The organism is Xanthobacter sp. YC-JY1 (assembly GCF_021730305.1).
GTDB lineage: Bacteria > Pseudomonadota > Alphaproteobacteria > Rhizobiales > Xanthobacteraceae > Xanthobacter > Xanthobacter flavus.
The window spans coordinates 391,775-449,445 of record NZ_CP032674.1; the positions used below are offsets into that span (position 1 = coordinate 391,775).

A 57,671-nucleotide genomic window follows, 5' to 3' on the forward strand; every position below is an offset into this window, starting at 1 on the left:
GACCGTTCCCCGGACAAGCGACGGCGCATCCGGAGCGCTGATCCGGGGGCCCGCGCAAGGCTCCCGCGCAGCGGGCAGCCTGAGGGCTGTAGGGTTCGGAAGCGCCTTCGGCGAACTCTTGCGCTGGGCCCCGGCTCGCATTCCGCTGTGGCTGCATGCGTCCGGGGCGCGAGGGGCGCGCCCGCCCCTCAGCGACGCATCTGCTGGAGCAGCGCGAGGTCGGGATAGCCGTCCGGCAGTAGGCCGGCGCGGACTTGGAAGTCCTGGATGGCGACGCGGCTCTTCTGGCCGAGGATGCCGTCCACGTTGCCGATGTCGTAGCCCATCTGGGCGAGTCGACCCTGGATTTCCTGCCGCTCGGCCTTGGAGAGGCCGCGCTCTTCCTTCGGCCAGGACTGGACGAAGGCACCGCCGCCACGCAGCCGGTCGGCGAGGTGGCCGATGGCGAGGGCGTAGGCGTCGGCCGGGTTGTACTTCAGGATGGCGTCGAAATTCTTCATCATCAGGAAGGCGGGGCCGTTGGCGCCGCCCGGCAGCAGCAGATAGGCGGTGTCCGTGGGGCGCGGGAAGGCGACGCCATTGGCCCGGCGCACGCCGAGCGCGTTCCATTCCCCCAGCGTCTTCTTGGTGCTGCGGCTGGCGAGGCGGTAGTCGAAGCCCTGCGGCAGCGCCACCTCATAGCCCCACGCCTTGCCGAACTCCCAGCCATCGAGCTTCAGGTTGTTGGCGGTGGAGGCGATGATGTCGGGGATGGAATCCACCACGTTGCGCTTGCCATCGCCGTCGAAGTCCACGGCGAAGCGCTGGAACGAGGTGGGCATGAACTGGGTGGGGCCGAACGCGCCCGCCCACGACCCCTTCAGGTGGTCATAGGGCACGTCGCCCTTTTCCAGGATCTGGAGGGTGGCGATGAACTCGTCGCGGAAATAGTCCTGCCGCCGCCCGATGCAGGCGAGGGTGGCCGTGGATTCCAGCACGTTGCGCGAGCCGATGCCGTTCGGGTCGCCATAGGTGGATTCGATGCCCCAGATGGCGGTCACGGCGTAGCGGTCGACCCCGTAGGCCTTCTCCGCGCGGTCGAAGATGGGCTTGTAGCGCTCCAGCACCTCCCGGCCCTTCTTCACCCGCCACTCGGTGACGAGCATGTTCACATAGGCACCGATGGGCTTGGAAAATTCCGGCTGGCTGTCCATGAAGTCCATGATCTTCATCTGCGGTTGCAGCGAAGCCGTGTACCTGTCGAACGTGCGCCTTGAGACGCCCTTGGCCTGCGCCAGCGGCCACAGATTGGCGATGCACTGGGGAAAGTTCGCCTCGGCCTGGGCGAGGGCCTGCGGCGTCATCAGCGGATGGCCGGCGCCGGCCGGAGGGGTCTGCTGGGCCGGCGGGAAGCCGAAGATGGAGCCGGTGGTCTGGGCCTGTCCGGCGGCGGGGCTGACGAGGCCGGCGAACAGCGCGAGCGTCACGGCCACGCCGCTTCCGAATGTGGTCCTTTCGCGCGTCGTCGATGCCATCTTGAAAGCCTTCCCTTTCCGGCCTGCCGCGAGGGCGCCGGGATGATCGTCTGAGGCTCCTACTGGGCGGCAATATGGTTGCGTCGCGGTTAATGGATGGCAAGTTTCAACGGCCGGTATGCCGTTGGGGCGGCATTAACCGAAGTTGGGGAACACGGCCGCGATCTCTGCCGTTGCCACTCGGCTGCCATAGGGGCAGGAAAGGTTTCTAGGCGGCGGCGTGCCGCGAAGGGCGCCGTCCGCGCCAAGCTGTGCTAGACGACGGGCGTGGGTATTCAGGAGGGGCATTACTCAAGATGCGTAGACCCATTCGCAAGGCGATCCTACCCGTCGCGGGCCTCGGCACGCGCTTCCTGCCGGCGACCAAGGCGGTGCCGAAGGAGATGCTGACGGTGGTGGACCGGCCCGTCGTGCAGCACGTGGTGGACGAAGCCCGCGCCGCCGGCATCGAGCACATCGTCTTCGTCACCGGCCGCAACAAGGCGGTGATCGAGGACCATTTCGACCGCCAGTTCGAGCTGGAGCGCACCCTGCAGGAGCGTGGCAAGGTCAAGGAGCTGGAGCAGCTCGACCGCGACACGCCCAAGGCCGGCACCACCTCCTTCACCCGCCAGCAGCTGCCCCTCGGCCTCGGCCATGCGGTGTGGTGCGCGCGCGACATCATCGGCGACGAACCGTTCGCGCTGCTGCTGCCCGACATGCTGCACATGCCCAAGGACGGCAATGGCAACGGCCACGGCTGCCTCGCCTCCATGGTCGAGGCCTACAACGAGACCGGCGGCAACGTGGTTTCGGTGTACGAGGTGCCGGACGACCAGACCCACCAATACGGCATCGTCGGCACCGGCGCCGATGCGGGCAAGGGCGCCAAGGCCATCACCCAGATGGTCGAGAAGCCCAAGGCCGGCACCGCGCCGAGCAACCTCGCCATTTCCGGCCGCTACATTCTCCAGCCCGGCATCTTCGACCTGCTGGCCAAGCAGGAGCGCGGCGCCGGCAACGAGATCCAGCTCACCGATTCCATGCTGAAGCTGAAGGAAACCGAGGCGTTCTATTCGGTGCAGTTCGACGGCCACGTCTATGACTGCGGCTCGAAGATCGGTTTCCTCATGGCCAACGTCGCCTATGCGCTGTCTCGCCCCGACATCGAGGGTGAGTTCCGCGCTGAGCTGAAGGCGATGCTGGGCGGGAACTGAGAGTTCTCCTTCCCTCTCCCCTCTCTCCTTGCGGGAGAGGGGTTGGGGGTGAGGGGGAGGGTCGTCTCCGCCTCACCGGCGTCGGGGGCAAGCGGAGCGGCCCCCTCATCCGTCTCGCGGCTTGCGCCGCGATCCACCTTCTCCCGCGAGGGGAGAAGGGATTTCTCCGAGACCTACTCCGCCGCGACCGCCGTCGGCGCCGGCGGGTTGCGGAAGCGGGCGAGGAGGTCCTTCTCCTCGGCCTTCGCGGCTTCCAGGTGCCGCAGCTTCACGTGGCCGAAGCCACGGATCTTCTCCGGGATCGAGGCGATGGCCACCGCGATTGCGTGGTTGGCGGGATCGAGCTTCGCCAGCAGTTCACCCACTGTGCGCTCATACTCGGCGATCAGCGCCCGCTCGGTCTTGCGCTCGTCCGTGTAGCCGAAGACGTCGAAGGCCGTGCCGCGCAGGCCCTTGAGCTTCGCGAGCAGCCCAAAACCCTTCATCATCCACGGCCCGAGGGTGATCTTGCGCGGCTCCCCCGTGGTCTCGTTGCGGCGGGCGAGGAGCGGCGGGGCGAGGTGAAATTCGAACCGCAGATCGCCGTCGAAGGCCGCGTCCGCCTGGGCCCGGAAGGCGCCGTCGGCATAGAGCCGGGCGACCTCATACTCGTCCTTGTAGGCCATGAGCTTGTAGAGGTTCTTAGCCACCGCTTCGGCGAGACCGCCACGGCCGGGCGCCTTCGCCCCTTCCGCGGCGCGCACCTTGTCCACCAGCGCCTTGTAGCGCGCCGCGTAGGCGGCGTTCTGGTAGAGCGTGAGGTCGGCGACGCGGCGGGCGATCACCTCGTCGAGGCTCTGGGAGAGGCGGCGGGCATCGCTGGAGACGGTGCCCTTCGGCGTGGCGATGGCCTCCACCGCGGCCGGATCATGCGCGGCGCGGCGGCCCCACAGGAAGGCGGCCTTGTTCATGGCCACCGCTTCCCCGTTCAGCTCGATGGCCCGCTCGATGGCGGCGGCCGAGAGGGGCAAAGCGCCGAACTGGTAGGCATAGCCCACCATGAAGATGTTCTGCGCCAGCGCATTGCCGAACAGCGCCTGGGCGAGGCGGCTCGCCTCGATGAAGTGGGTCTGCGGCTCGCCCACCGCCTCGCGGATGGTGCGCTTGATGCGCTCGGTGGGCAGCGAATAGTCGGCGTTGCGAGTGAAGTCGCCGGGCAGCACCTCGTGGGTGTTGACCACGCAGATGGTCTTGCCCGGCTTCACCGCCGCCAGCACCTTCTTGGTGCCGGCCACCACCAGGTCGCCGCCCAGCACCACGTCCGCCCCGCGCGCCGGCACGCGGATGGCGGTGATGTCGGCGGGATCGTTGGCGAGGCGGATATGGCTGTAGACGGCGCCGCCCTTCTGGGCGAGGCCGGCCATGTCGATCATGCCGCAGGCCTTGCCTTCCAGATGCGCGGCCATGCCGAGGATGGCGCCGATGGTGACAACGCCGGTGCCGCCGACGCCCGTGGCGATGACGCCATAGGTGCCGTGGATTTCAGGATGCGCCGGTTCCGGCAGATCCGGCCAGCTGTCGGCGCCGGCCGCCGCGCCGGCGCTCTTCTTCGGCTTGGCGCCCTTCACCGTGATGAAGGAGGGGCAGAAGCCGTTCACGCAGGAGAAGTCCTTGTTGCAGGACGACTGGTCGATCTCGCGCTTGCGGCCCCACTCGGTCTCCAGCGGCTGCACGGAGACGCAATTGGACTTCACCCCGCAATCGCCGCAGCCCTCGCAGACGCGCTCGTTGATGAGCACCCGCTTGTCCGGATCGGGAAACTGGCCGCGCTTCCTGCGCCGGCGCTTCTCGGAGGCGCAGGTCTGGTCGTAGATCAGCACCGTGACGCCCGGCACCGCCGCCAGCTCGCGCTGCACGGCCTCCAGCTCGTCGCGGTGGTGGATGGTGAGGCCGGCCGGCCAGAGGGTGTTGGCCGCGTACTTCTCCGGCTCGTCGGTGACGACGACGACGCGCTCCACCCCTTCCGCCGCCACCTGCCGGGCAATGACGGGGACGGTGAGGTCGCCGTCATGCTTCTGGCCGCCGGTCATGGCGACCGCATCGTTGAACAGGATCTTGTAGGTGACGTTCACCTTGGCGGCGCAGGCGGCGCGAAGGGCGAGGTAGCCCGAGTGGTTGTACGTGCCGTCGCCGAGATTCTGGAAGACGTGGTTGCGCTTGGAGAAGGAGGCTTCGCCGATCCAGTTGGCGCCCTCGCCGCCCATCTGGGTGAAGCCGGTGGTCTCGCGGTCCATCCACTGCACCATGTAGTGGCAGCCGATGCCGGCATAGGCGCGCATGCCCTCCGGCACCTTGGTGGATGAGTTGTGCGGGCAGCCCGAGCAGAAATAGGGGATGCGCGTCGCCACGTCCGAGGTGGCGGCGAGCACTCGCTGGGCGTCCTCCAGCTCCGCCACGCGGGCGGCGATGTCCGGGATGTCGCCATAAGCGAGGAGGCGGCGGCCGAGTTGAATGGCGATGTCGTTGGGATCGAGCGCGCCCTTCACCGGGAACATCCAGCGACCCTGCTCGTCCTTCTTGCCGATGCAGACGGGCTGGTTGGCGGTGCCGTACAGCTCCTCACGCACCTGCACCTCGATGAGGGAGCGCTTCTCCTCCACCACCATGATGAGGTCGAGGCCCTTGGCGAACTCGGTGAGGCCTTGCGTCTCGAGAGGCCATGGGCAGGCCACCTTCCAGATGCGCAGGCCGAGATCGTTGGCCCGCACCTCGTCGATGCCCAGCTCGTCCAGCGCGAGGCGCACGTCCAGATACGACTTGCCCACGGTGGCGATGCCGATGCGCGGACGGGCGCCGCCGGAGGTGATGAAGCGGTTCAGGCGATTGGCCCGCAGGAAGTGCAGCACGGCGTCGCGCTTGAACTCCTGAAGCCGCTCCTCCTGCGCGATCGGCGTGTCGCCGAGGCGGATGTTGAGGCCGCCGGGCGGCATGGCGAAGCCCAGAGCCGGCTCGATGCGCACGCGGTCCAGCCGCCCGTCCACGATGCCGGTCGACTCGATGGTGTCCTTCACCGCCTTGAGGCCGACCCAGGTGCCGGCGAAGCGCGACAGGGCCCAGCCATAGAGGCCGTAATCGATGATCTCCTGCACCCCGGCGGGGTTCAGCACCGGGATCATCACGTCGACGAAGTGGAATTCGCTCTGGTGGGCGGTGGTGGAGCTTTCGCAGGTGTGGTCGTCGCCCATCAGGGCGAGCACGCCGCCATGGCGGGAGGTGCCGGCATTGTTGGCGTGGCGGAACACGTCGCCGGAACGGTCGACGCCCGGCCCCTTGCCATACCAGAGGCCGAACACGCCGTCATACTTGCCCTCGCCGCGCAGCTCCGCCTGCTGGGAGCCCCACAAGGCGGTGGCGGCGAGATCCTCGTTCAGGCCGGACATGAACTTGATGTCGTTGGCCTTGAGCACCTTTTCGGTGCGCAGGAACTGCTGGTCCAGCCCCCCGAGCGGGGAGCCGCGATAGCCGGTGACGTAGCCGGCCGTGTTGAGGCCGGCGCGCCGGTCGCGCTCCTTCTGCATCAAGGCGAGGCGGACCAGAGCCTGCGTGCCCGATACGAACACGCGCTCCTGGGACAGGTCATATTTGTCGTCCAGCGAAACAGGCTTCAGAGCCATCGCGACGCCTCCAGCGGGGCCGGGCAGGGGACGGCGACGCGTGGAAATCACGCGCACCGTTCGCCTTTAGGCTGGCACGGAGTGTCGCACCCGGCAATTTCGTTGTTCCAATTCAAGGCGCAACGAAATTGCCGAAAAGCTGGGCGTGACGAATTTTGGTGCATTGCACCTGAAATTGGCTGCGCTGCGGCATTCAGCCCGGCAGCAGGCGCTCGCTTTCGAGATACCCGGTGAGCAGGCCGAAACCGAACAGCATCACCAGCAGGGCGGCGCCAAGCTCCACCCCCAGCCGGGCCATGACCGACCATTTGGTGTCGCGGCCGGCGATGCGCACGGCGAGCCGTTTGCCATAGACGGCGATGGCGGCGATGGCCGTCACGGTGGCGGCGGTGCCGAGGCCCATGGCGAAAGCGGCGGCGACACCGCTCATGAACACGCCCTGCGACAAAGCGAAGGTCAAAACGAGGATCGCGCCGGAGCACGGCCGCGCCCCGGCCGAGACCACGGCGACGGCGGCGCGCTTCCATCCGCCCTGTCCCGCCAGCAGCATGGGATCGGGCGCGTGGCTGTCGCCGCAATCGCAGTCGGCGGCGTGGACGTGCGCCGCATCGCCCCGCGCCGCAGCAACGAGGGCGCGGCCCTTCACGATCGCGAGATAAAGCCCGAACAGGCCGATGCCGCCATAGGCCGCGACCTCCACCACCGTCATGGCCTGCGCCATGGAGACAGCGGTGGCGCCCAGCACCAGCGCGAGAATGCCGACGAAGAGGATGGCCGCCACCGCCTGCACCATACCCGCGGCCAGCGACAGCACGGCGCCCCGGCGCAGCGTGCCGCCATCGGCGAGGAGATAGGAGGAGATCACCGCCTTGCCGTGGCCCGGACCTGCCGCATGGAAGACGCCGTAGGCGAAGGAGAGGCCGGCGAGCAGGAAGGTGGCGTGGCCGTCCTGCTTGGCGGCGCGCACCGCCTGCACCAGCGAGCGATAGAATTCCGACTGCTTGGCGAGGATGAAGCCGGTGATGCCGGAGGGCGGCGCGCCGCCGCCGCCGAGGCCGAAGGGCGTCGCCTTCGGTCCGCCGCCGCCGGGCGGGCCGAAGCCCTGCGCGAAGGCGAGATCAGGATAGAGCACCAGCGCCACGAGCAGCCCGAACAGCAGCGCCGCGCCAAGGCCGAGGGCGATCAGGCCCGCCCGGCGCATCCGGCCGGTGATGGCCGCGGTGGATGCGCTCACGGGCACTTCACCGTGATCTTGTCCGCGAACTGGGCGCCATAGGTGCTGCCCGAGGTGAGGCCAGCGAAGAAGGACTCGTTGAGGGTCGAGCTGGGCGGCGGCTCCGGCGAGGTGACTTCCTGCGTGCAGCCGGCCGGCGCCGCGACCATCTTCACCGGGTCGTTGTCGGCGAAGGAGAAGGAGACGAAGACGGTGGGATCGTAGATCTCGATGGTGGCCGCCCCCTTCACCGCGATGGGCTTCGCCAGCGGCAGGGTGAAGTGCAGGGTCAGCAGCTCGTTCTCGTAGGTGAGGTAGTAATCCACCGGGTCCTTGAAGGCGAGCTTGCCGGTGGCGGTCTTGCCCCGGACGAAATAGTCATATTCCTTCAGGGACGTGACATTCACCTCGGCGAGCGGCTTCAGCACGTCGTCGCCATAGCTGCCGTCCTTCTGCTTCTCCAGCCCCTGCAAGGCGAAGGCGGTGAAGGCGTCGTCGAAGGTCCAGGCCTGCTTGAGGGCGGTGAGTTTGCCGTCGGCGCCGTAGACGACTTCTGTCTTCATGGTCACCCAGACATGAGGATGCGCCTCGGCCGCCCTGGGCAGGAGCGCCGCGGCGAGCAGCATGACGACGGGCAGCAGGCGCGCCAGCATCCGAATCTACTTCCTTGTGTCGGGGCGAACCCCTCTCAGGTCGCGCGAGACTTCGGCGGAATGGTGACGCCGGTCCCTACAGGCCTCATGACACGCGGATATGACACGCGGGTGTGACAGGGCCTGCCCGAGCGTCATATTCCGTGCGTCACATTGACCGGCGCGCTCTTCCCGCGGGTCAGCTGTCCTCGTGCTTCGGCTTTTCCGCCGCGCGGCGGCCGAAATCGGGGGCGGCGGTCTCCTGGCCCTGCTCGATGATGGAGCGGCGGATGGCGCGGGTGCGGGCGAAGTGCTCGAACAGCGCGTCCCCGTCGCCGTAGCGGATGGCCCGCTGCAAGGCGGTCAGATCCTCGGTGAAGCGGCCGAGCATCTCCAGCACGGCGTCCCGGTTGGTCAGGAACACGTCGCGCCACATGGTGGGGTCGGACGAGGCGATGCGGGTGAAGTCGCGGAAGCCGCCGGCGGAGAACTTGATGACCTCGGAGGTCAGCGTCTCCTCCAGATGCGCCGCCGTGCCCACGATGTTGTAGGCGATGAGGTGGGGCACATGGCTGGTGATGGCGAGCACCAGATCATGGTGCTGGGCGCTCATGGTCTCCACGTTCGCCCCCGCCGCCCGCCACAAGGCGACGATGCGCGCCACTGCCTCGGGGGCCGCGCCCTCGGGCGGCGTGACGATGCACCAGCGGTTCTCGAACAGGGTGGCGAAGCCCGCGTCGGGGCCGGAGAATTCCGTGCCGGCCACCGGATGGGCCGGGATGAGATGGGCGTGGGCCGGCACATGGGGGGCCATGGCCTCCACCACGAAGCCCTTCACCGATCCCACGTCCGAGAGGATGGCACCCGGCTTCAGACGCGGCCCCACCACCTCGGCGACCTTGCCGGAGGCGCCGACCGGCACGGCGACGACCACGATGTCGGAGCCTTCGGCGGCCTCTGCCGCATCCACCGTCACCACGTCGGCGAAGCCGAGCTGCCGCACGCGCTCGCACACGGCGGGATCGGCGTCGGCGACGACGAGGGTGCCGGCGAGATGCTTCTCCCGCGCGGCGCGGGCGAGCGAGGAGCCGATGAGACCCGCGCCGATGATGGCGAGGCGCGGTACGAGGGGCTGGATCACTTGGTGGTCCCCGCCGCTCCGCTGGCCATGAATTCTGTGAGGGCGGCGACCACCAGTTCGTTGGCCTCCTCGGTGCCCACCGTCATGCGCAGGGCATTGGGCAGGCCGTAGCTCGCCACCTGCCGCAGCACCAGGCCGCGGCGCATGAGGAAGGCATCCGCCTCCTTCGCCGTGCGGCCGGGCTCCTCCGGAAAGTGGATGAGCAGGAAGTTGGCGACAGACGGCGTCACCTGCAGCCCCAGCGCCTCGATCTTGCCGGTGAGCCAGGGCAGCCACTTGGAATTGTGCGCCACCGACTTCTCCACGTGGGCGGCATCGGCGATGGCCGCGGCGCCCGCCAGCAGGGCCGGGGTGTTCATGTTGAACGGCCCGCGGATGCGGTTCATGGCGTCGATGACATGGGCCGGACCCACCGCCCAGCCGATGCGCAGGGCGGCGAGGCCGTGGATCTTGGAGAAGGTGCGGGTCATCAGCACGTTCTCGGCCGAGAGCGCCAGCTCCAGCCCGGTCTCGTAGTCGTTGCGGCGGACGTATTCGGCATAGGCCGCGTCCAGCACCAGCAGAACGTTGGAGGGCAGACCCGCGTGCAGGCGCTTCACCTCGTCGAACGGCAGGTAGGTGCCGGTGGGATTGTTCGGGTTGGCAAGGAAGACGAGCCGCGTCTTCGGCGTCACCAGCGCGAGCAAAGCGTCCACGTCGGCGGTGAGGTCGCGTTCCTTCGCCACCACCGGCACGCCGCCGGCGGCGAGCGTCGCGATCTTGTAGACGAGGAAGCCGTGCTCCGAATAGATCACCTCGTCGCCCGCGCCCACATAGGTGTGGGTCACGAGGTTCAGGATCTCGTCGGAGCCGGCACCGCAGATGATCCGGTCGGGATCAAGCCCGTTGGCCTTGGCGATGGCCTCGCGCAAGGCGCGGGCGGAGCCGTCGGGATAGTCCTCCAGCTTCAGGCCCGCCTCGGCGAAGGCGGCGACGGCCTTCTCGCTCGGGCCGAGGGGGGTCTCGTTGGAGGAGAGCTTGAAGACCTTCTCCACCCCCGGCGCGTGGCTCTTGCCCGGCACATAGGCCTCGATGGCGAGCACGCCCGGCTTCGGCTCGGGCCGGCCGGTGGGGATCGGGTCGTTCAGCACGGCGGACATCTCAGGTAACTCCAGACAATCTTTCTTCACGGCCGGGCGGCGGGGCGCACCACCTTGTGGGTGGCGGCGTGGCTGCCCACCTCGGCGACGGCACGGATGCCCGCGCCCGCCTCGGCGAGGGCGCCCGTCACCTCGTCCACGGCATGGCCGGGAGGCAGGGACACGAGCAAGGCGGCGCCGTCGAGGGCTTCATCCGGCGCCACCACCACCTCGGCGAAGGCGGGTATGGCACGGCCCGCGGCCGCGCTCCATCCCGTCACGCGCAGCGAATAGACGCGGACCTCGCGCACGGCGGCGTCGGCGATGGGGTGGGACACCACGAACACCGGCAGGCCGGCGGGGTGGTCGTCGCGCTCCACGAAGGGCAGGCGGGCGATGATCTTGGGCGCGCCTTCCGCCTCCAGCGCTGTCCACCACGGGTCGGCGGCCGAGGGAGAGGGGGCGGCGGCGAGCAGGCCGAGATCGCCGCGCGAGCCGGCCACCGCATCGATCACGCCGCGCGCGCCCATGTGGGGCAGGAACGGCACGGTGAAGCCGAAATGGAAGCGCGCGCTGTCGCGCATGGGCGCCTCGCCGCCGGAGAGGTCGGCGTGCACGGAATAGGGCGCCTGCACATAGGTGAAGGTGGCGATGATGACGCGCCAGATGCTCTCCACCGTGTCGAGGGGGAGCAGGCCGCGGTGGCGCTCCACCAGCCGGCGCATCATGTCCGCCTCGCGGGCGGGGCGGAAGGCGGAGCCGCCCTCGGTGCCCTGCGTGTGCTTCACCTGCACGAGGCGATCGATGATCTCGCTGCGCTCCATGAGCAGCTGGTGCATCGACGCATCGATGCGGTCGATCTCGGAGCGAAGGTCTGCGAGGGAGAGGGGAGCGTCGTTCTGTGTCGCGTTCTGGGGCATGGCGCTCTGGGTCATGGCGTTCGCGCGTCCGGAGCGCACGCCCAGGCGGATGAAGTCCGTCCGCCGGATGAAACGCCCCTCCAACTCGGGGACGGAGACCGCGGGACCCGATCCGCCTGCGTCGCAGGCTTCCGGCACGCCCTCCAGCCGGCGAGGCTTACCGGGAACGGGCGCGGGAATCAAAACTTTGTTGCGCGCCTCGCCGGTATCAAGGGGCTCTAGCGCTTGAAATAGCCCTTCGCCAGATGCTGGGCGACGAAGGCGTCGATGGCGGCGTGGATGGTGTCCCAGCGGGGCAAAGCGTTCGCCGGCACCTCCACGGCGGCCGACCAGACGGGCGTCTGGAACCAGAGCTGCGCGCGGGCGTCGGCGGCATCGGGGCTCGCCGGCAGGCGGGCGAGCACGCCGCGATCCTCGGAGATGCGCACCAGATAATCGCCCTCCGCCGCCGGAAACCGCTCCAGATCGTTGAGGAAGCCCTGCCTCTTGTCCTCCCGCCGGACGCTGGCGATGGTCTTGGTCATGCCGGCGAAATCGGGATGGGGCCCGAGATAGAAGGCGGTGACGCGGATGGCCGGATCATCCGCCGCCGGGGCGCCTTCTACACGCGGAGGCGCGACGCCGGGCGTTGCGGCATGGGCTGCCATGGCGGCGGCCATGTCCGAGAGGGGGAAGGCGAAGGCGGTCTCGCGGCTGCGGATGACGCAGCCGAGCAGGCCCAGCTCCGGCGGGGAGAGGGCATAGCGTGCCGGAAAGGCGAAGAGGTCGTCCCCGGCGCGGTAAAACAGCGTCTCGCTATACTTCGCCACCGCCGCCTGCCGCGCCTCCTCAGCCTTGCCCGAAGGGGGCGGGGCGGGTTTGGCGGAAGGTTTCGCAGCGGGTTTCGCGAGCGGCGCGGGCTGGCAGATGGCGGGAGGGACGTCGGGAACGGGAGCCATCCCGCAACTCTACTCCGTCAGGTCAGGCCGATGCGATAGGTCTGGGGAAACGGCGTGCCCGCCATGTCCACCGGCGCCAGCGGGCGGGCGGCGGGGCGCAGCAGGACGCGCTTCACGATCTCCGGGATCATGGTGCCGCCCACATAACGGCCGAGGCATTCGTGGTGCCCGTAGCCGAAATGCAGGTAGGTGTGGAACGGCCTGTCCGGCTTGAAGGCGTCCGGCTCCGGCACGAAATCTGGGTCGAACATGGCCGAGAGGCTCAGGGGAAGCACCACCGTGCCCTTGCCCAGCACCTTCTCCCGCGCCGTGCCCTTGGCGAGGGTGTAGGTGGCCGCCGCCTCGCGGAACATGAAGGCGACGATGGGCGAGAAGCGCAGCGCCTCCCACACATAGCCGTCGAACAGCGCATCGTCCCCCGCCGCGGCCGCCGCCCGTGCGCCGGCCAGCGCCTCCGGGCGGGCGAAGAGTTCGGCCAGCGCGTTGATGACGGCTTCCGCCGTGGTCTCGATGGCGCCGATGAGCAGGCCGCCGATATTGATGACCACCCGGTCCATGCCGAAATGGTCGGCCGCCGGCAGGTTAAGGCTCAGCATGCGGGTGAGGCTGTCGTCCGGCGCGGTGCCGGCCTTGATCTCGGCGATGCGCGCCGGGATGAGCTGGGCGAACAGCGCGCGCAGCTTCACCCGGCTGTCCTCCGCCGCCTGGTGGATGGCGTCGGCGTCCGGGCGGTCGTCATAGGGCAGGTTGTTGAACTGGTCCATCTGGTTGGCATAGGACCAGTCGAGCAGGTCGGCGTCCGGCCCCTTGATGCCGAAGAAGCGCTGCACGATGCGCAGGGGCACGAGGCGCGCCAGCTTCTGCACCGCCTCGATTTCGCTGCCCGCCGTGTTCAGCGCCTCATCCGCGCTCTCCGCCACGGCGGCGCGGATCTTCGGCAGGTCGTCCCAGGCGAGGATGGCGCGCATCACGGACTTGTCGCGGTAGTTCACCACCGTCTCGTCGATGGCGAGCATGAAGTCGCCCATCTTGGGCTTGTAGAGATCGACGGTGAACACCTTCGGCACCGACAGAATCTCGATCACGTCCGCCCGCTTGGCGACGAGCGTCACCTCGCTGGTCTCGTAGACCGGCGCGTGGGCGCGCAGCTCGGCGAAGAAGGGGCGCGGCTCGCTGGAAATCCAGCCCCGGGCCAGCGGCCAGCGCTCGGCGGGGCGGACGGCGGCGAGCTTGTCGAGATAGGGCGTGTAGGGGCGCACGCGCGCCGCGGCCTCAGTGGCGGACATCGGGTCCCTCCAGGACCTTGAGATATTCGATGATGGCGGTGCGATCCTCAGGCGGAAGCTTCGCTCCCGTGGGGAAGGCGTGGCCGCGGTTGGAATTGCCGGGCAGGCTGGTGTCGAAGCGGGAGACACGGACGCGCTCGGCCTCGGGGATCGAGTCATACGAGGACACGAAGCCCAGCTTCTCCGCGTCGAACCGCTTCGAGCCCACATAGAACACTGCCGGGCGCTCCTCCTCGGGCGAAAGCAGGTCATAGATTGTGGGCACCGAGCCGTTGTGCAGGAACGGCCCCGTCGCCCACACGCCGGCGAGCGGGCCGGCCTTGTAGCTCGGCGGCAGCAGCCAGCCCGATTGCGGGGTGTTGCTGCCGGGGGCGAAGCGCCAGCCATAGGCCGCCTTGCGCGCATCGCCGGTGATGCCGCGGGCGCGCAGGTCGTTCTCGGTGATGGTGCTCACCGCCGCCAGCAGCAGCGAGCCGGCGAGCACCTGCCCGTCGGGCAGGCGCGGCGCGGTCGGCGGCAAGGTGAACGGGCCGGGCTTGGCGTAGCGGATGATGAAGTTCATCGCCATCTTCGGGTCGGTCTTCACGGTGTTGACGTCCACCATGGAGACGGCCAGCCACTGCCGCCCGCCCTCGGTCTCGGCGGCGGGGGTGAGGCGATAGTCCGGGCCGCCGTGGCAGCCGGCGCAGTTGGCCTTGAACAGCTCGGCGCCGCGCTTCGCCTTGGCGGCGTCCACCTTGCCCAGCAGCTTCTCCGGCCACGGCGGCGGCTTCAGGCCGGAGACCCAGGCTTCGAGCGCGACGAGGTTTTCACCCAGCGCGGTGGAGCTGGCGGCGGCGAGGTTGCCGTTGGCGAAGTCCGCATGGCCGAACACGCCCAGCACCTCGCCGAGGTTGCGGCCGAGCGGATTGCCGGCGACACCGTTCCACTGCACGTAACGCTGCCAGGGGGTGGTCCACAGGAAGGGGTAGCTCACCGGCGCATCGGGGATGCGGTAATTGGCCGGCTCGTTGATGGCGGTGGCGGCGACCGCGTTCAGGATGTGGCCGAAGGCATCGAGCCGTCCGCGGCCATAGGGCACCGGCGTCCAGGAGGCGGCCTCAAGGCGCCGGATCTCGGTGGCGAGGGCTTCCAGCGCCGGGCGCACGGTCTTGGGGTCCATGGCCACGAGCCGCGCCGCGAAGCGCTGGAACTTGGCGGGATCGGCGAGGGTGATGTCGAGCGCCTTGCTGAGGCGCGCCATCAAAAGCTGGTAGTCGCCCTGCGAGGCGCCGCCGTCGATGCGGATGAGCGCGCCGTTCTTCGCCTCGATGTCGGCGGTGTGGCAGGCGGCGCAGGTGAGGCCCACCATGGGGCCGAGCGCGCCCGTGGCGGGGCGCGGGTCCTTCACGAAGCCGATGGGCAGGCCATCCGGATTGAGCGCCGAGGGGCCGTCCGCGGGCAGGAAGCCCATCTCCGCCACGTGGGCGGGATCGAGGAACGGCTTGTCGGACAGCGGCTGCTCCAGCGCCCGCAGCATGGCGTAGGGCATCAGCTGGGAGCCCTGGGAGGTGAAATAGAATTTCTCGCGCAGCTCTTTCGACCAGCCCTGGTCGAGCGCCTGCGCCTTGCCCGGCTCGGCCGGCGCCTCGTTGCGCGACATGATGACGTCGGTGAGCGCGGCCAGCCCGAGAAACACGATGACCCCCGCCCCGAGGATCAGACCCTTGCGCCCCAACATTCTTTCCCCCGCATCCTGCCGCATCCCCGGCCCCTGCCGGCGGACGCCCGTTGCAACCCCTCAAGCGTGAGCGGCCGCGCCATCTCGGGCGCGGCCGTATGATGTTCACGCGACATGAACGCGCGATGAAGCGTCAGACCAGCGACAGATCGAGGCTCTCGCGCAGCCGTGCGACGAGCTCGCCCTGCCGGTTGGTGCCGGTCTTTTCGTAGAGCGCCTTCAGCTGGCTGCGCGCGGTGGAGAGCGCCACGTTGCGCTGCTGGGCGAAGTCGGCGAGGGAGGCCCCCACCGCCAGCGCCGCCGCCAGCGCCGCCTCGGAGGGCGTCAGCTTGAAGGTGGTCTGGATGCGCCGCGCCACATCGGCGCCGCCGCGCCCGGGCTGGCGCACCACCACCGCGATCTGCGAGCGGGTGGCAAGGCGCGGGCTGCCCTCGCCCGCGGGCAGCGGGTGCAGCGACACCCGGAAGGGGCCGGCATCCTCGCCGGCGCGCGCCACTTCCATGTGCTCGGCATGGGTGATGTTCGTTTCGCCCCGCGCGGCGGCGAGCGCCAGCGCGACGGCGGCAGCCACCTGCCGGGAGGCGCGGTCGTCGCGGAAGGCGAGCCGTCCCTGCCGCACGGCGATGTCGCCGGACTTCACCATGGTCTCGCCGGCGCGATTGACGTGGGCGACGTGCATCTCCGCATCCACGAGGAAGATGCCGGCATCCACGATGTCGAGGGCGGCGGCGATGTCGCCCACCTTCGCCTTCGCCTCGTCGAGCAGCGCGTAAAGCTCGAACGCGCGCCGCAGGTGCGGCACCACGAGGCCGAGCTTCTGCCGCTCGGTCTGCCCGAACGGGCCCTGTGCCCGCCCGCGCATGGCGCAGATGGTGGCCATCACGTCGGCTTCCTGGGCGAAGTAGGAGACGAGCGAATGCTCGATGTCCATGGGCTCCACCACCTCGCGGAAGAGGGCGGAGGCGCGGAACTGGTCGGGGTCCACCCCGTCCTCGCCGCAGATGACGCGGCCGGGATTGGAGAGGATGTAGGAGAGGCGGGGGTCTTCCGTCGCGTGGCGATAGAGGAAGGTCTTGTAGTCGTTGTGGTCGTGGCCCCACACGCGCCAGGTCGGCTTGGTCTGCTGCTTCAGGCTGAAGACCGCGAGCTGGCCGACGCGCCCGTCGATGAAGCGGGTGACGCCCTCCAGGAGGATGCCCCACTGACGGGGATCGCCGGAAAGCTCGTAAACGTCCCCGACGAGGCGGGAGTAGTGATCGAGTTCGCCCATGTCCGTCCCATTTTTCGCGAGGCGATTTCTCCGGCCGGGCCGGCGATCGCGTCGCCATGATCCGATGGGCCGCCATGGCCCACCCCGCGAGGACCGGACGGCGACTGTGTCTGCGTGCCTTGGTGACTGCCGCTGCCGAAGGGCGGCCCACGGAGATCGTGAGCGCAGCATTGCACAACCACCTCAGGCTGCAAGACGTCCCAAGGTCGGTCATCCCCCATTCGGATGATGCTTCCCGAACCGTTGGAATGCTGACGTAAGGGGGAGCCCCGGGGCGGGGGCATCAGAGGAGCGTGCCCTGAGAATGCGTGTCGAAAGGCCCCTTGAGATGACCACCGGAAGCGGCGAGCAGCGCCCCTCGACCCGGGAGGCGATCAGCGCGCGCGTCCGGAGCCTCGCCATCGAGGCGGGTGCGCGGCCGAGCGACCATGGCTTCGGTCGCATGTTTCCCGCCCTCGCGACGCCCTCGCGCGGCATCGGCGAGGGGCCGCGGACGCTGAAGGACCTCGCCCGCCTCGCCACCGCCATGGCCGCCACCGCCGAGGCGCCGGACGGGCGCCCGCCGCGCCGCCGCGGCGAAGGCGATGCCGACATTCCCGCCGCCTATGCCTTCCTCGTGGAGTTCGTGCTCAACGATCTCGTGTGGGAGCGTCGGCCGGTGGAGGAGGCGGGGGCGACGGGCTGCGCCCCCATCGGCACCTTCTCCTCCTTGTTCAACCGCCGCTCCGGCTGCCTCGACCTCGAATCGGTCTATGACGCACCGCGCGATCCCGCCGCCGTGCGGCGGATGCTGCTGGGGGAGGTGTGGCGCAATCCGCTGGGCGAGCCCGCGCTGCCGCCGAAGAAGAGCCCGCGCAACGACCTGCCGCGCCAGCCGCGCGCCCTCGACCCCGCCCGCGATCGCGTGCCGCGCATGAGCGACGCGCGCAACGACCGCAGCCTGCCGCTCAGCCAACTCCACGTCGCCTTCCTCAAGGCGCACAACGCGCTGGTCGCCACCGGACGCTCCTTCGAGGCGGCGCGCCGGGCACTGCGCCAGCGCTATCAATGGATGGTGCTGTTCGACCTCTTGCCGAAGATCGCCGATCCGGCGGTGGTGGAGGCGGTGATGAGCGAGGGGCCGCTGCTGTGGCGGCAGGACAGGCCGGGGGACATCTTCATCCCGGTGGAATTCTGGGCGGCGGCCTTCGCCATTGCCCCCAGCCTCGCCCGGCCGAGCTACGACTACAACCGCCACCTGAGGGATACGGAAGCTGCGGCGCTCTCCACCCGTGCCGCCCTCGGCCCCTCCGGCTCGGGCCCGGACGGCCTTCCGGCGAACCTCGTCATCGCCTGGGAAGGCTTTCTGCCGCTGGAGGCGGAGGCGCCGCAGCGGGCGCGGCGGCTCGACACCACCCTTGCCGGCGCGCCGGATACGGTGGAGGCGGCGGCGCTCCGGCACCTGTCGCGCGGCTACCGGCTCGGCCTGCCCAGCGGGCAGGCGGTGGCGCAGCATCTCGGCCTGAAGCCGCTCCGGGACGACACGCTGCTCGCCGCTCTGCCGGAAGCCCAGCGCGTTGCCGCCTTGCCGTTCTGCGAGGCGACGCCGCTCTGGTTCTACATCCTCGCCGAGGCGGGCGATCCCGCCGGGCCGGCCGGGAAGCATCTCGGGCCGGTGGGCAGCCGCATCGTCGCGGAGGCCCTGTGGACGCTGGCCCGCCATTCGGATGCCTCCATCCTCGCGCCGGGGGAACTGCGCGACTTCGACCGCTTCACCCTGAGCGACCTCGTCCTGCTCGCCGCCGAAGAGGACGGCTGAGCCCGACGGGTCATCGCGACTGGCCGAAAGGGGCCGCCGGCGCGCTGCGTGCCGGCGGCCTTTTCGCGTCGGCACAACCGCAGGGAGGTGCGTGCGGGCAAGCTTGAGTATTGGCGCATTAATCTTGTTCACGCTGCCCGAAAATATAGCAGAGCGATCGGTAATCTGGTAAACGTTATTCTTATTATGGTACCGTCTCAAAGTATTTATGCCAGAACTCAAGAATTGGTGATGACAATATTTTTGATATGAGCCTATTTTGCAGTGCGGGATCACACGGAAGGGGGCGCTTCCGATGGACAGTGTCGATCTGCTCGACGGCGAGTTGAAAACCGTCATCTCCCACTCTCTCACCGAAACGCAGGCCACCGAAACTCTGGCGGTCGCCGTGGTCGGCATCGGCTGCCGGTTTCCCGGTGGCATCGCGAGCGGATCGGATTACTGGTCCTTCCTCGTCGGCAAAAGATGCGGCATCCGGGAAATTCCAGCGGACCGCTGGAATTACCGCAACTATTACGATCCGGACCCCGAATGCGCGGGGCGCTCCTATTCGAAATGGGGCGGTTTTCTCACCGGCGACGTCTTCAGTTTCGATCCCGCCTTCTTCGACATGGCCCCGCGGGAGGTCATGTCCATGGACCCGCAGCAGCGGCTGTTGCTGCAGGTGGCGTTCGAGACCGTCGAGGATTCCGGCATCACGCTGCGCACGCTGCAGAAGAAGCGCACCGGCGTGTTCGTCGGCATCTCCACGTCCGACTTCAGCTATTCCCAGCGCTACCGGCGCGTCGCCACCGACATCTTCGCCGGCACGGGATCGGCCTATTCCATCGCCGCCAACCGCATCTCCCACCGGCTTGACCTCACCGGGCCGAGCATCGCCCTCGACACCGCCTGCTCCTCGGCGCTGGTTGCGGTGGACCAGGCGATCCGCCATCTCTCCATGGGCACCTGCGACGTGGCTCTGGCCGGCGGCGTGAACATGATGCTGGACCCCGGGCCCTTCGTCGCCTTCTCCAGCGCCAACATGCTGTCCGCGACGGGCGCCATCTACACCTTCGATGCCCGCGCCGACGGCTTCGTGCGCGGCGAGGGCTGCGGCCTCGTGCTCCTGAAGCCGCTCGCCCGCGCGGTGGCGGATGGTGACCGCATCTATGGCGTGCTGCGTGGCTCCACCGTGAACCAGGACGGCCGCACGCCGACCCTCACCGCCCCCAGCGACGTGGCCCAGACGGCCATGCTCAACAGCCTCTTGGAGCAGACTGGCATCGACCCGGAGGACGTGGGCTATGTGGAGGCGCACGGCACCGGCACGCCGGTGGGCGACCCCATCGAGGCCAGCGCCATCGGCCGCGTGTTCGGCGCGGGTCGGGTGGACCGGCCGGTGCTGGTCGGCTCCTTCAAGCCCAATCTCGGGCATCTGGAATCCGCCTCCGGCATCGCCGGGCTCATCAAGATCGTGCTCTCTGCGCACCATGGCGTGGTGCCGCCCAACCTGAATTTCGAGCGGCCGAACCCCAACATCCCGTTCGATGCCCTCGGCCTGAAAGTGCCGGTGGAGCCGACGCCCTACGATGCCGAGGATGGGGTGCGCCTCAGCGTGGTGAACTCCTTCGGATTCGGCGGCACCAATGCCTCGGTGGCGGTGGAGAGCTGGCACGGCGGTGGACGCGCCGCGAAGGCCGCGCCCGCGCGGGTTGTGCCCTCGGACGATCCCGCCTTCATTCCCTTCTCCGCCAACGGCAAGCCGGCGCTCGCCCTCTGGGCCGAGGAACTGGCCGAGGCGGTGGACATGGGCGGCGCCCTCGCCGGCGTGTCCTATGACAGCCTCTCGCAGGTGCTGAAGACCAGCCGCGACCATCTCAGCGAGCGCGCGGTCCTTCTCGCCGACCGTGTGGCGCAGGATCTGCCGCACAAGCTGCGTATGCTGGCGCTGGGCGCCGATGCGCCGGCCGAGGAGGCAGAGGCCGTCGCCCCCTACATCATCACCGGTCGCGCCCGGCCGCGCCGGCTCGCCTTCACCTTCTCGGGGCAGGGCGGGCAATGGTGGGCCATGGGCCGCAAGCTGCTCACCACCGAACCCACCTATCGCGCCTTCGTGGAGGAGTTCGACGCCGTGCTGAAGCCGTGGACCGGCTGGTCCGTGGTGGAGGAGGTGCTGAAGGCCGAGGACAAGACCCGCATCAATGATGCGGACGTGACGCAGGCCTCCATCTTCACCATGCAGGTCGGCCTCTACCGCATGTGGCGCGAGCGCGGCCTCACGCCGGAACTGCTGGTGGGCCACAGCTTCGGCGAGGTGGCGACCACCTATATCGCCGGCTGCATCGACCTCGAAACCTGCGCGAAGATCATCTACCACCGGGGCCTCATCCCCCACGGCAGCACGCGGCGCGGCGCCATGGCGACGCTGGGCGTCACCTTCGATCAGCTTGCGCCTTTGCTACCCGATGACGGCAGCGTGGTGGTGGCGGCCTATAACGGCCCCACCGCGCAGACCATCTCCGGCATGGAAGCCCCGGTGGATGCCGTGCTCGCCGAGGTGCGCCGGCTGTTCCCGGATGTCACCGCCCGCCGCCTCACCATGGATTTCGGCTGGCACTCGCCCCACCTCGACGATTGCGAGGCGAAGTTCCGCGATGGCCTCGGCGAGATCGACTGGAAGCCGCCGTCCATCCCCATCGTCTCCACGGTCACCGCCATGCTGGAGACGCGGTTCGACAGCGAATACTGGTGGCAGAACCTGCGCCAGCCGGTGAATTACAAGAAGGCCATCGATTTCTGTCTCGATCTCGGCATCGACGCCTTCCTGGAACTGGGGCCGCACCGCACGGTCACGCCCCTCATCCACGGCATCGCGCAGGAGCGCAATGCGTCAGTGGTGGCCGTGCCCTCGCTGGAGCGGCAGGGCGACGATCGCCTCGTCATGGCCCGCTCCATGGCGAACCTCTATGTGAACGGCGTCGCCTTCGACTGGACCGAGGCGGCCAAGGACGGCGAGGCCGACGCCCCCGCCCGCCCTGAGCATCTGGCCCTGCCGCGCCGCCCGTGGGTCACCGAGCGGCTGGTGCAACTGCCGCTGGAGGCTCGGCAATTCCTGTTCGACACCGACCGCCACCCGCTCTTGGGCTGGCGCGAGAGCGGGCCGGAGCCGGCTTGGACCAACGAAATCACGCTGAAAAGCCTCAAATATCTCGCCGACCATCGCCCCGGCGGCGACTGCCTGTTCCCCACCGTGGGCTATGTGGAGATGATGGCGGCGGCGCTGCGCGAGCTGTTCGGCGCGGCCCCGGTGGAATTGCGCGACTTCAAGATCATGGAGGCGCTCTCCATCGGTTCCGACGACGTGGTGCTGCTGCGCACCTCCTATGATCCCGTCACCAGTCGCCTGCGCATCTCCTCTTTGAAGCGCGACACCGAGGAAGACTGGCGCCTGCGGGTGGAAGCCTATGGCTGGCAGCACGCCTTCACCTTGCCGAAGGCGACGTTCGATCCGGCCGTGCTCTCCGGCACCCCCGCCATCACGCGGGAGGATTTCTATCGCCTCACCGCCCGCCACGGGCTCGATTACGGCCCCTCCTTCCAGGCCGTGGAGGCGCTCTGGCTGCCCGGTCCGCGCCATGCGGTGGCGCGCATCGTCAGCGCCGAGGCGGCGCGGCGCACGGGCTTTGTCGCCTTTCCCGGCCTGTTCGATTCCGTGCTGCAGGCCGGCCTCGTGGTGGACGACGTGGAAGCGGGCCTCTGGATCCCCGGCGAGCCCTTGCCGGAGATGGAGGAGGTGGGCGGCAAATATCGCCTCATGCTCCCGGTGGGCATCCGCAAGGTGATGGTGGCCGGCCCGCTGCCGAGCGAGGTGATCTGCGAGTTCTTCACCGATCCGCGCGACGACACCGGCATCTATCGCGTCTACGCGACGGACGGCACGCCGCTGCTGGCGGTGGAGAACCTTCAGGTGAAGACGCTGGGCGCGCTGAAGGCGTCGACCAGCGAGGGCGCCGTCGTCATCGACGAGACCTATGAGAGCGACGCCGACAAGACCCCGGCGCCGCTGCGCACCGGCCGCTGGCTGCTGGTGACCGGCGATGCCGCCGAGACCGCCCCGCTCGCCGCCGCATTGGAGGCTCAGGGCTCCACGGTCGAGACCATGGACCCGGCGCCCCTGTTCGCCATGGAGGCCGATGCCTTCACCGCGCAGGTGGAGGCGATGCTCGCGTCGCCGGAAGGCCTCGCCGGCATCCTCTATGCCGCCACCATTGGCACCCATCTCGCCGATGCGGACGCACTTTCCGCGCAGGCGCTGCTGGCGGCCGTGGAACCGGCCGCCAATGGCCTCGTCACGGTGGGCAAGGCGCTGGACCGCCTGCGCACTGCCCCCCTGCGGCCCACCCTCGTGGTGCTCGGCCGCGCCGGACGGCGGGTGCCGGGCGACGGCGCCATGACCACGGACGGCCTCGCCGACGCCCCGCTCCTCGGCCTCACCCGCACCATCGCAAATGAATGCCCCGAATTCGCCGTCCGCCATGTGGACGCGGACGCTGCGGCCTTCGCGGCCGGGGCGACGCTCGCCCAGGCGGTGGCGGAGGAGAGCGCGGAGGCGGAGATCGTGCTGCGCGGCGCCGGACGCCTCGTGCCGCGCCTGCGCCAGAGCGAGCTTTCCGCCCAGGCGCCGAAGCATCGGGTGATCGCGGCGGACACCGACCGCTCCAACTTCACGGTGACGATGACCCAGCCCGGCGTCATCGACAATGTGGTGCTGCGCGCCTGCCCCTATCCCACCCCCAAGGCGGGGGAGGTGGTGGTGGAAGTCGCGGCCGTCGGCCTCAACTTCCGCGACATCATGGCCGCCACCTCCATCCTGCCCGACGAGCAGGACGGGGCGGGCGCATGGTGGCGCAATCTCGGCCTCGAATTCGCCGGCACCATCCAGATGGTGGGCGAAGGCGTCACCGGCTTTTCGCCCGGCGACCGGGTGATGGGCATGGGCAAGGGCTTCCTGCGCCGGTTCGCCGCCGCCGATGCCCGCTTCCTCATGCATGTGCCGGACAGTGTCGACCTGAAGGACGCGGCGACCCTGCCGGCCGCCTTCATGACCGCCCATTATGCGCTGGTGGACATCGGCCGCCTGCTGCCGGAGGAGCAGGTGCTGGTGCATCTCGCCACCGGCGGCGTGGGCCTCGCCGCCATTCAGGTGGCGCGCAATATCGGCGCCGGCATCCTCGCCTCCGCCGGATCGGACGCGAAGCGCGATCATCTGCGCGCGCTGGGCATCACCTGCGTGATGAACTCGCGCAGCCTGGAGTTTGCCGAGGACGTGCGCGCGGCCACGAGCGGGCGCGGCGTGGATGTGGTGCTGAACGCCCTTTCCGGCGCCGGCATCGACAAGGGGCTGGAATGCCTCGCGCCGTTCGGCCGCTTTGTGGAGATCGGCAAGCGCGACCTCGCGCAGGACAAGCCCATCGGCCTCAAGTCCCTCTATTACAACAATTCCTATTCCGTCATCGACCTCTCCACTATCGCCGACGAGCGCCCCGCGCGGCTCTCCTCTTTGCTGCGGGCGGTGGAGGCGGAAGTGGCGCGCGGTGCCTACCGGCCGCTGGTTGCGACGCGCTTCCCCGTATCGCGGGCGGCGGATGCCATGCGGCTGTTCGCCAAGGCGCAGCACATCGGCAAGGTGGTGCTTACCTTCGACGAGCCCGAGGTGGAGGTGGAAATCGACCTCGCCCAGCCGATGCAGCTTTCGGCGGACGCGAGCTATCTCGTCACCGGCGGCCTGCGCGGCTTCGGTGTCGCGGTGGCGGACTATCTGAGCAAGGCCGGCGCCGGGCGCCTGCTGCTCGCGGGCCGCAACGGCACGCCGGATGAGGATGCGGCGCCGGTCATCGCCGCCATCGCGGCGCGGGGCACGCAGGTGGTGCCGCTCGCCCTCGATGTCACCGACCCTGAAGCGGTGGAGGCGGTGATCGCCGCCCATGCCGCGTCCGACAAGCCGCTGAAGGGTATTGTGCATGGCGCGGCGGTGATCGAGGACGGCTTCCTCGCCCAGCTCGACGCGGCGCAGATCAGCCGTGTCATCCGCCCCAAGGTGGGCGGCGGCTGGAGCCTGCATCGCGCGGTGGCGAAGCACGGCGTGGCGCTGGATTTCTTCGTCAGCTTCTCCTCGCTGGCGCAGGTGCTCGGCAGCCCGGGACAGGCCAACTACACGGCGGCGAACGCCTTCCTCAATGCGCTCGGCTCGTTCCGCAAGGGGCACGGCGTCGCCGGCTCGTCGGTGGCGTGGGGCTCCATCGCCGGCTCGGGCTTCGTCTCGCGCTCGGAGGCGCTGGGCAATTATCTGGAAAGCATCGGCATGAAGCCGGTGCCGGACACCGAGGCGGCGGCTTCGCTGGGCACGCTCCTGCGCGCGGAGGGGGAGAACCCCGCCTTCGCCCGCGCCGACTGGTCCGCCATCGCCCGCGCGCTCGCCCGCACCGCCGCGACGGGACGGGTGAAGCCGCTGCTGGCGCAGCGTTCCGCCGGCCGCTCGCGCATCCAGGCGGATCTTCTCGCCGCCCCCCGCGAACAGTGGGACGCCATGCTCGCCGACCTCATTCGCGGCGAGGTGGCGAAGGTGCTGAAGGTGGCCGCCGCCGATATCCCGCCCGATCGGCGGCTGTCGGAACTGGGGCTCGATTCCCTCTCCTCCTTCGAACTGAAGAATCGCATCGAGGCCCATGTGGATGTGAACATCCCGGTGGCCAAGTTCCTGCAGACGCCCACCATCACCGGCCTGTCCGGCGTGGTGGCCGCCACCTTCGAGGCGGCGCAGAAGGCCCGCGCGGCGAGTGCGGAAGCCCTCGCGGCGGGTGGCGAAGGGGCGGCCGGAAGCGCCGGCCCGCTCGCCTTCCGCCCGCTGGTGCGGCAGGAGGCGATGCTTGCCCTCGCCACCCGTCCCATGACCACGCAGGCGGTGCGCGGCGCGCTGGAGGTGGCGGCGTCACGCCCCGTCCCGACTGGCCTCGCCTTCGAGCCGCTGGCGCGAGCGCTGGCGGACCTCGCGGCGGCGCAGGATGCCTTGCGCCTCACCGCCACCGAGACCGGCGCCATCGTGCTCAACGGCGCGCCGGACCTTGAATGGGTCGCTTCCGCCGGGGCTCTCGCTCCGGTGACGCAGCCGGGGCCGCTGTGGCGGTTCGGCGTCTCCAAGGTTGAGGATGGCACGCTCACGCTCCATGCCCGCGCCCACCGCGCGGCGGCGGATGCGCTCTCGCCCCATCTCGCCCTCGCCGCTTTGATAGCTGCCGTGGAGACGGTCCCCGCGCCCGGCGCGCCCTTCACCGCCTTTGCGGCGGATGGGCGTCCGGCCGATGGCTCGCCGGAGCAGGGGCGCCATCTCGCCTTCTGGAAGGAAGTGCTGCGCGCGGCGCCGCCCGCCCTCGCGACGGGTGTGCGCTCGCTGGCGCTGGCGCCCGCCGGCTTCGGCATCAATCGCGGCCCGGTGGGGCGCATCTCCGCCCGCATCGCCATGCCCGGCTTCGCCGCTTTGCCGGCGACCGAGCAGGAGGCGCTGCTGCTCTCCGCTTTCGCGCGCACCCTCGCCACACGGCACAACGCGATTGCGCTCGCCATCGAGTGCCACGACCCGGCGCGGACAGGCGGTCCCGCAGCCCTCCTCGGCCCGGTTTCCACCTCCGTGCCACTGCTGCTGGACCGGCTGTGCGAAGCCGACCGGCTGGTGCGCCGCGCCCGCCAGCGCCTCGCTATGGCCCGCGATCATCGGGCCATCGACACGGCGGCGCTGGAAGCCATCCTCGGCGCCAAGCTCAATGCCGCCGGAGCGGCGCTCCGGCAATTGGGCTTCTCCTATCTGGATGCCGCGTCCGCCTCGGCGCTCGCCGCGCTCGGCATCGCCGATCCGCTGGCGGCGCTGGCCGATCCGTTCAACGAGCTGCGGCTCGATGCTCTGGCGGAGGGCGACGGCGTGCGCCTCGTCCTCGCCCTCGACACGGCGGCCTTCGATGCCGGGGGCGGGAAGGCCTTCATCGATGCCTTCGCCACCACGCTGGAAGCCCTCGGCGGCAGTGCCTCAAGCGTCTGTGACGCCACATGGCACGCCCCCGCCGAGCCCCTGCGCCGCACGGCTGCGGCGGTGCCCGAGCCGGTGGCGGCGTCGTCCGCCCCGGTGCATGTGAGCGGCGAGCGGGAGGTGCCCCTCTCGCTCAAGCAGGGCCTGCTGCTGCGCTCCTTCCTGAAGCCCGAGACCGGCCATGCCTGCCGCGCGGCCTGGACGGTCAACCGCGCCTTCCGCATCACCCCGCGCATGGACCTCGAACGCCTGCGCCGCGCGCTCCGGCTGGTGGAAGAGCGGCAGGAGGCGCTGCGCTCGCGCTTCGTGCTCGGCGACGACGGACGCCCGCGCGTCTTCATCCTGCCGCCCGGCGAGCCGCCTTTGGTGGTGGAGGACATGCCCGAGGCCGGCGGGGACGTGGACGCCCGCATCGCCGCCCTGATGGACGATGAGATGGACCCCTTCACCAACCCGCCCTATCGCATCACCGTCCTGCGCTGCGGGCCCGAGGGCGACGTGGTGGTGGCGCACGGGCATCACACGGTGTTCGACGGCTGGTCCCTCGGCCTGTTCGTGGAAGAGCTGTTCCAGGCCTTCCTCGGCATCCCGCTGCCGCCGCCGGAGATGGATGTCGCGACCTACGTCAACACGTTCGAGCGGGCGACGGACCCCGCCTTCATGGCCGAGCGCGACGCCTATCTGCGCAGCCTCTATGCGGTGGACCCGCCGCCGGTGCCGCACTTCGGCCGCCGGGCCAAGGGCCTCACGCCGAACTTCGACCTTACCCAGGGCGGGCCGTCCGGCGAGATGTTCGCCTTCCTCAGCGCCGACGGCCAGCAGCGGCTCCAGGCGCGGGCGCGCGGGGCCGGCGTCACCGAGACGGCGCTGCTCATCGCCGCCGTCGCGCAGACGGTGGCGGCGCGCGGCGGGGTGGACGACGTGATGCTCAACGTGCCCGCCGCCATGCGCACGGACCGCCGGCTCAACGGCTTCATCAGCTGGGTCGCCGGCTCGGCTTTGCTCCGGGCGCCGGCCCGCGCGCTGCCGAAGCTGGAGACTCTGGCCGCGAGCCTTGCCGACCAGCTCAACCGGGCCATGCCCTATGTGCCGTTCGAATATGCGGCGCTGGACGGCGCGGTGCATGACGAGGTGATCGCCGCCGGCTCCTACCTCGCTTTGTACCAGACCGGCATGCAAGCGCCCGACCGCTTCGCCCGCGGCGCCACCACATCGACGCTGCAACGGCAGGGCAAGAGCGAGGTGCTGGACCTCGGGCACATCAAGGTCGCGCCCGTCAGCTCGCGGCTCATGCGCTACGCCATCAACGAGTTCGACCTGCGCTCCTTCCAGAGCACGGACGGGCTCGCCTACCGCCTCGGCTTCGACCTCACCGCCTTGACTCCGGAAGAAGGACGAGGCTTGCTGGTGGAGGTGCTGGACCGTATGGGGCTTGGCGGCAACGGCTGCACCGCGATCGTCGATGCAGACGAGGAGCAGCCCGCGTGAGCCCCAGCGAGATGACAAGCCCGTGCCCCGCGTGGGCACGGCGCGTGCGCCTTTCCCCTAAGCCTAAGGCCATCCTTTCCGCGCATCGGGACGTGCGCCGTCGCAGCGAGCGCCGGCCATGAAGCCGGAGCGTGTCCAGCCGGTCCATCTCAAGCCCGACCATTCGGCCGGGTGGCGGCGCTTCGCCGTCGTCATGCTGCTGGCCCTCGCGGCCGGCGGCGCAGGCTTCTGGTGGTATGTGCTGCCGACCCCGGTGGCGTATCACGAGGTGCGGCTGCGCATGATGAGCCTCGAGATCAACGGCCCCGGCCTCCTCGATGCCATCAACCGCGTGGTGGTGACGAGCCGCATCCAGGGCTTCCTCAAAGCCATCGAGGCCGACCGCAACGACAGCGTGAAGCGCGGGCAGGTGCTGGCCCGGCTCGAATCCGTCGACCTGCAGAACCAGCTCGCCGCCGCGCAGGCGGAGGCGAGCGCCGCCGGGCGCATGGTGACGGAGGCCCAGGCCGACCGCGCCCGCGCGCAGGCGGTGCTGGACAAGACCAAGATCGAATACGAGCGCCGCGTAACCCTCGTTCGCCTCAACGCCGCCTCGCAGGCGGAGCTGACCACCACGGAAGCCGCCTTCAAGCAGGCCGAGGCGGACATGGCGCGCTCGGAGGCCGGCATCGAGCGGGCGCGGGCGCAGGTCCTCTCGCAGGAAGCCAACGTGAAGGTGCTGGAGGCGCGCCTCGGCGAGGCCACCATCAGCGCGCCGCTGGACGGCGTGGTCATCTCGCGCGAGCGCAATCCCGGCGACCTGCTGCTGCCCGGCGCCAATTTGATGCAGGTGGTGGAGCTCTCCTCCATCATCATTTCCGCCCGCTTCGACGAATCCGCCCGCGCCACCATCAAGGCCGGCCAGCCGGCGCGCGTCACCTTCGCCGCCGATCCGGGGCGGGTATGGAACGGGCGCGTGCTGCGCCTGTCGCGGCAGGTGGACCAGGAGACGCGCGAGTTCACCGCCGACATCACCCTCGATTCCCTGCCCGACAGCTGGGCCATGGGCCAGCGCGCCAATGTGGCGGTGGAGGCGCAATCGCCCGAGCAGGTCATCGGCATTCCGGAATCGCTGGTGATGCGCCGCGACGGCCGGGCCGGCGTGTGGCTGGCCCAGCGCGGCCGCGCCAGCTGGACGCCGGTGACCCTCGGCTACATCAGCGGTTCCAACGTGGTGGTGACGCGCGGCCTGAAGGAGGGCGACGTGGTGCTGGCCCCGGCCGGGCGCTACGCTTTCCAGCCAGTCAGCCTCGGCACCCGGCTGCCCTGAGGCGCCCCCCATGAAAAGCGCATCATGAATATCGCCCTGAGGGACATGCGCTTTTCCGCCCTGCGCTTCGCGCTGACGGCGGTGGGCATCGGCATGCTGCTGGGCGCCACCATGGGGATGATCGGCCTCTATCGCGGCATCGTCCACGAGGCGCTGCTCATCATCAACGATATCGGCGCCGACCTCTGGGTGGTGGAGGGCGGGCGCTCCGGCCCCTTTGCCGAGACCTCGGCCGTGCCGGCCAATCTCGACCGGCGGGTGGAGGGCGTGCCGGGGGTCAGTGGGACCCGCCGCTTCATCCAGTACAATCAGCAATACACGATCGACGGCAAGCCGGTGCGCCTCGCCGTGACCGGCGTGGACTATCCCAAGGATTCCGCCGCCTGGATCCCGCTCATCGACGGGCGCGCCTTCCGCTCCACCCGCTACGAGGCCATTGCCGACCAGTCCACCGGCCTGCTGGTGAGCGACGTGATCCGCCTCGGCCATGACGACTATACGGTGGTGGGCCTCACCAAGGGCCAGGTGGACATGGGCGGCGACGGGATGTTCTTCGTCACCATTCCCGATGCGCAATCCATCAACCGCGTGCTGCCCTCCGAGGCCGTGCTCCTGAACCGCCTCGCCAAGGGCCGCTCGCGCATGGGCATGGGCGATGGCGGCTCCGTCGCCGCGGTGATGGTGGAGCTGAAGCCCAATGCGGACGTGAAGGAGGTGCAGCGCCGCATCAAGGCGTGGGGCGACGTGGAGGTGCTGACCCAGGACGAGGAGCGCGACATGCTGCTGAACGGTCGCCTGTGGCGCCTCAGGGTGCAGATCCTCGCCTTCACCGCCATGACGCTGCTGGTGGCGGGCTCCATCATCGCGCTGACGATCTACATGCTGACGCTGGAGAAGATCAACCAGATCGCCCTCTTGAAGCTCATCGGGGCGCGGGACCGGGTCATCATCGGCCTCATCGTGCAGCAGGCGCTGTGGATCGGCGTGCTGGGCTATGGGGTGGCGCTGGCCATCTCCTTCACCCTCTATCCGAACTTCCCGCGCACCGTGCTGCTGCTGCCTGATGACCTCGCCTGGATCGCCTTTTCCCTGCTTCTCATCAGCCTGTTCGCCAGCTGGTTCGCCATCCGCCGCGCCATGCGGGTGCGGGCGCAGGAGGTGCTGGCATGAGCGCCCTCGCCGGGCCGGATGCCGCGTCCGCTCCCCGTCCCGCCGCGCCGTCGCCGGAGGTGGTGATGGAGGTGCGGGGCGCCAGCAAGATCTATCTCTCCGGCCCCAATGCGGTGGCCGCGCTCTCGGACATGACGCTGGCCCTGAACGCCGGCGAATTGACCGGCATCGTCGGCCCCTCCGGCTCGGGCAAGACCACCTTCTTGATGATCGCCGGACTGCTGGAGCCGCCCTCCACCGGCGTCGTCCATTTCCGCGGCAGGCCCATCGCCGATCCGCAGACCAGGCTCAACAGCCTGCGCGACTTCCGCCGCACCCATGTGGGCTTTATCTTCCAGAAGGCGAACCTCATCCCCTTCCTGACGGCGGTGGAGAACGTGCAGATCGCTCTGGAGATCAACGATGTCAGGCCGAAGCTGGCGCGGGAGCGGGCGCGCGAGCTGCTGGCCCAGTTCGGCCTTGGTCATCGCGAGGACAATTACCCCACCCAGCTTTCCGGCGGCGAGCAGCAGCGTGTCTCCATCGCCCGCGCTCTCGCCAACGATCCGGTGCTGCTGCTGGCGGACGAACCCACGGCGGCGCTGGACGGCACGCGCGGTCGGCAGGTGATGGAAGTCTTCCGCGCGCTGGCAGACGAGCGGCGGGTGGCGGTGGGGGTGGTCACCCACGATCCGCGCTGGTCTGATATCTTCGACCGCATCGTGGAGATGAGCGACGGCCGCATGGTGTCAGAGCGTGCCGGGGGCGTGGCGGGGCATCTGTAGGGGCGCCCACCAACCCCGGCCCCTCACACCAGCGGCGAGACCAGCTCACGCGCCGTCTCGATCTTCCCGTCGGGGGCGAGGTAGTCGATCAGCTTGAGGGTGCGGTCGCCGGTGCCCGCGAGCTTCGAGATGATGGTGCGCATGGCGCGGAACTCGCTCGCCGAAAGCGGTCCGAACAACGTGTCGTTGGCCGGCGCCTGCACCCGCGTCAGCTCGGCGAGGCGTTGCTCTGCCTCGGACGTGACGGCAAGCAGCACCCGGCGGCGATCGCCCGGATTGGTGGTCTTGCTGACGAGGCCCGCTGCAACCAGCTTGTTCACCTCGATGGTGACGAAGGCGCCGGACAGATGCAGGTGCTCGGCGAGGGTGGCGACGCCTAGCTCCGGCACCTTGCCCGTCAGCCGGGCGATGGACATCAGGATCGTGTACTGGGTGCCCGACAGGCCGATGAGGCCGCCGAGGCGATTGCGCACCTCCTGGATGGCGGCCGCGAACGCGAGCATGTCATGCACCAACTCACGGAATTCGGTGTCCGAACCGTCGATAAGCAAGGCGGCGCGTGACGCTGTCAAAGGCAACGGCCTCCGGCCACGCCCGTTCGTCGTCTGAGGCATGAACGCGTGCTCCCGCGCGCCGTGGACCCTCCCCCTGCAGAGGGGCGGCGCGCCGGCATGTTTTTAGCCGGGGAGGGGGCTTGACGTCCATCACCCATTTGATAATAGCTTTATTACAAAGCTATCTAGCTCCGTGGACATTGCCCCATGTCTTCGCCCTGCTCTTCCGGCATGACCGAGTTCGACCCGCGCGCCTTCCGCCAGACGCTGGGGGCGTTCGCGACCGGCGTCGCCGTGGTGGCGGCCGAGGCGGCCGACGGCACGCTCATCGGCATGACCATGAGCTCCTTCAATTCGGTGTCGCTCGACCCGCCGCTGGTGCTGTTTTCCGTTGCCCGCACGGCGCTTTCGCTGCCGGCTCTGCGGTCGGCCGCGGCCTACGGCATCTCCGTTCTCGCCCACGACCAGCAGGACCTGTCCGGCCGCTTCGCCCGTGCCCAGGGCGAGAAGTGGACCGGTGTGGACCATCTGCGCGGCCATGGCGGCGCGCCGCTGCTTGCCGGTGCGGCAGCGCATCTGGAGTGCGTGCCCCACGCCATCCATGACGGCGGCGATCACGAAGTTTTCATCGCCCGCGTCGTCGCCCATCGCTCGGCCGTGGCCGAGCCGCTTATCTTCCATGCCGGACGCTACCGCACGCTTGCGGCCGTCGCCGGCTGAACCGAACTTGAGGACCATGCCATGATCAAGACCGGTGCCGAGCATATCGAGAGCCTGAAGGACGGCCGGGAAATCTTCATCGAAGGCCAGCGTGTGGGCGATGCCACCACCCATCACGCCTTCCGCCGGTCCATCGCCTCGGTCGGGAAGATGTTCGACTTTCACAGCGCCCCGGAAAACCGGGAGCTGATGACCTTCGAGACCGACACCGGCACCCGCGCCAACCGCATCTGGCAGCTTCCGACCAGCTATGAGGATCTGAAGACCCGCCGCCGGGGCCTCGAGGCCTGGACCGAGCTGCATGGCGGCTTCCTCGGCCGCGCGCCGGATCACGTCGCCTCCTGTATCTCCGGCATGTATATGGGCCTCGACCAATTCGAGCTCTACGACCCGGCCCGCGCCCGCGCCCTGGCGGACTATTATCGCTACGCCCGCGACAACGATCTCTATCTCACCTACGTCATCATCAACCCGCAGGCCGACCGCTCCAAGAATGCGGCCGAGCAGGCCGACCCCTTCCTCTCCGCCGCCATCGTGGACGAGGACACTTCGGGCATCACCGTGCGTGGCGCCAAGATGCTGGCCACCGGCGGCATCATGGCCAATGAGGTGTTCGTCACCTGCATCCAGCCCCTGCAGAAGGGTGAGGAGCCCTATGCGCTCTCCTTCTGCATCCCGATGAATGCGAAGGGCCTGAAGATCCTCTCCCGCAAGTCCTACGAGGCGGGCGCGCCCAGCGTGTTCGACAACCCGCTGTCGAGCCGCTTCGACGAGAACGACGCGGTGCTCTACTTCGACGATGTGAAGGTGCCGTGGGACCGCATCTTCATCGCCCGCGACATCGCCATGACGAACAAGCAGTTCCATGCGACGCCGGCGCACGTCTACCAGAACTACCAGGCGCAGATCCGCCTCTCGGTGAAGCTGAAGTTCCTGCTCGGCATCGCCCGCCGCATCACCGAGGTGAACGGCACCACCAACTTCCCACAGGTGCGCGAGACGCTCGGCCAGCTCGCCGCCGAGGCCGGCATGGTGGATGCCTTCGTGGCCGCCATGGAGGCCAAGGGCAGCTATTACGGCCCCTATTTCGTGCCCGACCGCCACACCCTCTACGCCGCGCAGACGCTGGCCCAGCAGCTCTACGGCAAGTTCATCACCACCCTGCGCGAGCTGGCCGGCGGCGGCATGATCATGCTGCCCTCCTCGGTGCACGATTACGAGAATGCCGAGCTGGTCCGCCTCATCGGCAAGACCCAGCAGTCTCCCGCCGCCAGCGCCGAGGAGAAGGTGAAGTTCTACAAGCTCGCCTGGGATGCGGTGGGCTCGGAATTCGCCTCGCGCCACACCCAGTACGAGATGTTCTATGCTGGCGCCTCCTTCGTGGTGAAGGGCCATTCCTTCCGCACCTATGACTGGGCGGGGGCGGAGAAGCTGCTCGCCTCCATGCTCTCCTCCTACGACCTCGCCGACGAGGTGACGCCGCGCGTCGCCCGCGCCGCCGAGTGACCTGAGATCCACCGGAAGACACAGCCATGGCCATCAACAAGATCCACGACGAGTTCCATACCCTGGACCTGACGACCGGCTGGGAAGTGCCCCCCGGCTATCCCTCGGGCATCCAGCAGAAGATCCTCTCCGGCGGCCTCGATGAAGAGAACCGCGCCGGCTCGCGCTCGCGCCTCCTGAGGTTCGAGCCCGGCGTGTTCACCACGAAGCCCTTCGTGCACGAATACTGGGAAGAGGTGTTCCTCGTCTCCGGCGACCTCACCGTGGGCAATGACGAGAAGGGCGAGGGTGGCGAGAGCTTTCCCCCCTTCACCTATGCTGTGCGTCCCCCGGGCGCCGTGCACGGGCCGTTCAAGTCGGATAAGGGCTGCATCCTGTTCGAAATCCATTATTTCGATCCGGCCTGATTTCTCTTCTTTCGGACGCCCCCATGCTGCCCACCCTTGCCGACCTCGCCGATGATCTCGCCTCCGGCCGCACCACGGCGCGGGCGCTGGTGGAGGCGTGCATCGCCCGTATCGATGATCCGGACGGGGAGGGCGGGCGCGCCTTCGTGCGCGTGAACCGGGAGGCGGCCCGCGCGGCCGCCGATGCCCAGGACCTGCTGCGCAAGGCGGGGGCCGCGCCCTCGCCCTTCGCCGGCATCCCCATCGGGGTGAAAGACCTGTTCGACGTCGCCGGCGAGGTGACGGCGGCAGGCTCGAAGGTGCTGCGCGATTCTCCCCCGGCCAAGGCGGATGCCCCCGCCGTGGCGCGCCTGCGCCGGGCCGGCTTCGTGGTCGTGGGCCGCAACACCATGACCGAGTTCGCCTATTCCGGCCTCGGCATGAACCCTCACACCGGCAACCCCGCCGCCCCCTTCGAGCGGGCGACGACGCCGCGCGTCTCCGGCGGCTCGTCTTCCGGCGGTGCGGTAGCGGTGGCGGATGGCATGGCCCATGCGGCGCTCGGTACCGACACGGGCGGCTCCTGCCGCATCCCAGCGGCCTTCTGCGGCCTCGTCGGCTTCAAGCCCACCGCGCGCCGCGTGCCGCGCGAGGGCGCCTTCCCGCTGTCAACGACGCTGGATTCCATCGGCCCCATCGCCCGCTCGGTGGCGTGCTGCGCGGCGCTCGATGCCATCCTCTCGGGCGGTGACGCGCCGCTGCCGGCCCGCCCGGTGGCGGGACTGCGCCTTCTCGTGCCCACCACCGTCGCCCTCGACGGGCTGGATGCGCCGGTGGCCGCCGCCTTCGAGGCCGCGCTGGAGCGTCTCGCCAAGGCCGGCGCGCACATTGTCTCCGCGCCCTTCCCCGAGTTCGGCGAGATCGCCACGCTCAATGCCAAGGGCGGCTTTGCCGCGGCCGAGAGCTACGCGGTCCACCGCCGCCTGCTGGCAGAGAAGGGCGAGGGCTACGATCCCCGCGTCTCCGTCCGCGTGCGCCGTGGCTCCGAGCAGTCGGCGGCGGATTATGTGGAACTGGTCGCCGCCCGCGCCGGCCTCGTCGCCCGTGCCGCCGCGCGGCTCGCCGGCTTCGACGCGCTGGCGCTGCCCACCGTCGCCATCGCTCCGCCGCGCATCGCCGACCTTCTGACCGACGACGACGCCTATGGCCGCGCCAATCTCATGGCCCTGCGCAACCCCACCCTCATCAACATGATCGACGGCTGCGCCATCTCCCTGCCCCTCACCGGCGAAGGCGGGCTGCCCGCCGGCCTCATGCTGGCCGGCGCGCCGGGGACGGATGCCGCCCTCTTCGCCGTGGCCGCCGGGGTCGAGGCGGCGCTGAAAAACTGAGGGCGTCCCTCAGGAGGCGCGCTCCGTCCGTGCCGGCTTCGGCAGCCGCACGGTGAGGCGGGCGCCGCCGCCGGAGCGGTCTTCGATGGTGACGCGTCCGCCGTGCCCCTCGGCGATCTGCCTGACGATGGTGAGGCCGAGCCCGGCGCCGCCGCTGTCGCGGTTGCGCGAGGGCTCCAGCCGGTAGAAGGGCTCGAACACCGTCTCCCGTTCGCCCGCAGGAATGCCCGGTCCGCGATCCTCCACCACGAGGTCCACCGCGTCGCCGCGATCCTGAAGCGTGATGTCCGCGCACGTGCCATAGGCGATGGCGTTTCCAACGAGATTGGCGAGCACGCGGGCGAGCGCGCCGCGATTGCCGGCGACCACCAGCTCCGCGTCGGCGCCATGGAGCGTGACGGCCGCGCCCTGCGCCCGGCGCGCCTCGCACTCGGCCCGCGCCAGCGCGGCGAGGTCCACGGTCTCCCCGGAGGCGGGGGCGAAGGAGGCGCGGGCAAAAGCGAGGGCGTCGTCCACCAGCGCCTGCATCCCGTCGAGATCGGCGCGGGCCTTCTCCACCTGATCGCCGGGCGGCATCAGTTCCAGCCGCAGCCGCAGGCGCGTGAGATAGGTGCGCAGATCGTGGCTGATGGCCCCCAGCACGAGGGTGCGCATGCGCACCAGCTCCGAGATGCGGGCCTGCATGGCGTTCACCGTGCGGATCACCAGCCGCATGTCGGCGGCACCGCGCTCCGTCACATGCGAGGGCTGGAGCTGGGCGCCGAACCGCTCCACCGCCGCCGCGAGTTCGGAGAGGGGGCGGGTCTCCCGGCGCACGGCGAGCAGGGCGGCAAGGGCCACGAGGAAGCCGAGGATGCCGCCGAGGAACCCCACCGGCAGGCCGAGGAAGCGCACCGTCACGTCGCCTCCGGCCACGATCTCCAGATAGCTGCCGTCGGCCAGCGCAAAGGCCACGGTGAGCCTTGCGCCGCGCAGGTCGCGCAGGCGCTCGACGAGGCCGTGGGGGTGATCGTCGCCTGCGAGCGACAGCGCGATGAAGCGGTCCGGCGGCAGTCCCGTGAGCAGCCGGAGCCGGCGCTCGGCAAAGCCGAGCAGGCGCGGCGTCTCGATGTCCGGTTTCTCGGCCCGGATGGCGACGAGGAAGCCCGGCCCGGCGGCCGCGCGCACGGCGAGATCGCGCTCGGCTGGGGGCAGCCGATCGAGCAGCTGCGCCAGCGCGGCGATCCGCTGCATCACCACCAGGACGGCGACGGGCGAGGAGGACCGCTGGCGCTCCAGCACATAGGCCGCGAGCATCAGCAGTTGCACCGCCAAAAGGCCGGCGACGATGATCAGCGCCAGCCGCGTGCCGAGCCCGAACCGGCGGTGAGGGCGCGCCGCTGCAGGATCAGAGCTGGCGGACATCGGCGGTGAGCAGATAGCCGCCATTGCGGACGGTCTTGATGAGCAGGGCGGCTTCTTCGGAGACGGCGGAGAGCTTGCGCCGCAAGCGACTGACCGAGACGTCGATGGTGCGGTCGAACGGGTCCGCCGAGCGCCCGCGGGTCCAGTCCAGAAGCTGGTCTCGGGAAAGCACGCGCTTCGGCCGCTCCAGGAAGCATGCGAGCAGCTCGAATTCCGCCGAGGTGAGATCGAGGAGGGGGCCATCGGCCTCGGCGACGCTGCGGGCGTCGAGATCGGCCACGAAGCCGGCGAAGGCGACGCGGCGGTTGCGCGGGGCGGGCTCGGCCAGCGTCCCGTCCGCGCGGCGCAGCACGGCCCGGATGCGGGCGAGCAGCTCGCGCGGGTTGAACGGCTTCGGCAGATAATCGTCGGCGCCCATCTCCAGCCCGACGATGCGGTCCACGTCGTCACCCTTGGCGGTGAGCATGAGGATGGGCATTCCGCCCCGCGCCCGTAGGCGGCGGCAGATGGAAAGCCCGTCCTCGCCCGGCAGCATGAGGTCGAGGATCACCATGTCCGGCCGCGCGCTGGCGAGGATGCGGTCCATGGCGACGCCATCCTCCGCCGCCAGCACGCCATAGCCCTCGCGCCCGAGGAAGTCCGCGAGCAAAGCGCGGATCTCGCGGTCGTCCTCAACGATGAGCAGCGTGCGCGGGGCCAAAAGCGGGTCTCCAAGGAGGGCGTGGGTCTCGGCTGGGACGGGGCGAGTTTCGCCGGACGGGAGCACGCCATCAATGCGCGGCCGTGTCGAGGATACAAAACGTTACAGCACCTCACCGGCAGGCAAACGCGATGCAACGGGTATCCGTGAAGCTCTCACCATCGCAACCGGCCATGCCCTGCGGGATGGCGCCTGAGTGAGAACCGAGATGCCCAGCCTGATCCCCTTCTCCCGTTCCGCCGCCATCCTCACCGTCGCCGGCTTCACGATGCTTTCGGGCATCGGCGAAGCGGCCGCCTGGACGCGGACCGGCAGCACCACCACGCCGCGCGGCACCTACAACAGTTCGGGTGCCGGCGGCTGTGCGGGCGGCACCTGCAGCCGCGCCTCCACCGTCACCGGCCCCGCCGGCGGCACGGCTTCCCATACCGGGAGCGTCACCCGCACCGCCCCCGGCACCTATTCCTACCAGGGCTCCAGCACCGGCCCGGCCGGCAACAGTGTGAGCCGTTCGGGCACGGTGAGCCGCTACTGAGCCCAGGTCTCGGTTCCGGGCCGCAAGGCCCGGAAAGCCGGGTCGCGGCAAGCCGCCCCTAGCCGCGGCCCGGCTGATTTCTTCCATCGTTCAGGCGGCGGGGCAGGGGGGCACCACACGGGACCATCGTCATGTTCGGCATTCTCGCCAGCGGCACCGCCGTGCCCCACCCGGCCGCCTTCGCGCTGATCGCGCTCTTGCTGATGCTGGTGGAATACCTGTTCCACCGGCTCAACCATCACGACAGCTACGATCCGCGGGAGACCGCCGCCTCCCTCGCCATCGCCGTCGGCCACAAGGTGATCGAAGCGTTCACTGTGGGGGTCGTCGCGGCGCCCGTCGTGTTCGTCTCCGGCCACCGGCTGCTCGACATCCCCATGAGCGGTGCCTTAGCCTGGATCGCCCTCTTCCTCGGGGTGGAGCTGAGCTACTACGTCCACCACTTCGCCATGCACAAGGTGCGCTGGCTGTGGGCGACCCATGCCGTCCACCACTCCGCAACCCGCCTCAACCTCTCGGCGGCGGTGCGGCTCGGCTGGGGCGGGCATCTCACCGGCGGGTTCGTGTTCTACCTGCCGCTGGTACTGATCGGCTTCCCGCCGCTGGCGGTGTTCGGCATGCTGGGGGCGAGCCTCGTCTACCAGTTCTTCCTCCACCTCGCCGCACCGCCCCATCTCGGGCCGCTGGAATGGGTGCTGAACACGCCCCGCCACCATCAGGTGCACCACGCGGCCAACAGCGCGGTGCTCGACCGCAATTTCGGCGGCGTACTGATCATCTTCGACCGGATGTTCGGCACTTTCGCGCAGGCGCCGAAGGGCGAGCCGCTGGTGTTCGGCGTGGCCGGTGTGGAATCGAGCCTGAACCCCATCCGAATCGTCTCGAATACCTGGGTGGACATGTACCGGCAGTGGGGTGTCAGCAGGGGAGTCAGGGCCCGCCTGAGCCTCCTGTTCGGGCCGCCTGGCTGAGTAGGTATCAAGGTAGGTGGAGATTTGCGTGGAATGCATTTCTGGAATGCGGAAAATAAGCGTGCTGCATCGCAGCAAGTCCGCTATGGTGCACCACAGCTAAAGCGCACCGAGATCTTGGCCGCGGGCCGCACGGAGCGCAGCGAGGCTGACATGAAGAACATCCTCCTCGCCGGCGTTGCCGGCCTCCTTTCCGCGACCTCTGTGATCGCGGCCGCCCCTGCCTTCGCCGGTGAGACCCTCCCCGCCGAGCGTCAGGCCATCGTGACCAATCTGGGTGGCAAGGCTTCCGCCGTCACCTATTTTGTTCGCAATACCAAGGGTTACCAGGTGGTGACCACCCTCGACGCCGCCGGCGAGCCCGGTGCTGCACCGGCCGTGGTCCGCGTGTCCACCGTGCTCCAGCAGCCCGGCGACGAGCAGATCGTCTCCCTTCCCGGCCCGGTCGGCCGTGATGGCACCTCGCTGCGTATCGTCCGCGTCGGCGACGCCATCCAGGTGGAAAAGGTGGGCGCGCTCGCCTACTGACATTTTGCCGCACCGCAGCAGAAGGGCGCCCGTGGGGCGCCTTTTTTGTTGGCTGCGGGAGGGTCTGGTTACCGCTTCCTCAGCTTCGCATCCCCATATCCGCCCCCCGTCGGGGTGACGATGATGACCGCCTCACCTGCCTCCAATACCTTCTGGTCGCAGCCCTGAAGGACCTCGGTGGAGCCATCCAGGCGGCGCACAAACCCTTCTCCCAACTGGCCTTTCTCGCCCCCGTCCACGCCGAACGGGTGGATGCGGCGGTGGGAGGAGAGGAGGGCGCAGTCCATCGTCTCAAGGAAGCGGATGCGCCGGTAAGTCCCTGATCCCGCATGCCAACGCCCCCGCCCGCCGGAGCCGGGACGGATGTGGAAATCTTCCAGCAGCACGGGAAAGCGCGTCTCCAGCACCTCCGGATCGGTGAGGCGGGAATTGGTCATGTGCACGTGCACGCCATCCGTCCCGTCAAAGCCGGAGCCGGCGGGGGAGCCGGAGCAGATGGTCTCGTAATACTGGTAGATGTCGTTGCCGAAGGTGAGGTTGTTCATGGTGCCCTGGGAGGCGGACATGGCCTTCAGCGCGCCGAACAGGCAGTTGGTAACCGCCTGCGAAGTCTCGACATTTCCTGCCACGACCGCAGCCGGATAGACAGGCGACAGCATGCACCCTTCCGGCACCATGATGCGGATGGGGCGCAGGCAGCCCGCATTCATGGGGATCTCGTCCTCCACCATGACGCGGAACACATAGAGCACCGCGGCGCGGGTGACGGGGGCGGGGGCGTTGAAATTGGTGGGCTGCTGGGGCGAGGTGCCGGTGAAATCCACCGTCGCCTCACGTTTCTCCTTGTCCACCGAGATCTTGACCTTGATGACGGTGCCCTGGTCCATCTCATAATGGAAGGAGCAGTCGTCAAGACGATCCAGAACACGGCGCACGCTTTCGGCCGCATTGTCCTGCACATGACCCATATAGGCCTGCACCACATCAAGGCCGAACGTGTCGATCATCTTCAGGAGTTCGCGCACGCCCTTCTCGTTGGCGGCGATCTGAGCCTTGAGGTCCGCGATATTCTGCACGGGATTGCGGGCCGGATAGCGCGCGGAGGTGAGGAGATGGCGCAACTCGGCCTCACGGAAGGTGCCTTCCGAGACCAGCTTGAAGTTGTCGATATAGACGCCTTCTTCCTCGATATGGGTGGCCAGCGGGCTCATGGAACCGGGGGCGACGCCGCCCACGTCCGCATGGTGTCCGCGGGAGGCGACCCAGAACAGGATGGCCTTTCCGGCGTCGTCGAAAACAGGCGTTACCACTGTAATATCAGGCAGATGCGTCCCGCCATTGTAGGGCGCGTTGAGGGCGAAGACATCGCCGGGGTGGATGTCGCCGGCGTTTTCGCGGATGACGGTTTCCACCGAGCGGTCCATGGAGCCGAGATGGACCGGCATATGCGGCGCGTTGGCGACGAGATCGCCCTCCGCGGAGAAGACGGCGCAGGAAAAGTCTAGTCTTTCCTTGATGTTGACCGAGTAGGCGGTGTTCTGGAGGGTGACCCCCATCTGCTCGGCGATGGACATGAAGAGGTTGTTGAAGACCTCCAGCATCACCGGGTCAGCATGGGTACCAACCGCTTCTGAACGTTGGAGTTTTTCCGTCCGGGTGAGGATCAGGTGGTCCTTGGCCGAGACCTCCGCCCGCCAGCCCTTCTCCACCACCACCGTCTGGTTCGGCTCGATGACGATGGCCGGACCCTGCAAGTTCATGCCAGGCTTGAAGTTTTCCCGCTTCACCACGGGCGCGTCGTGCCATGCGCCGCGGGCGAAAAAGCGGGTCTGGGAGGTATCGGAAGGGGTGCCGGCATTCAGTGGAAGGTCCGGCTCGGCGATGCCCGCGCCGCCGCCCGCCGAAATCACCTCAAGCGCCTCCACAACAATGGTTTTTTCCGGCGAGACGAAGCCGAACTGGGCCCGGTGCTTGGTCTCGAACTCGGCGGTCATCGACGCGATGTCGGTGAGTTGAACCGGCAGTGCAGTATCGGTTCCACCATATCTCAGGTGGGCTTTCGCCTCTGTCAGGATCGAGTCAGTCCGGATGCCCTGCGTGGCCAGCTCGGCCTGGGTGGCCGCTGCCAGTTCAGCCTTGAGTTCAACCAGACCGGGAATGAGGGTTGTGGTCATCTCCTCGCCCACCGCGCGGGTGCGCTGGGCGCGGACGGAGGCGAGGCCCATGCCATAGGCGGAGAGGAGGCCGGAGAAGGGGTGCAGCAGCACCTTGGTCATGCCCAGCGCGTCGGCGACGAGGCAGGCGTGCTGGCCGCCGGCGCCGCCGAAGCAGTTCAGGGCGTAGCGGGTCACGTCATAGCCGCGCTCCACCGAGATCTTCTTGATGGCATTGGCCATGTTCTCCACCGCGATGGTGACGAAGCCGTCCGCCACCTCCTCGGGGGAGCGGCCGCCGCCGATCTCCTCGGCAAGATCAGAGAACTTCCGGCGCACCACCTCGGCGTCCAACGGCTGGTCCTGGGCGGGGCCGAAGATCTTCGGGAAGTAGTCCGGGATCAGCTTGCCCAGCATCACATTGGCGTCGGTGACGGCCAGCGGCCCGCCGCGGCGATAGCAGGCGGGGCCGGGATTGGCGCCGGCAGAATCCGGGCCGACGCGGAAGCGCGCGCCGTCATAATGCAGGATGGAGCCGCCGCCCGCCGCCACCGTGTGGATGCGCATCATGGGCGCGCGGATGCGCACGCCCGCCACCTCCGTGTCGAAGGCGGTCTCCAGCTCCCCGTCATAGTGGCAGACATCGGTGGAGGTGCCGCCCATGTCGAAGCCGATGATGCGGTTGAAGCCCGCGAGCGCCCCGGTCTCCGCCGCGCCCACCACGCCGCCGGCAGGTCCCGAAAGCAGAGCGTCCTTGCCCTGGAACAGATCGGCGGCGGTGAGGCCGCCCGAGGACATCATGAACATCAGGCGGATGGCCTCGCCCTCGGCCTCCCCCGCAGTTGCTTCCTTGCCGCCGGACAGTTCCTCCGCCACCTGCCGCACGTAGCGGCGCAGGATGGGGGAGAGATAGGCGTCGGCCACCGTGGTGTCGCCGCGCCCCACCAGCTTGATGAGGGGCGAGACCTCGTGGGAGACGGACACCTGCGGGAAGCCGATCTCCCGCGCCAACGCCGCCACCTGCTGCTCATGCTCGGGGAAGCGATAGCCGTGCATGAAGACGATGGCCACCGCCGCGATGCCGTCCGCCTTCGCCTGCTCCAGCGCGGTGCGCACGGTGGCAAGGTCGGGGGCGGCCTCCACGGTGCCGTCGGCGCGGACCCGCTCGTCCACTTCCAGCACGCTCTCGAACAGCATGTCCGGCAGCACGATCTTCTTGGCGAAGATCTTCGGCCGCGCCTGATAGCCGATCCTCAGCGCATCCTTGAAGCCACGGGTGGTGACGAGGAGGGTGCGATCGCCCTTGCGCTCCAGAAGGGCATTGGTGGCGACCGTGGTGCCCATCTTCACGGCAGAAACGAGCCCCGGCGGGATCGCCGCGCCGGCGGGGAGGCCGAGCAGTTCGCGGATGCCGTGCACCGCGGCGTCGCGATAGGCCTCCGGATTTTCCGACAGCACCTTGTGGGCGACGAGGCTGCCATCCGGCTTGCGGCCGACGATATCGGTGAAGGTCCCGCCCCGGTCGATCCAGAATTCCCAAGGGGCGGGCGAGGGTTCGGCGGCTGACGGAGAGGGGGGCGCCGCGGCGTCGGTTTCAGCGGCTGCGCTCGTCTTCACATCGTCGCTCGACATCGGCCCCGTTTCCCGTCTGGATGGTGGCTGGCGGGGTTGGCAGGCTTCCTGCTCCCCAGTTCGGGCGCAGCAAGGGCGCGCCCGCGAAGCAAAACGCCCCGCTCGCGAATAAGGAAGTCATGGGGGCGATAAAACGTCAACAATTTGTTGACGAAATATCGAAGGCAGGAGAACATCCTTCCAAGAGCACCCGAAAGGCCGGTTCTTCTTGGCCGGCAGAACAAGGGTGCCGGTCTCCAGAGGGGTTCCGATGACCAGCGAAGAATTCCGTCACCGAACGGGGGCCGCGCGGACCTGCGCCCTGGCCCCGGCGCACACCCCGGGGGTGTCGCGATGATCCGCAAGCTGCTCGATGGCCTTTATTTCGCGTCCGGCGTCGCTGCGGCCGGTTTTCTGGTGCTCATCTTCGCGTTGATGATGGGTCTGTCGGTGGGCCGGCAGTTCGGCATCAACATTCCTTCCGGCGACGACTTCGCCGCATGGTCCATGGCCGCCATGGCCTTTCTCGGCCTCGCCCACACCTTCCGCTATGGCGAGATGATCCGCGTGGGCCTCGTGCTGGAGCGGCTCACCGGGCGGCGGCGGCAGGCGCTGGAACTGTTCTCGCTGACGGTTGGCGTCGCTTTCCTCGCCTATTTCACCTGGAATGCCGGTCGCCTCGCCTTTGATTCCTGGCGCTTCAACGACATGTCGCAGGGCGTCGTCGCTGTGCCGCTGTGGTTCCCCCAGCTGGGCTATGCCGGCGGCCTCGCCATCCTGCTCATCGCCATGACCGACGAGCTCGTGAACGTGGCGTGCGGCAATCGCCCCCGCTACGAGAAGGAGCCGGTCTCCTCGCCCGATGAGCTGGTCGACCGCATCGCGTCGGGGGGAGGCGTCTGAGCATGCCCCACCTCGATCTCATCCAGCTCTCGCTGGTCCTCCTCGTCTTCCTCATCGCGATCCTCGCCTCCGGCGTGTGGATCGCCCTTGGGCTCGGCCTCGTCGGCCTTCTGGCCATGGTGCTGACCACGCCGGTGCCCATCGGCCAGGTGCTCGCCACCACGGTGTGGAGCGCCAGCGCCTCGTGGACCCTCGCCGCCTTGCCCCTGTTCATCTGGATGGGCGAGATCCTGTTCCGAACCCGATTGTCGGAGGAGATGTTCCGGGGGCTTGCCCCCTGGCTGCAATGGCTGCCCGGGCGGCTGCTGCATGTGAACGTGATCGGCTGCGGAATCTTCGCGGCGGTGTCCGGCTCCTCGGCCGCCACCTGCGCCACCATCGGCAAGATCGCTTTGCCGGAGCTGGACAAGCGCGGCTACGACAAGGGCATGAGCCTCGGCTCGCTGGCGGGTTCCGGCACGCTCGGCCTGCTCATCCCGCCGTCCATCCCCATGGTGGTCTATGCGGTGACGGCCAACGTCTCCGTGCTGCAGGTGTTCCTGGCGGGCTTCCTGCCGGGCCTTCTCGTGATGGGTCTCTATTCGGGCTACATCATGCTGTGGTCGCTGCTCAATCCCGGCCGCACCCCGCCGCGCGACCCGCCCATGCCGTTCGCAGAGAAGCTCCGCCAGTCGGCCAAGCTGCTGCCCTGCCTCTTCCTGATCGCGGGGGTGTTCCTGTCGCTCGTGCTCGGCATCGCCACCGCCACCGAATGCGCAGCATGGGGCGTCACCGGCGCTCTGGCGCTGGCGTGGTGGAGCGGCACGCTCACCTGGAAGACGCTGGTCGAAAGCGTCATGAGCGCCACGCGGCTCAGCTGCATGATCATGCTCATCATCGCGGGCGCCGCCTTCACCACCGCGGCCATGGCCTATACGGGCATTCCCGTCGCCTTGGCGGAGTGGGTGCAGGGGCTGAACCTCACCCCCGGCAAGCTCGCCCTCGCGCTGACCGTGATGTACATCATCCTCGGCTGCCTCGTGGACGGCATCTCCATGATCGTGCTCACCGCGGTCATCGTGCTGCCCATGGTGAAGCAGGCGGGCTTCGACCTCGTGTGGTTCGGCGTCTATCTCGTGATCCACGTGGAGATGGCGCAGATCACCCCGCCGGTGGGCTTCAACCTGTTCGTGCTGCAGAACATGAGCGGTCGCGATACGCTCACCGTGGCGAAGGCGGCTCTGCCGTTCTTCATTCTTCTCAATATCGCGGTCATCATCATCACGACGTTTCCGGAGATCGCTTTGGTGTTGCCGCGCTGGGTGTTCCCGGGCGGCTGAGAGGAAACGAGTACGCGTCGTCCACAACGAACCAGAGAGAGACCAGAACATGGCGCCTTTCCGCACCCTTGCTTCCGCGCTGCTCGCGGCCGGCCTCGCCGCTCTGGCGAGCGCCGCGCCTGCCGCCGCGCAGACCAAGTGGAACCTCGCCTCGGCCTATCCGGCGGACAATTTCCACACCGAGAACCTCGCCCAGTTCGCCAAGGACGTGGAGGCGGCGAGCGGCGGCAAGCTCGCCGTGACGCTCCAGCCCAACGCCGTCCTGTTCAAGGCGCCCGAGATCAAGCGCGCCGTCGCCACCGGGCAGGTGCAGGCGGGCGAGGTGCTCATCTCCATCCACGAGAACGAGGACCCCATCTTCGGCGTGGACGTGGTGCCCTTCCTCGCCACCTCCTATGGCGCCTCCAAGAAGCTGTGGGATGCCTCCCGCCCGGCGGTGGAGAAGAAGCTCGCCGCCCAGGGCATCAAGCTGCTCTATGCGGTGCCGTGGCCGCCGCAGGGCCTGTTCTCCAAGAATGCCGTCGCCAAGGTGGAAGACCTGAAGGGCGCCAAGTGGCGGGCCTACAATGCCGGCACCTCGCGCATCGGCGAGGCGGTGGGCGCCCAGTCCGTCACCGTGCAGCAGGCGGAGCTGGCGCAGGCGCTCGCCACCGGCGTGGTCAACGCCCTCATCACCTCCAGCGCCACCGGCAATGACGTGAAGATCTGGGAGAGCATTCCCTATTTCTACGACATCCAGGCCTGGCTGCCGAAGAACGTCATCTTCGTGAACCAGGCGGCGTTCGACGCCCTCGACAAGCCCACCCAGGAAGCGGTGCTGAAGGCCGCCGCCGCCGCCGAGACCCGCGGCTGGAAGCTCTCCGAGGAGAAGACCAAGGCCTATATGGACATCCTCGCCGCCAAGGGCATGACAGTGGCCCCGCCCTCGCCCGAGCTGAAGGCCGGCTTCGAGAAGATTGGCGGCACCCTGACCGAGGCGTGGCTCGCCAAGGCCGGCCCGGCGGGCCAGGAGATCATCGCCGCCTACAAGAAGTGAGCCCGACGTGACCCCGCGGCCGGGGAGGGCACTCCGCCCCGGCCGCACCACAGGATCGATCCCGTGACCAAGGACATCCCCCCGAAGGCGCTCGAGGGCGCTCGCCGCAAGGCCGGCCCCTCCATCGTCTCCTCCGCCCATCTCGCGGACGGGGCGCTGCCGGCGCTGTCCGAGTTCGAGTTCGGGCTCAACATGCTCACCCACGCCTATGGCCGCTGGATGGTGCGCTGCATGGCGGCGGCGGGCGTGCCGGACCTTTCGGCCCTCGACGTGCTGATCCTGCACCACGTGGTCCATCGCGACCGGCCGAAGACCATCGCCGACCTCTGCCTCGTGCTCGACGTGGAGGACACCCACCTCGTCACCTATGCGGCGAAGAAGCTGCAGGGCCTCAGCCTCGTGGAAGGCGGCCGGCGGGGCAAGGAGAAGACGCTCTCCGCCAGCGAGACCGGCCGCGCCGTCTGCGCGCGCTATCGCGAGGTGCGCGAGGCGCTGCTGGCAGACGCGGTCGCCGCCACCGGCATCGATCCGGCCCGGCTCTCCGAGATGGCGGCGCTGTTGCGCACCCTTTCCGGCCATTACGACCAGGCCGCGCGCGCCGCCGCGTCGCTCTGAAGCCGGCTTAAGATTCCGCCCGCGCGGGCATGGTGCGCCGGGGGCGTTCGGCTATGATGGGCCGTCGCCCCCACCCGGATCGCAAAGGACGGACCGCGCCCCATGTGGCTTGACGATCTGCGTCCCTTCCGTCCCGCAGCGGCCGACACGCTCCCCTGCGCGACCGAGGACGCCTATCGCGCGTTCGGGCTGGCGCGCGGCACGGTGCGCGACGCGGTTCCGGCCAGCCTCGCCTTCGGCCGGCTGCGGCTGTTCTCGCGCGCAGATGCGCCCGCCCGCAGCGTGCTGGTGGTGGCGCCCATCGCCGGCGGCTATCCCTTCCTCATGCGCGATCTTCTCGCCGCTCTGCTGCCGGGCGCCGGCCGGGTAGGCATTACCGAATGGCCCAATGCGCGCTATCTGCCGCTCGATGCCGGACGCTTCGGCTTCGCCGAGAACTGCCTCGAGGCCGCGCAGATGGCCCGCGCGCTGGCGGTAGCGGGGCCGGTGCATGTGGTGGGCGTGTGCCAGGGGGCGCTGCCCGCCTTTGCCGCCGCCTGCCTCTTGGCGGACGAGGGCCTGCCGGTGGCGAGCCTGAGCCTCGTGGGCGGACCCATGGACCCCGCGCGCAATCCCACCCGCCTGTGGAAGATGCTGCAGGAGCGCTCGCTGGAGGCGCTGGAGGCGCAGGTGGTGGAGGAGGTGCCGCAGGGCCTGCCCGGCGCCGGGCGCCGCGTGTTCCCGGCCTGGCGGCAGATCGACACCTTCGCCCTCTACCTCTGGCGGCAATCCATCACCGGCGGCGAGCTGCCCATGCGCCTGTTGTTCGACGACGGCGCGGACCCGCTGCGCTTCCCGCTTTCCCGGCTGTGCTGGACCATGATGGACGTGCCGGCGGAATTCTTCATGGAGAACGTCTCCACCATCTTCCGCGACAACGCCCTCGCCCATGGCAGGCTGGAGATCGGTGGCCACGCCGTGCGGGCGGAGGCCTTTCGCGGCGCGCTGCTCACCATCGAGGGCACTGACGACGACATCTCCGCCCCCGGCCAGACGCAAGCCGCCCACGATCTGTGCCGCGCCGTTCCGGACGCCCTTCGCCGCCATGTCAGCGTGGCGGGTGCCGGCCATTTCGGCCTGTTCTACGGCCGCCGGATGCGCGCCACCGTGGTGCCCGCGCTGATCGAGGCCATGGAGGCGGGCGAACGGGCGCTGTGAGCGTGCCGCGGCCCGCCGGGGCGCGCCGCGGGGGGGCCGGCGCTCAGTTCCGCAGGCCCGGCGCTTCCTGCCCCGTGCGGGCGACATATTCCGTGTAGCCGCCATTGTACTGGTGGATGCCGTCTTCCGTCAGCTCCAGCACGCGGTTGGAGAGGGCGGCGAGGAAGTGGCGGTCATGCGAGACGAACAGCATCGTTCCCTCGTAGTTCGCCAGCGCCTCCACCAGCATCTCCTTGGTGGTCATGTCGAGATGGTTGGTGGGCTCGTCCAGCACCAGGAAGTTCGGCGGGTCGAACAGCATCTTGGCCATCACGAGCCGCGCCTTCTCGCCGCCGGAGAGCACGCGGCAGCGCTTTTCCGCGTCGTCGCCGGAGAAGCCGAAGCAGCCGGCGAGGGTGCGCAGGGCGCCCTGTCCGGCCTGCGGGAAGGCGTCCTCCAGCGTCTCGAACACGGTGCGCTCGCCCTCCAGGAGGTCCATGGCGTGCTGGGCGAAATAGCCCATCTTCACGCTGCCGCCGACATTCACCGTGCCCTCGTCCGGCGTGGCGGCACCGGCGATGAGCTTGAGCAGCGTGGACTTGCCGGCGCCGTTGACGCCCATGACGCACCAGCGCTCGCGGCGGCGGATGTGGAAATCCAGCCCCTCATAGATGACCTTGCTGCCATAGCTTTTGTGGACGCCCTTGAGGCTCGCCACGTCCTCGCCGGAGCGGGGCGCGGGGGCGAACTCGAAGGCCACCGCCTCGCGCCGGCGGGGCGGCTCCACCCGGTCGATCTTCTCCAGCTTCTTCACCCGGCTCTGCACCTGCGCGGCGTGGGAGGCGCGGGCCTTGAAGCGCTCGATGAAGGCGATTTCCTTGGCCAGCATGGCCTGCTGGCGCTCGTACTGCGCCTGCTGCTGCTTCTCGTTCATCGCCCGCTGGCCGGCGTAGAATTCATAGTCGCCGGAATAGGTGTTGAGGCTGCCGGCGTCGATCTCGACGATCTTGTTGACGATGCGGTTCATGAAGGCGCGATCGTGCGACGTCATCATCAGCGCGCCGTCGAAGCCCTTCAGGAAGCTCTCCAGCCAGATCAGGCTCTCGATGTCGAGATGGTTGGAGGGTTCGTCCAGCAGCATCACGTCCGGCCGCATGAGGAGGATGCGGGCGAGGGCCACGCGCATCTTCCAGCCGCCGGAGAGCTTGCCCACGTCGCCGTCCATCATCTCCTGGGAGAAGCCGAGGCCGGCGAGAACCTCTGCCGCGCGGCCTTCCAGCGCGTAGCCGCCCAACTCCTCGAAGCGGCCCTGCACCTCGCCATAGCGCTCGACGAGGGCATCCATCTCGTCCATGCGGTCGGGATCGCCCAGCGCCGCCTCGATCTCCTTCAGCTCGGCCGCGACCGTGCTGACCGGGCCGGCGCCGTCCATCACCTCGGCGAGGGCGGAGCGGCCGGCCATCTCGCCCACATCCTGGCTGAAATAGCCGATGGTGATGCCGCGATCCGCCGAGACCTGCCCCTCGTCCGGCGTCTCCTGCCCGGTCATCATGCGGAACAACGTGGTCTTGCCGGCGCCGTTGGGGCCGACGAGACCCACCTTCTCCCCCTTCAGCAGCGCGGCGGACGCCTCGATGAAGACGAGCTGCCGGCCGTTCTGCTTGCTGATGTTGTCGAGGCGGATCATGGGACAGGGGCACCCGGGGAATTGGAGGTCGTGCGCGTGGCGCGCTTTCCCGGGGGCTTAATCCATCCTGTTGCGGTGCGAAAGGGGCGCCTCGCTCAGGCGGCGCGATAGGCGCGCAGATAGTGGGCCTCGAACATCCGCTTCACATGGTGCAGCGGACCGAGCCGGGGCAGGCTGAAATTGCGTCGCACGTCGCGAAACACGAGCATGCCCGCATCCAACGTATCGACGATGCAGACGAGTTCCGGCCGGAAGGTTTCGCGTTCCGGCCGGCCGGCGAGGGCGGCGGCGATGTTGCGGGCGGCGGCACGGGCCTGGAGGTCGGCCTGGTGGGCCTGCTTGGGCATCCAGTCCGGGCCGGGGAAGGAGCCGGCGTCGCCTGCCACGTAGACGTCATCGAGCCCATGAACGGCGCAGGTGGCATCGGCGGCGATGAAGCCGCCGGGCGAGAGCGGCAGGCAGCTTTCGGTCAGCCACGCCGGCCCGGTGAGGCCGGGCATAAAGAGGATCAGGTCGGTGGGAATCTCGCCGCCTTCCGTCACCACCCTGTCGGGTGCGAAGCGTAGCGGCTTGTGGCCGAGGTGGGTCCTGATGCCGCGCCGCTCCATCTCCTTCAAAAGCCCGGCCACCGCCTTGGCGCCAAGGCGCTGGCCGGGCTGGGTGGAGGCGTTGAAGAAGACGAGATCCACCGCCTCCCGCCGGCCCTGCCGCCGCAGCAGCGTGTCGAGGCCGAACAGGAATTCGAACATCGGCCCGCCGCGCACCGCCGAGGGCTCCTGCGGATTGGCGCCGAAGCCGATGGCAATGGCGCCATGTTGGAGCGCGCCGATACGCTGGCGCAGGGCGTCCGCCACCGCGACCCCCTCGCAGGGAATGATGGCGTTCTCGATGCCCGGCAGCTTGCGGATGTAGCGCCCGCCTGTGGCGATGAGCAGCACGTCATTCTCAATGACGCCGCCGCTGGTGTGGACGCGGCGTCCGCCGTCCGTCACCTGCTCCACGGTGGCGGGGACATGGCGGACGTCGTGGCGGGCGAAGAAGCCTGCGAGCGGGATCGTCAGGTCCTCCGCCCGCCGCAGCCCTGCCGGCACCCAGATGAGGCTCGGCAGATAGGTGAGCACGGGCGCGGGCGACACCACGGTGATGTCGGCACCGACGTGTCGCCGTCGCAGCTCCCGTACGGCCGTCAGCGCCGCAAAGCCGGAACCGAGAATGACGATGCGCGGCGCGGACATGGGGATCACTCCGCCGGTTCGAGGTGCGGGCGCGCGGCCTTGGCCGGCGTGGGGCCGAAATCGCCGTCCACGTCGGCGCCGAGGTCGGCGCGCCACGGCCGCCACATCTCCAGCCCCACGAGGATCAGCACCAGCACCGCCGCGAGGCCGCCGGCCATCACCGGATATGAGAGGCCGGTGAGGTCCATGAAGGTGATCTTGCCCGGCCCGGAAGCCGCGAGGATCGGCTTCAGCACCGGCTCGGCATAGCCGAAGGCGGTGGCGCCGGCGAGGCCGCCGAGGAGGGTGAACAGGGCATCGCGATAGCCCACCCCCACCTGCGCGAGGACGGTGCCGGGGCAGGCGCCGGCCAGCGCGATGCCGGCGCCGAGCATGAGGCCGCCTACCACGTCGGCGGCATAGAAGGTCGCCTTGGGCGCGAGCTTGACGAGGCCGAAGCCGTGGAGCGTCGCGATCACCACCGCGCCGGTGGCGACGGCGGTGAGGAACACCTTGAGCATGATGAAATTCTTGAGCTGCATCTGCCCCACGATCATGCCCGGCTCGAACACGCGGGACTTTTCGAGGGCGACGCCGAACACCGTGCCCATGAGCAGGCCGATGACGATGGATTGGACCAGAGACATGGAGGTTCTCCTTGCCGATGTTCGGCGTCAGATGCGGCGCAGCAGGAGCAGGGCGGTGGCGATGCCGCCGGCGAACATGGCGGCGACGGCCACCGTGGAGGACACGGCAAGCTGCGCCATGCCGGAGAGGCCGTGGCCGGAGGTGCAGCCATCGGCGACGCGGGCGCCGAACAGCATCACGAAGCCGGCGCCGAACGCCACCGCATAGCGCACGCCCTGGCTCGACGTGCCGAGCGCCCGCGACCAGATGGGCGAGATGGGCCGGCGGCGCGCGCCGGAGATGCGCATGGACAGGAAGGCGCCGATGGCGACACCGACGACCAGCGCCACCTGCCACCAGTTCTTGCCGGTGGCCGCGATGTGCTTGGCCACATAGTCGATGTTGGTCACGGCCGGGTCGATCCACGACGCCGCGATGCCGCCAACGGTGACGTAGGACGAGGAGGCGCCTAGCGCCGTCTCGATGAGCAGGAAGGCCGGCACCTGCAGAAGGCCGATGAGAATGCCGGCCACATAGGGCGACCACGCCTTGGCCTTCAGCGAACAGGCGAAGCCTGAACCAGACCCGGGGCAGGTCTGCGCGATTTCGCTCATGGGGTTTCCTCCCTGACGGTACGTCGTGACGACGCCCAAATCCCTTGACATTCAAAAAAATGAAATTCTAATTCTTGAATGTCAAGAGGCGCGATGTGGGGTCAACAGGTCCCGAGCGTGCCCCGCATCCGTCGGTAGGACCGGCGGGCGCATCAAAGGGAGGTAACAATGTCGCGGATCGTCATCCTCGGCGCCGGGCTCGGCGGTGTCATCATGGCTTACGAGATGAAGGAGAAGGTGGGGTCGAAGCACGAGGTGGTGGTGGTCAACAAGGGTTCCACCTACAGCTTCGTGCCGTCCAATCCGTGGGTCGCCGTCGGCTGGCGCAAGCCGGAGGAGATCACGGTGGACCTCACCAAGGTTTTCCAGTCGCGCGGCATCCGCCTCATGCCCATGGGGGCGAAACGGCTCGATCCGAAGACCAATTCCATCGAGCTGAACGACGGCGAGACGCTCGATTACGACTATCTCGTCATCGCCACCGGCCCTGACCTTGCCTTCGACGAGGTGGAGGGCCTCGGCCCCGCCGGCCATACGCAGTCGGTCTGCCTCACCGATCATGCCGCCGAGGCGCGCAAGGCATTCGATGCGCTGGTGCGCTCACCGGGGCCGATCGTGGTCGGCGCGGCGGCGGGCGCCTCCTGCTTCGGGCCGGCCTACGAATTTGCCTTCATCCTCGATGCGGCGCTGCGCAAGGCTCGCGTGCGCGACCAGGTTCCCATGACCTTCGTGACGCCCGAGCCCTATGTCGGCCATCTCGGCCTCGACGGGGTGGGGGACACCAAGGGTCTGCTCGAAAGCGCGCTGCGCGAGAAGCACATCAAGTTGATCACCAACGCCCGCGTCGCCCGCGTCGAGGCGGGCCGGATGAACGTGGAGGAGGTGAACGAGGACGCGAGCGTGAAGGCGACCCACGATCTGCCCTTCGCCTTCTCCATGATCCTGCCCGCCTTCCGCGGCGTGCCGGCGGTGTCGGGCCATGAGGGGCTTTCCAATCCCCGCGGCTTCATCATCGTGGACCGGCACCAGCAGAACCCGGCCTATCCCAACATCTTCGCTATCGGCGTGTGCGTCGCCATTCCGCCCATGGGCAAGACGCCCCTGTCGGTGGGCGTGCCCAAGACCGGGTTCATGATCGAATCCATGGTGACGGCCACGGCGGCCAACGTCGCTGCGCTGCTGGCTGGAGAAAAGCCCCGCGCGGTGGCCACGTGGAACGCGGTGTGCCTCGCGGATTTCGGCGACGGAGGCATCGCCTTCATCGCCCAGCCGCAGATTCCGCCGCGCAACGTCAACTGGTCGTCGCAAGGCGCCTGGGTGCACACCGCCAAGGTCGGCTTCGAGCGCTACTTCCTGCACAAGGTGCGGCAGGGTGTGAGCGAGACCTTCTATGAGAATGCCGCGCTGAGCCTGCTCGGCATCAAGAAGCTCAAGGAAGTGCGGATGGAGGAGGTGGGGCCAGTGTGAGCCAAAGGCCCATGAGGTTAATCATGGGCCTTTGGCCAAGCCCGCGCGGCGCTTGAGCGCCAACCCACCCGGTACCGGTCAAGGACCGGGGCCGAGGGAGTGACCGGCTTCTCAGGGCACAAGCATCCGCACGATGGCCTCGGCGGCTTCCTCCGCATCCATGGCGGTGGTGTCCACGCGCAGTTCGGGGGCGGCGGGGGCCTCGTAGGGGCTGTCGATGCCGGTGAAGTTCTTGAGCTGGCCGGCGCGGGCCTTCTTGTAGAGGCCCTTCACGTCGCGCCGCTCGGCTTCCGCCAGCGGCGTGTCGATGAACACCTCGAAGAACTCGCCCGGCTGCATCATGCCGCGCACCATGTCGCGCTCGGCGCGGAACGGGCTGATGAAGGCGGTGATGACGATGAGGCCGGCATCCGTCATCAGCTTCGCCACCTCGCCCACGCGGCGGATGTTCTCCACCCGGTCGGCGGCGGTGAAGCCGAGGTCCTTGTTGAGGCCGTGGCGCACATTGTCGCCGTCCAGCAGGAAGGTGTGCCGGTTCATCCGGGCGAGCTTCTTCTCCACCAGATTGGCGATGGTGGACTTGCCAGCGCCGGAGAGACCCGTGAGCCAGACCACCGCCGGCTTCTGGTTCTTCAGCGCCGCATGGTGCTCGCGGGAGATGTCGGTGGCCTGCCAGTGGACGTTGTCCGACCGCCTGAGCGCGAAGTGGATCATGCCCGCGCCGACGGTGGCGTTGGTCATCTTGTCGATGAGGATGAAGCCGCCCAGCTCCCGGTTCTCGCCATAGGGCTCGAACGGGATGCGCCGGTCGGTGGCGATGTTGCAGGAACCGATGGCGTTCAGCTCCAGCGTCTTCGCCGCCAGGTGGTCCATGTTGTTGACGTTCACCTGGTACTTGGGCTCGGTCACGGTGGCGGACACCGTCTGGGTGCCGAGCTTCAGCCAGTAGGGGCGGCCGGGCAGCATGGGCTGCTCGTCCATCCACACGATCACCGCCTCGAACTGGTCGGCCGCCTGCACCGGGGCCTCCGCCGCCGCGATCACGTCGCCGCGCGAGCAGTCGATCTCGTCCGCGAGGCACAAAGTGACGGACTGGCCGGCCACGGCCTCCTTGAGGTCGCCGTCCAGCGTGACGATGCGCGACACCGTGCTGGTCTTGCCCGAGGGCAGCACGCGGATGGCATCGCCGGGTTTCACCGTGCCGGTGGAGATGAGGCCGGCGAAGCCGCGGAAATCGAGATTGGGCCGGTTCACCCACTGCACGGCCATGCGGAACGGCTTTGCCGCATCATGGGCGGCGTCGATCTCCACCGTCTCCAGATGCTCCATCAGCGTCGGGCCGGCATGCCACGGCGTGTTGGGGGAGAGGGTGGTGATGTTGTCGCCCTTGAAGCCGGAGATGGGCAAGGCGACGAAATCGGTGATGCCGATGGAGCTGGCGAACGCGCGGTAGTCCGCCACGATCTTTTCGAACACCTCGCGGTTGTAGCCCACGAGGTCCATCTTGTTCACGGCGAGCACGATGTTGCGGATGCCGATGAGGTGGGCGAGGTAGGAGTGCCGCCGGGTCTGGGTGAGCACCCCCTTGCGCGCGTCCACGAGGATCACCGCGAGGTCGGCGGTGGAGGCGCCCGTCACCATGTTGCGCGTGTATTGCTCGTGGCCGGGGGTGTCGGCGACGATGAACTTGCGCTTCTCGGTGGCGAAGAAGCGGTAGGCCACATCGATGGTGATGCCCTGCTCGCGCTCGGCGGCGAGGCCGTCCACGAGGAGCGCGAAGTCCAGCTCCTGCCCCTGGGTGCCGACCTTCTTGGAATCGGCCTCCAGCGCGGCGAGCTGATCCTCGAAGATCATCTTGGAATCGTAGAGCAGCCGCCCGATGAGGGTGGACTTGCCATCGTCCACGCTGCCGCAGGTGATGAAGCGCAGCATGGTCTTGTGCTGGTGCACGTCGAGATACTTGTCGATGTCCTCGGCGATGAGGGCGTCGGTCTTGTAGACGGGATCGAGGGGCGCGCTCATCAGAAATACCCCTCCTGCTTCTTCTTCTCCATGCCGGCGCCGCCGGCATCCTTGTCGATGGCCCGGCCTTGTCGCTCGGAGGTGGTGGTGAGCAGCATTTCCTGGATCACCTGGGGCAGGGTGTCGGCCGTGCTCTCCACCGCGCCGGTGAGCGGGTAGCAGCCCAGCGTGCGGAAGCGCACGGAGCGCATCTGCGGCTCTTCGCCGGGGCGGAGCGGGAAGCGGTCGTCATCCACCATCAGGATCAGGCCGTCGCGCTCCACGGTGGGGCGTGGGGCGGCGAAATAGAGCGGCACGATGCGGATGCCTTCGAGGTGGATGTATTGCCAGATGTCCAGCTCGGTCCAGTTGGAGATGGGGAAGACGCGCATGCTCTCCCCCTTGTTCTTGCGGGCGTTGTAGAGGTGCCAGAGTTCCGGCCGCTGGTTCTTGGGGTCCCAGCGGTGGTTGGCCGAGCGGAAGGAGAAGACGCGCTCCTTGGCGCGGCTCTTCTCCTCGTCGCGGCGGGCGCCGCCGAAGGCCGCGTCGAAGCCCCACTTGTCCAGCGCCTGCTTCAGGCCTTCCGTCTTCCACATGTCGGTGTGGAGCGGGCCGTGGTCGAACGGGTTGATGCTCTTTTCCAGCGCGTCCGGATTCTGGTGGACGAGAAGGTCCATGCCGGCCTCGCGCGCGGCCTGATCGCGCAGCTCGTACATGGCGCGGAACTTCCAGGTGGTGTCCACGTGGAGCAGCGGGAAGGGCGGCGGGGAGGGAAAGAAGGCCTTCTTGGCAAGATGCAGCATCACCGCCGAATCCTTGCCCACCGAATAGAGCATCACCGGGCGCTCGGCCTCGGCGACGACCTCGCGCATGATGTGGATGCTCTCCGCCTCGAGGCGCTGGAGATGGGTCAGGCTCATCGGTTCTTCGCTCTTCGGTCCCAACGCGACGCAACGGACGGCGCAGGGACACCGTCCTATTCCGCATCTGTGAGATGTGGATATCTTATTTCTACTCCACATTTCGACAAAACGCGAGCCGCCTGCGCGGGAAGACGCGTGGTCCCGGTGCCAAAGCGGAAGCCTGAAACGAGAGCGCGCCGCGCGCCCGGGGGCAGGGCGGCGGCGTGTTCTGTGTACAGGTCGAAGGAACGCGAGCAGCGGCGCGCACGATGTCAGGGGGAGAGGGAGAGCTGCGGGCGGCGCAAGGGGGCGGCAATACCGCCCGCAGCTCATGTCCCCACCGGCCAAGTTTGCGGCCACGCCGGCGGAGGACGGGCAGCTTTGCTGCTCAGGGAGGCCACCGCATCGGTTGAGGGTCCGATGCCGGTCAGCGGCTCCGGCGAGCGGGCTGCAATCACCCCT

Annotated in this window: 40 protein-coding genes; 19 read left to right on the top strand and 21 right to left on the bottom strand. The window is 68.9% G+C overall.

The features are described from left to right. Positions 1-188: 188 nt before the first annotated feature. Positions 189-1,514 carry a lytic murein transglycosylase gene (locus D7006_RS01950; RefSeq protein WP_371745018.1) on the bottom strand — a complete coding sequence of 442 codons (1,326 nt, stop codon included), beginning with the start codon at positions 1,512-1,514 and terminating at the stop codon, positions 189-191. Positions 1,515-1,810: 296 nt separating this feature from the next. Between D7006_RS01950 and galU the strand changes: the two genes are divergently transcribed. Beyond that, a complete protein-coding gene (gene galU / locus D7006_RS01955) occupies positions 1,811-2,710 on the top strand; it encodes a UTP--glucose-1-phosphate uridylyltransferase GalU (RefSeq protein ID WP_237355332.1) in 900 nt (299 codons plus the stop codon). 173 nt (positions 2,711-2,883) lie between these two features. On the opposite strand, the gene D7006_RS01960 is transcribed toward galU, so the two are convergent. The 10 genes from D7006_RS01960 to D7006_RS02005 form a co-directional block, all read right to left on the bottom strand. Further along, positions 2,884-6,363: an indolepyruvate ferredoxin oxidoreductase family protein gene (locus D7006_RS01960; protein WP_237355333.1), complete on the bottom strand. Its 3,480-nt coding sequence runs from the start codon at positions 6,361-6,363 to the stop codon at positions 2,884-2,886. A gap of 193 nt (positions 6,364-6,556) precedes the next feature. Next, positions 6,557-7,597, bottom strand: coding sequence for a nickel/cobalt transporter (locus D7006_RS01965; RefSeq protein ID WP_237355334.1), 1,041 nt, complete (start codon positions 7,595-7,597; stop codon positions 6,557-6,559). Then, entirely contained in the window at positions 7,594-8,229 is a 636-nt protein-coding gene (locus D7006_RS01970; RefSeq protein ID WP_237355335.1) for a DUF1007 family protein, read from the bottom strand. The genes D7006_RS01965 and D7006_RS01970 overlap by 4 nt, the downstream gene beginning before the upstream one ends. 178 nt (positions 8,230-8,407) lie before the next feature. Then, on the bottom strand, positions 8,408-9,349 hold the full coding sequence (locus D7006_RS01975; RefSeq protein ID WP_237355336.1) for a prephenate/arogenate dehydrogenase family protein: 942 nt from the start codon (positions 9,347-9,349) through the stop codon (positions 8,408-8,410). Beyond that, positions 9,346-10,488, bottom strand: a complete 1,143-nt coding sequence (hisC, locus tag D7006_RS01980; RefSeq protein WP_237355337.1) for a histidinol-phosphate transaminase — start codon at positions 10,486-10,488, stop codon at positions 9,346-9,348. Before hisC ends, D7006_RS01975 begins: the two co-directional genes overlap by 4 nt. A gap of 26 nt (positions 10,489-10,514) precedes the next feature. Further along, complete coding sequence (locus D7006_RS01985) at positions 10,515-11,402, bottom strand: chorismate mutase (RefSeq protein WP_237355338.1); 888 nt, start codon at positions 11,400-11,402, stop codon at positions 10,515-10,517. A 203-nt stretch (positions 11,403-11,605) separates the two neighbouring features. Then, the gene (locus D7006_RS01990) at positions 11,606-12,325 is read right to left on the bottom strand and encodes a hypothetical protein (protein ID WP_237355339.1); all 720 of its coding nucleotides are present in this window, start codon (positions 12,323-12,325) and stop codon (positions 11,606-11,608) included. Between the two features lie 17 nt (positions 12,326-12,342). Then, the gene (locus D7006_RS01995) at positions 12,343-13,611 is read right to left on the bottom strand and encodes a cytochrome P450 (protein WP_237355340.1); all 1,269 of its coding nucleotides are present in this window, start codon (positions 13,609-13,611) and stop codon (positions 12,343-12,345) included. Next, positions 13,598-15,331, bottom strand: coding sequence for a cytochrome c (locus tag D7006_RS02000; protein ID WP_237355341.1), 1,734 nt, complete (start codon positions 15,329-15,331; stop codon positions 13,598-13,600). Before D7006_RS02000 ends, D7006_RS01995 begins: the two co-directional genes overlap by 14 nt. 133 nt (positions 15,332-15,464) lie before the next feature. Further along, complete coding sequence (locus D7006_RS02005) at positions 15,465-16,601, bottom strand: helix-turn-helix transcriptional regulator (RefSeq protein WP_237355342.1); 1,137 nt, start codon at positions 16,599-16,601, stop codon at positions 15,465-15,467. A gap of 328 nt (positions 16,602-16,929) precedes the next feature. On the opposite strand from D7006_RS02005, the gene D7006_RS02010 reads away from it, so the two are divergent. The 5 genes from D7006_RS02010 to D7006_RS02030 all read left to right on the top strand — a co-directional run bounded on the left by D7006_RS02010 (position 16,930) and on the right by D7006_RS02030 (position 31,189). Beyond that, positions 16,930-18,399, top strand: coding sequence for a hypothetical protein (locus tag D7006_RS02010; RefSeq protein WP_237355343.1), 1,470 nt, complete (start codon positions 16,930-16,932; stop codon positions 18,397-18,399). Between the two features lie 295 nt (positions 18,400-18,694). Beyond that, positions 18,695-27,946 (top strand): type I polyketide synthase, encoded by a 9,252-nt coding sequence (locus D7006_RS02015; RefSeq protein WP_237355344.1) that lies wholly within the window; start codon positions 18,695-18,697, stop codon positions 27,944-27,946. Between the two features lie 118 nt (positions 27,947-28,064). Then, the gene (locus D7006_RS02020) at positions 28,065-29,255 is read left to right on the top strand and encodes an efflux RND transporter periplasmic adaptor subunit (protein WP_169124630.1); all 1,191 of its coding nucleotides are present in this window, start codon (positions 28,065-28,067) and stop codon (positions 29,253-29,255) included. A gap of 24 nt (positions 29,256-29,279) precedes the next feature. Then, positions 29,280-30,425 (top strand): ABC transporter permease, encoded by a 1,146-nt coding sequence (locus D7006_RS02025; protein ID WP_169124631.1) that lies wholly within the window; start codon positions 29,280-29,282, stop codon positions 30,423-30,425. Next, complete coding sequence (locus tag D7006_RS02030) at positions 30,422-31,189, top strand: ABC transporter ATP-binding protein (RefSeq protein ID WP_237355345.1); 768 nt, start codon at positions 30,422-30,424, stop codon at positions 31,187-31,189. Before D7006_RS02025 ends, D7006_RS02030 begins: the two co-directional genes overlap by 4 nt. Positions 31,190-31,212: 23 nt before the next feature. Here the strand turns inward: D7006_RS02030 and D7006_RS02035 are convergent, their stop codons facing one another. Then, the gene (locus D7006_RS02035) at positions 31,213-31,692 is read right to left on the bottom strand and encodes a MarR family winged helix-turn-helix transcriptional regulator (RefSeq protein ID WP_229645226.1); all 480 of its coding nucleotides are present in this window, start codon (positions 31,690-31,692) and stop codon (positions 31,213-31,215) included. A gap of 258 nt (positions 31,693-31,950) precedes the next feature. Here D7006_RS02035 and D7006_RS02040 point away from each other — a divergent pair, with 258 nt between their 5' ends. Genes D7006_RS02040 through D7006_RS02055 form a run of 4 tightly spaced genes read left to right on the top strand, consistent with a single transcriptional unit; the run spans position 31,951 to position 35,746 of the window. Further along, the gene (locus D7006_RS02040; RefSeq protein WP_237355346.1) at positions 31,951-32,463 is read left to right on the top strand and encodes a flavin reductase family protein; all 513 of its coding nucleotides are present in this window, start codon (positions 31,951-31,953) and stop codon (positions 32,461-32,463) included. Between the two features lie 21 nt (positions 32,464-32,484). After that, positions 32,485-33,969, top strand: a complete 1,485-nt coding sequence (locus D7006_RS02045; RefSeq protein ID WP_229645224.1) for a 4-hydroxyphenylacetate 3-hydroxylase family protein — start codon at positions 32,485-32,487, stop codon at positions 33,967-33,969. Positions 33,970-33,995: 26 nt separating this feature from the next. Then, complete coding sequence (locus D7006_RS02050; protein ID WP_169124636.1) at positions 33,996-34,376, top strand: cupin domain-containing protein; 381 nt, start codon at positions 33,996-33,998, stop codon at positions 34,374-34,376. Between the two features lie 23 nt (positions 34,377-34,399). After that, complete coding sequence (locus tag D7006_RS02055) at positions 34,400-35,746, top strand: amidase (protein ID WP_237355347.1); 1,347 nt, start codon at positions 34,400-34,402, stop codon at positions 35,744-35,746. Between the two features lie 9 nt (positions 35,747-35,755). Here D7006_RS02055 and D7006_RS02060 read toward each other — a convergent pair whose 3' ends face one another. Continuing rightward, complete coding sequence (locus D7006_RS02060) at positions 35,756-37,150, bottom strand: ATP-binding protein (protein WP_237355348.1); 1,395 nt, start codon at positions 37,148-37,150, stop codon at positions 35,756-35,758. Next, on the bottom strand, positions 37,134-37,850 hold the full coding sequence (locus D7006_RS02065; protein WP_237355349.1) for a response regulator: 717 nt from the start codon (positions 37,848-37,850) through the stop codon (positions 37,134-37,136). The genes D7006_RS02060 and D7006_RS02065 overlap by 17 nt, the downstream gene beginning before the upstream one ends. 208 nt (positions 37,851-38,058) lie before the next feature. Here D7006_RS02065 and D7006_RS02070 point away from each other — a divergent pair, with 208 nt between their 5' ends. The 3 genes from D7006_RS02070 (at position 38,059) to D7006_RS02080 (ending at position 39,884) form a co-directional block, all read left to right on the top strand. Continuing rightward, a complete protein-coding gene (locus D7006_RS02070; protein WP_237355350.1) occupies positions 38,059-38,385 on the top strand; it encodes a hypothetical protein in 327 nt (108 codons plus the stop codon). 131 nt (positions 38,386-38,516) lie between these two features. After that, on the top strand, positions 38,517-39,356 hold the full coding sequence (locus D7006_RS02075) for a sterol desaturase family protein (RefSeq protein ID WP_237355351.1): 840 nt from the start codon (positions 38,517-38,519) through the stop codon (positions 39,354-39,356). Between the two features lie 153 nt (positions 39,357-39,509). Next, a complete protein-coding gene (locus D7006_RS02080) occupies positions 39,510-39,884 on the top strand; it encodes a hypothetical protein (RefSeq protein ID WP_024280968.1) in 375 nt (124 codons plus the stop codon). 68 nt (positions 39,885-39,952) lie between these two features. Here D7006_RS02080 and D7006_RS02085 read toward each other — a convergent pair whose 3' ends face one another. Then, positions 39,953-43,669 (bottom strand): hydantoinase B/oxoprolinase family protein, encoded by a 3,717-nt coding sequence (locus D7006_RS02085; RefSeq protein ID WP_237355352.1) that lies wholly within the window; start codon positions 43,667-43,669, stop codon positions 39,953-39,955. A 333-nt stretch (positions 43,670-44,002) separates the two neighbouring features. Here D7006_RS02085 and D7006_RS02090 point away from each other — a divergent pair, with 333 nt between their 5' ends. The 5 genes from D7006_RS02090 (at position 44,003) to D7006_RS02110 (ending at position 48,718) form a co-directional block, all read left to right on the top strand. Further along, the gene (locus D7006_RS02090) at positions 44,003-44,551 is read left to right on the top strand and encodes a TRAP transporter small permease (RefSeq protein ID WP_169124643.1); all 549 of its coding nucleotides are present in this window, start codon (positions 44,003-44,005) and stop codon (positions 44,549-44,551) included. Between the two features lie 2 nt (positions 44,552-44,553). Next, complete coding sequence (locus tag D7006_RS02095; protein WP_237355353.1) at positions 44,554-45,870, top strand: TRAP transporter large permease; 1,317 nt, start codon at positions 44,554-44,556, stop codon at positions 45,868-45,870. A gap of 49 nt (positions 45,871-45,919) precedes the next feature. Beyond that, complete coding sequence (locus D7006_RS02100) at positions 45,920-46,906, top strand: TRAP transporter substrate-binding protein (RefSeq protein WP_237355354.1); 987 nt, start codon at positions 45,920-45,922, stop codon at positions 46,904-46,906. A gap of 63 nt (positions 46,907-46,969) precedes the next feature. Further along, positions 46,970-47,521: a winged helix DNA-binding protein gene (locus tag D7006_RS02105; RefSeq protein ID WP_237355355.1), complete on the top strand. Its 552-nt coding sequence runs from the start codon at positions 46,970-46,972 to the stop codon at positions 47,519-47,521. 102 nt (positions 47,522-47,623) lie between these two features. Next, positions 47,624-48,718 (top strand): hypothetical protein, encoded by a 1,095-nt coding sequence (locus D7006_RS02110; RefSeq protein ID WP_237355356.1) that lies wholly within the window; start codon positions 47,624-47,626, stop codon positions 48,716-48,718. A 43-nt stretch (positions 48,719-48,761) separates the two neighbouring features. Here the strand turns inward: D7006_RS02110 and D7006_RS02115 are convergent, their stop codons facing one another. The 4 genes from D7006_RS02115 to D7006_RS02130 all read right to left on the bottom strand — a co-directional run bounded on the left by D7006_RS02115 (position 48,762) and on the right by D7006_RS02130 (position 52,839). Beyond that, positions 48,762-50,384 carry an ABC-F family ATP-binding cassette domain-containing protein gene (locus D7006_RS02115; protein ID WP_237355357.1) on the bottom strand — a complete coding sequence of 541 codons (1,623 nt, stop codon included), beginning with the start codon at positions 50,382-50,384 and terminating at the stop codon, positions 48,762-48,764. 95 nt (positions 50,385-50,479) lie between these two features. Beyond that, positions 50,480-51,619: an NAD(P)/FAD-dependent oxidoreductase gene (locus D7006_RS02120; protein WP_237355358.1), complete on the bottom strand. Its 1,140-nt coding sequence runs from the start codon at positions 51,617-51,619 to the stop codon at positions 50,480-50,482. A 5-nt stretch (positions 51,620-51,624) separates the two neighbouring features. Further along, positions 51,625-52,245: a YeeE/YedE thiosulfate transporter family protein gene (locus D7006_RS02125; protein ID WP_237355359.1), complete on the bottom strand. Its 621-nt coding sequence runs from the start codon at positions 52,243-52,245 to the stop codon at positions 51,625-51,627. A gap of 27 nt (positions 52,246-52,272) precedes the next feature. Next, positions 52,273-52,839 carry a YeeE/YedE thiosulfate transporter family protein gene (locus D7006_RS02130; protein ID WP_237355360.1) on the bottom strand — a complete coding sequence of 189 codons (567 nt, stop codon included), beginning with the start codon at positions 52,837-52,839 and terminating at the stop codon, positions 52,273-52,275. Positions 52,840-53,007: 168 nt separating this feature from the next. On the opposite strand from D7006_RS02130, the gene D7006_RS02135 reads away from it, so the two are divergent. After that, positions 53,008-54,306, top strand: coding sequence for an NAD(P)/FAD-dependent oxidoreductase (locus D7006_RS02135; protein ID WP_237355361.1), 1,299 nt, complete (start codon positions 53,008-53,010; stop codon positions 54,304-54,306). A 111-nt stretch (positions 54,307-54,417) separates the two neighbouring features. Here the strand turns inward: D7006_RS02135 and cysN are convergent, their stop codons facing one another. Together cysN and cysD are read right to left on the bottom strand one after the other, a co-directional pair. After that, complete coding sequence (cysN, locus tag D7006_RS02140; RefSeq protein WP_237355362.1) at positions 54,418-56,328, bottom strand: sulfate adenylyltransferase subunit CysN; 1,911 nt, start codon at positions 56,326-56,328, stop codon at positions 54,418-54,420. Then, the gene (gene cysD / locus D7006_RS02145; RefSeq protein WP_237355363.1) at positions 56,328-57,227 is read right to left on the bottom strand and encodes a sulfate adenylyltransferase subunit CysD; all 900 of its coding nucleotides are present in this window, start codon (positions 57,225-57,227) and stop codon (positions 56,328-56,330) included. Before cysD ends, cysN begins: the two co-directional genes overlap by 1 nt. Positions 57,228-57,671: the final 444 nt, after the last annotated feature.

Bases quoted from the DNA above. Each gene is read 5' to 3' on its own strand.
- D7006_RS02025 (WP_169124631.1), top strand. From the start codon at position 29,280: ATGAATATCGCCCTGAGGGACATGCGCTTTTCCGCCCTGCGCTTCGCG.
- D7006_RS02045 (WP_229645224.1), top strand. From the start codon at position 32,485: ATGATCAAGACCGGTGCCGAGCATATCGAGAGCCTGAAGGACGGCCGG.
- D7006_RS02015 (WP_237355344.1), top strand. From the start codon at position 18,695: ATGGACAGTGTCGATCTGCTCGACGGCGAGTTGAAAACCGTCATCTCC.
- D7006_RS02130 (WP_237355360.1), bottom strand. From the start codon at position 52,839: ATGAGCGAAATCGCGCAGACCTGCCCCGGGTCTGGTTCAGGCTTCGCC.
- D7006_RS01995 (WP_237355340.1), bottom strand. From the start codon at position 13,611: ATGTCCGCCACTGAGGCCGCGGCGCGCGTGCGCCCCTACACGCCCTAT.
- D7006_RS02100 (WP_237355354.1), top strand. From the start codon at position 45,920: ATGGCGCCTTTCCGCACCCTTGCTTCCGCGCTGCTCGCGGCCGGCCTC.
- D7006_RS02000 (WP_237355341.1), bottom strand. From the start codon at position 15,331: ATGTTGGGGCGCAAGGGTCTGATCCTCGGGGCGGGGGTCATCGTGTTT.
- D7006_RS02075 (WP_237355351.1), top strand. From the start codon at position 38,517: ATGTTCGGCATTCTCGCCAGCGGCACCGCCGTGCCCCACCCGGCCGCC.
- D7006_RS02120 (WP_237355358.1), bottom strand. From the start codon at position 51,619: ATGTCCGCGCCGCGCATCGTCATTCTCGGTTCCGGCTTTGCGGCGCTG.
- D7006_RS02135 (WP_237355361.1), top strand. From the start codon at position 53,008: ATGTCGCGGATCGTCATCCTCGGCGCCGGGCTCGGCGGTGTCATCATG.
- D7006_RS02020 (WP_169124630.1), top strand. From the start codon at position 28,065: ATGAAGCCGGAGCGTGTCCAGCCGGTCCATCTCAAGCCCGACCATTCG.
- D7006_RS02080 (WP_024280968.1), top strand. From the start codon at position 39,510: ATGAAGAACATCCTCCTCGCCGGCGTTGCCGGCCTCCTTTCCGCGACC.
- D7006_RS02050 (WP_169124636.1), top strand. From the start codon at position 33,996: ATGGCCATCAACAAGATCCACGACGAGTTCCATACCCTGGACCTGACG.
- D7006_RS02010 (WP_237355343.1), top strand. From the start codon at position 16,930: ATGACCACCGGAAGCGGCGAGCAGCGCCCCTCGACCCGGGAGGCGATC.
- D7006_RS02115 (WP_237355357.1), bottom strand. From the start codon at position 50,384: ATGATCCGCCTCGACAACATCAGCAAGCAGAACGGCCGGCAGCTCGTC.
- D7006_RS02085 (WP_237355352.1), bottom strand. From the start codon at position 43,669: ATGTCGAGCGACGATGTGAAGACGAGCGCAGCCGCTGAAACCGACGCC.
- D7006_RS01970 (WP_237355335.1), bottom strand. From the start codon at position 8,229: ATGCTGGCGCGCCTGCTGCCCGTCGTCATGCTGCTCGCCGCGGCGCTC.
- D7006_RS02005 (WP_237355342.1), bottom strand. From the start codon at position 16,601: ATGGGCGAACTCGATCACTACTCCCGCCTCGTCGGGGACGTTTACGAG.
- galU (WP_237355332.1), top strand. From the start codon at position 1,811: ATGCGTAGACCCATTCGCAAGGCGATCCTACCCGTCGCGGGCCTCGGC.
- D7006_RS01985 (WP_237355338.1), bottom strand. From the start codon at position 11,402: ATGACCCAGAGCGCCATGCCCCAGAACGCGACACAGAACGACGCTCCC.
- D7006_RS01960 (WP_237355333.1), bottom strand. From the start codon at position 6,363: ATGGCTCTGAAGCCTGTTTCGCTGGACGACAAATATGACCTGTCCCAG.
- D7006_RS02125 (WP_237355359.1), bottom strand. From the start codon at position 52,245: ATGTCTCTGGTCCAATCCATCGTCATCGGCCTGCTCATGGGCACGGTG.
- D7006_RS02095 (WP_237355353.1), top strand. From the start codon at position 44,554: ATGCCCCACCTCGATCTCATCCAGCTCTCGCTGGTCCTCCTCGTCTTC.
- D7006_RS02070 (WP_237355350.1), top strand. From the start codon at position 38,059: ATGCCCAGCCTGATCCCCTTCTCCCGTTCCGCCGCCATCCTCACCGTC.
- cysD (WP_237355363.1), bottom strand. From the start codon at position 57,227: ATGAGCCTGACCCATCTCCAGCGCCTCGAGGCGGAGAGCATCCACATC.
- hisC (WP_237355337.1), bottom strand. From the start codon at position 10,488: ATGTCCGCCGTGCTGAACGACCCGATCCCCACCGGCCGGCCCGAGCCG.
- D7006_RS02030 (WP_237355345.1), top strand. From the start codon at position 30,422: ATGAGCGCCCTCGCCGGGCCGGATGCCGCGTCCGCTCCCCGTCCCGCC.
- D7006_RS01990 (WP_237355339.1), bottom strand. From the start codon at position 12,325: ATGGCTCCCGTTCCCGACGTCCCTCCCGCCATCTGCCAGCCCGCGCCG.
- D7006_RS02090 (WP_169124643.1), top strand. From the start codon at position 44,003: ATGATCCGCAAGCTGCTCGATGGCCTTTATTTCGCGTCCGGCGTCGCT.
- D7006_RS02035 (WP_229645226.1), bottom strand. From the start codon at position 31,692: ATGCTCGCGTTCGCGGCCGCCATCCAGGAGGTGCGCAATCGCCTCGGC.
- D7006_RS01950 (WP_371745018.1), bottom strand. From the start codon at position 1,514: ATGGCATCGACGACGCGCGAAAGGACCACATTCGGAAGCGGCGTGGCC.
- D7006_RS02055 (WP_237355347.1), top strand. From the start codon at position 34,400: ATGCTGCCCACCCTTGCCGACCTCGCCGATGATCTCGCCTCCGGCCGC.
- D7006_RS02040 (WP_237355346.1), top strand. From the start codon at position 31,951: ATGTCTTCGCCCTGCTCTTCCGGCATGACCGAGTTCGACCCGCGCGCC.
- cysN (WP_237355362.1), bottom strand. From the start codon at position 56,328: ATGAGCGCGCCCCTCGATCCCGTCTACAAGACCGACGCCCTCATCGCC.
- D7006_RS02110 (WP_237355356.1), top strand. From the start codon at position 47,624: ATGTGGCTTGACGATCTGCGTCCCTTCCGTCCCGCAGCGGCCGACACG.
- D7006_RS02060 (WP_237355348.1), bottom strand. From the start codon at position 37,150: ATGTCCGCCAGCTCTGATCCTGCAGCGGCGCGCCCTCACCGCCGGTTC.